Raw genomic sequence first — 57671 nt, forward strand, 5'->3', positions numbered from 1 at the left:
CCCCCGCCGCACGCACCCCGAATCGTCGCGGCCCGAGCGCCGACGACGGCAGGAAAGCCCCCGCACCGACCCGCGGGAAACCGGAGACGGCCGAAGAGGTCACCGACATCCTGCCACCGCTCGCCGAGACCACCCGCGCCAAGCGCAAGAAGACCGACGACGAATCCGGTGCCGCACAACCCAAGTCCGTCGGCGCAGCGCCGCTGTCCCGTCTGGCCGCCAGCAAGCAGCGGCGCAACAAGCGGCTACGCCTCGCGGGCCGCAGCGCACTGGCCATGTTCGCGGTGCTCTGCCTGCTCACCACCGGCGGCGGCTGGAGTTACCTACGCTCCACCGGCAACAACTTCACCCAGATCTCGGCGATCGACAACAACACCGACGACGTCGTCGACTCCAATGCCCAGCTGGGCGACGAGAACTATCTGCTCGTCGGCACCGACACCCGCGCGGGCGTGAACAGTCAGGTCGGCGCCGGCACCCTCGACGATGCCGAAGGTTCCCGCGCGGACACCGTGATGCTGGTGAACATCCCGAAGAACCGTTCGCGGGTGGTCGTCGTCTCCTTCCCCCGCGACCTCGACGTCACCCGGCCGCAGTGCAACGGCTGGGACAACGAGAAGGTCCAGTACACCGCCGAGACCTTCCCCTCGGCCATCGGCGACAAGCTCAACGCCGTCTACGCGCTCGGCGGGCCCAAGTGCCTGTTCACCACCATCCAGCGCATGACCGGTAGCGCGATCAACCACTTCATCGCGGTCGACTTCGCCGGCTTCGAGGCCATGGTCGATCAGATCGGCGGCGTCGAGGTGTGCGCGCCGAAGCCGATCACCGACGAGGTGCTCGGCACCGTGCTCGAGCACCCCGGCAAGCAGAAGGTGGACGGCTCGACCGCGCTGAACTACGTGCGGGCCCGGCACGTCTACGGCGAGGAGCGCAGCGACTACGACCGGATCAACCGGCAGCAACGCTTCATGGCCTCTCTGCTGCGCGGCGCGCTCTCCAGCAAGGTGCTCTTCGATCCCGGCAAGCTGAACGGCTTCATCGGTGAGTTCACCAAGCACACCTGGGTCGACAAGGTGCAGCCGTCGGATCTGCTGACGCTAGGGCGTTCGCTGCAGAAGCTGGACGCGGGCACCGTCACCTTCCTGACCATCCCGACCGCGGGCACCACCTCCTACGGCAACGAGATCCCGCGCGAGCAGGACATCAAGGCGATCTTCAAGGCGATCCGCGACGATCAGCCGCTGCCCGGCGAGAAGAAGGTGACCCCGGCCCCCGGCTCGATCCCGTCGGCGCCGCCTGCCCCGCCCAAGCTGAATGCGGTCGATCCGAGCACGGTGTCGCTGCTGGTCTCCAACGCCTCGGGCACCTCGGGTCTGGCGCAGCGGGCGGCGACCAAGCTCGGCAACCAGGGTTTCCAGATCTTCAACATCGGCAACTATTCGGGCGGCAGCGAGGTCACCTCCAAGGTGCGCTACGGCCCGGGGCAGGAGGCCGCCGCGGCGACGGTGGCCAGCTCCATACCCGGTGCGCTGATGGAATCGGCGAGTGATCTCGGCGGCATCGTCGAGGTCGTCATCGGCGGCGATTTCACCGGCACGGTGCGCGCGCCGACCCCGGTCGGCGATGTCATCTCGAACGTGCCCGCGACGACCGCGCCTGCGACGCCGGTCACCTTGCCGTCCGATCTGGAGCACGTCAACGCCGCAGACGAGACCTGCAAGTGAGCGGAGCCGCGACCTGCGGCAACTCCAGCGCTAACGTTCGGCACCGGTCATTCACCCTCCGTTCGTGACTTGGTCAGCGCCGGCAACTAATGTCTGGTTTCATGCGTGTCATCTACAACGAGCAAATGGCCGATCTCGCCCACCTGCTGGGTGAGATGGCCGGGCTGGCCGGATCGGCCATGGACCGGGCGACCCAGTCATTGCTCCAGGCCGACCTCGCTCTGGCAGAGCAGGTGATCACCGAGTCGGACCGGATCGCCGAGCTGATCCAGGACGCCGAGGAGCGTGCGTTCGCGCTGCTCGCGCTGCAGGCGCCGGTCGCGGGCGACCTGCGGCAGGTGGTGAGCGCGATCCAGATCGTGGCCGACGTGAACCGGATGGGCGCGCTCGCGCTGCACGTGGCCAAGGTGGCCCGGCGGCGCCACCCCAACCATGCGCTGCCCGAGGCGGTCAACGGCTACTTCGCTGAGATGGGCCGCATCGCGGTCAACATGGGCGCGGGCGCCAAAGAGGTGCTGGAGACCCGTGACCCGGAGCGCGCCGCACAGCTCAACGAGGACGACGAGGCGATGGACGACCTGCACCGTCACCTCTTCACGCTGCTGATGGATCGCGACTGGAAGTACGGCGTCGCCGCCGCCGTGGACGTCACCCTGCTCGGCCGCTACTACGAGCGCTTCGCCGACCACGCCGTCGAAATCGGCCGCCGCGTCATCTTCCTCGTCACCGGCGTGTTGCCGCCGGACACCGACGTCGAGTCGTGAGCCACGACTGCCTGCCAGCCGACGCAGGATGGCAGGCAGTTTTCCGCCGGGGGGCTTGACGTCTCATAGTCGAGAGATGAAAGATTGACCGCGCAGTAGAGCGATGCATGACTCGCTGCGCGGATGCCGTTATGGGAGTTACGGCACGAAGGGGCGGAAATGAAGGTCGATCCAACAGAGTTGCGCGCGTTGGCCACATCGATGGACACCATCAGTGGCGAAATCGCCGCGCTGAAAGCGCGTGCCAAGACGGATGCGCTGAGTGCGGCGCTGCCCGGCTCCACGATCACCGCGGCGTGCACCACCGCCGGTGACCAGATCGAAGCAGGCTGGCTGCGAATGGCGGAGCGCTGCAAGGCGATAGCCAATATCGCCAAAGGTGGTGCGTCCAATTATGAAGTGACGGACCAGGATTTCCGCGACAGCCTCAAAGCACTCGGCGGCGGACAATGAGGAGCGGCGACCAGACCGCCGCCGCGATTCCGACGCTCAGCCAGGTGCAAACACAGTGGCAGCCTTGGAAACTGAATGAGGCCGGCGAGGAAATCAAGGCACGCAACACCGATTTCGTCACGATGATCGACAAGACCGTCACCCAGATCAGGGAGGCGGGCTCGCACTGGAGCGGCGACGCTTACTACGCCGCCTACGACCGCATCGCCGGCGACCGGGACACCGCCAACAAGATGGCGCAGGAGACGACCGAGCTCGCCAACGCGCTGATCAACGGCGGCAACACGCTCACCGGTTACCGGCAAGCGTTGCTGGACAAGGTCACCGAAGCCACCGCCGCCGGATACCAAGTCTCCGAGGACTGGCAGGTCACCGCCTCGGGCGAGAGCTCGGGCGACGACCTGCACACCTATCAGACGGCGATCACCACCGCCCTCAACGAGATGGTCGGCACCCAATCCGGCATCACCACCGCCATCGAGCAGGCGAACACCGCGGTGCAGACACAGAGCACGGCGCTCGGCACCGGCGATCCGCTCGATACCCTGACCGGACAGCCGAAGTCGACGCTGACCGCACAGCAGATCAGCGCCGAACAGCCGGCCACGGTTCCCGCCTCGACCGAGGAGAAGTCCAAGGAGAACCCCCAGACGCCGGCGGCGGGGACTCCGAAAAACATTGCGGAAGAGGCCAAGCCCAACACGGAACAGCCCAAGGTCACCGAGCAATCCAAAGACAACCCGGTGGCCAAGCCCGTCAGCGAACCGACCACTCCGGTCACTCCAGCCACCGCGGCCCCTGCGACATCCGGCCCTGCCAGTAATCCGGACTCCTGGAAGCCGGAGAACGTCATCAACCTGATCAGCACGATCGGCACCATCACCGGCAACGTGCCCACCTTGATCGAGTCGGTCGCCAAATTCGACGACGATTGGGATGACCTCATCAAGGCGGGAGGCGAGGCGGGTAAGGGTCTCCTCGACTCCGCGGGCACCGCGGCCGAGAAGGTGATCGACAGCGTCGACAAGGCGGTCGACAGCGTGCCTGGCGAGGCGCCGAAGAAGGACGAGCCCGCTGCCGCGCCGCAGCCCGGCACACCGCAGCCCGGCACACCGGAGTCCGGCACCCCCGCAACGCCCCAGTCCGGCACGCCCGCAACACCACAGCCCGGCACCCCAGCAACACCACAGCCCGGCACCCCAGCAACACCACAGTCCGGCACGCCCGCAACACCACAGTCGGGCACACCAGCAACACCCCCTGCCGCTACCTACACCCAACCGCAGAGCTCACTCGCGGAGCAGACCCCCGCCGCCACCAGCGTCCCCGCGTCCACCGCGAGTCCCGCTGCCACAGCACCCGCGAGCAGCAGTCTCTTCGGACTGCCATCACCCACCCGTGGTTCCGAATCCGATAGCGAGCATCGCCCGAACAATTACGTGGCGCCGACCGTCGACGCGGTGACGCCCGAAGAATAGGACGCCGCGAAGCAAAGCCTTCCAACGCCACGCGCTTACAAGATCATCCCAAGACAATATTAAGCGTGGCACAGCACAATTATCAGCACGGGGGAAGACAGCAGATATCCCGCCGGAAAGTGCTTTGAACAAATGGAGGGGAACCATGTCACGCACCAAGAAGAGCCTGCTCACCGCAGCCACCGTGGGGACGGCGGCATTCGCGATGATGGTGGGCGGCACCGGATTTGCCAGCGCGAGCCCGGTCGTCAGCCAATCGCACGGCAGCTGCGTATGGTCGGCCGATGTCGTCCACATCGGCGGACTTCCGCGTGATGGTTACGGAACGTCCTGGTATATCAAGACAGGCCGGAACGACAACACCAATGCCAAATGCAGTTTCGAGGTACAGGCCAAATTCAAACTGCAGTCGGGCCAAATCGAAACCGTGCAGTACGGCAGCGGCCGACCGGCCCACGACCAAGCATTCGCGAAAGGTGCGGCACGGGTCTGGAGTGTCGGCCTGAAGGTGTGCGCCGAGGGCCAGGGGTGCAGCGCCTGGAACATCCAGAACAGCACCTGGAACAAGTAGACATCGCCGAAGCCCCTGTGCCGGACCGCGTGGTCCGGCACAGGGGCTTTTTCGACGAGACCGTCGCGAGTATTACCCGAAGCGGCCGGAGATGTAGTCTTCCGTCGCCTTCTTGCCGGGGTTGGAGAAGATCTTCTCGGTGTCGTCGATCTCGACCAGCCGACCCGGCTTGCCCTGGGCTTCCAGGTTGAAGAACCCGGTCTGGTCACTCACACGGGCAGCCTGCTGCATGTTGTGGGTGACGATGACGATGGTGAATTCCTTCTTCAGCTCGGTGATCAGGTCCTCGATCGCGAGCGTGGAGATCGGGTCGAGCGCCGAACAGGGCTCGTCCATCAGCAGCACGTCCGGGGAGACCGCGATCGCGCGGGCGATGCACAGGCGCTGCTGCTGACCACCGGACAGGCCGCCGCCCGGCTTGTCGAGGCGGTCCTTGACCTCGTTCCAGAGGTTCGCGCCGCGCAGCGAGCGCTCGGCGACCTCGTCGAGTTCCTTCTTGCTCCGCACGCCCTGCAGCTTCAGCCCGGCCACCACGTTGTCGCGAATCGACATGGTGGGGAACGGGTTCGGGCGCTGGAACACCATGCCGATGGTGCGGCGCACGCCCACCGGGTCGATCTGCGAGCCGTAGATGTCCTCGCCGTCCAGCAGCACCGCACCCTCGACGCGGGCGTTCGGCGTCACCTCGTGCATGCGGTTGAGCGAGCGCAGCACGGTGGACTTACCGCAACCGGACGGGCCGATGAAGGCGGTGACGCTGCGGGGCAGCACGGTCAGGTCCACGTCGGCGACCGCGTGGAACTTCCCATAGAAGATGTTCAGGTCTTTGACGTCGATCCGCTTGGCCATCTGAGTTTCCTATCGATTCCGCGTGAGCAGCTTGTTGACGACCGCGGCCGCCGCGTACAGCAGCGCGATGAGCAGGATCAGCGTCAGCGCCGCGCCCCAGACCCTGGCCCGGCCCTCGGGTTCCGGGTTCGCCAGCTCCTGGTAGATCATCAGCGGCAGCGAGGCCATGTTGCCGTCGAAGACGTTGCTGTTGATCGACTTGCTGTAGCCGACGAGCACCAGCACCGGCGCGGTCTCGCCCATGACTCGGGCGAGCGCGAGCAGGATGCCGCTGATCATGCCGGGCAGCGCGGTCGGTATCACGATCCGCGCGATGGTCTTCCATTTCGGAACGCCGAGCGCGTACGCGGCCTCGCGCAGTTCGTCCGGAACCAGCTTCAGCATTTCCTCGGTGCTGCGCACCACCACCGGCAGCATCAGCAGCACCATCGCCAGCGCGACCGCGAAGGCGCTCTGCGGTGCGCCGAAGGTAGCGATCCACAGCGCGAAGATGAACAGCGCCGCGACGATGGACGGCACGCCCGCGAGGATGTCCACCATGAACGTGGTGGTCTTAGCCAGCCAGCCGCGACCGTATTCGACCAGATAGACGGCGGCCATGATGCCGATCGGCACCGCGATCACCGCGGCGATCGCGGACTGCACGATGGTGCCGTAGATGGCGTGGTAGACACCGCCACCGGACTGGTCGGGCAGGATGCCCTTCTGCGACTTCTGCCACCAGTCGATGGAGATGACCGATTCGAAGCCCTTGCTCACCACCATGATGAGCACCCAGGCCAGCGGGATCAGCGCGATGGCGAAGCACAGCCAGACCAGGCCGGTCGCAAGGTGATTGCGAATCCGGCGACTCGTGCTGACGTCACGGAAGGTCGGCGCCTTGATCGGCTTGTCGAGCGTTGTCGTGGTCATTACCCGTTCACCCTTCCGCCCGCAGCGAGCCGGGCCAGCGCGTTGACGACGAAGGTCAGCGCGAACAACACGAAGCCGGCCGCGATGTAGGCGCCGGTCGGCAGCGGCGAACTGAATTCCGAGGCCGAGGCCGCGATCCTGGAGGCGAAGGTGTACCCACCGTCGAACAGCGACCAGCCGCCGACCTGCGCGGAGGTCTTCAACACGACCAGTACCGCGATGGTTTCGCCGAGCGCGCGCCCGAGTCCGAGCATGGAGCCTGCGATGACACCGCTACGGCCGTAGGGCAGCACGGTCATCCGCACCATCTCCCACTTCGTCGCGCCGAGGGCGTGCGCCGCCTCGACGTGCGCGGGCGGCGTCAGCGCGAAGACCTCACGCGACACGGAGGTGATGATCGGCAGAATCATGACCGCGAGCACCACACCCGCAGTGAAGATCGTGCCGCCACCGGAGATCGTCACGTTGCCGTCGGAGAAGAGAAAGAACCAGCCGAGATTGTCGTTCAGGAACTCCTGCACCGGCTTCAGGTGTGGCGCGAGGACCAGAAAGCCCCACAGGCCGAACACGATCGACGGCACCGCGGCAAGCAGATCGACGAGCATCGCGAAGGGCCGCGCCAATGGCTTCGGCGAGTAGTGCGTCAAGAACAGGGCGATGCCAACCCCGATCGGCACCGCGATCACCAGCGCGAAGATCGAGCTCAGCACCGTCACCATGAACAGATCACGGATACCGAACCGGAGATTGTCCGCGTTCGAGGTGTTGAACTCGCTGCTGGTGAAGAAGTTCGCGTCGTTCGCCATGACCGAGGGCACCGCGCGGATCAGCAGGAACAGCGCGATCAGCGCGATAACGGCGACGATGGTCGCGCCCGATGCCGTGGCCAGAGACCGGAAAATGATCTCGGCCCGGTGGTTATGGGCGGGGCGAGCCTTTTTGGCCGGCTCGGTGCTCGGTTCACTGGACATGGGGTCGATGTCTCCGGCCGCCCGCCGGCCCGTCGAATCCGACGAGCCGGCGGCGGTCACCTCAGGGTGCACGGTCATGGCTTTCGGCGTGCGATCAGGAGATGGCGTTGATCGCGGTGGTCAGGCGGGTCTTGAACTTCTCCGGGATCGGGACGTACCCGGCCTCGTCGAGACCCTTCTGGCCGTTGCTGATCGCCGAGTTCAGGAACGCCTTGACGGCTGTGGCGGTGTCGGCGTCCTTGTACTTCGAGCACACGATCTCGTAGGTGGGCAGGATGATCGGGTAGGCACCCGCTTCGGTCGGCTTGTAGAACGAGCTGGTGTCGAGCACCAGGTCGTTGCCCTCGCCCTTGATCTTCGCGCTGTCGATGGCCTTGCCCGCGGACGCGGTGTCCAGCTTCACCGGGGTCTTGGAGGCCGAGGTGATGATCTGCGCGATGGACAGGTTCTGCGCCTTGGCGAACGACCACTCGTTGTAGGTGATCGCGTTCTTGGTGCTCTTCACTGCGGCCGAGGAGCCTTCGTTGCCCTTCGCGCCCTCACCGACTCCGCCGGTGAACGCCTTGCCCGCACCCTTGCCCCAGGCGCCTTCGGAGGCGGCGTCGAGGTAGAGCTGGAAGTTGTCGGTGGTGCCCGACTCGTCGCTGCGGAAGATCACCGCGATCTTGTCGGAGGGGAGCTTGGCGTTCGGGTTGAGCGCCTTGATCTCCGGGGCGTCCCAGGTGGTGACGGTGCCGTTGAACACCTTGGCGGCGGTCGGGCCGTCGAGCACCAGGTCGGTGACGCCGTCGATGTTGTAGGTGATGGCGATGGGGCCGAACACGGTCGGCAGGTTCCAGGCGGGGGAACCGCAACGCTCTTGAGCCTTGGCCGGCTCGTCCTTCTTGGAGCTGAGCGGCGAGTCGGAGCCGGCGAAATCGGTCTGGCCGCCGAGGAACTCGTTGACGCCTGCGCCCGAGCCGCTAGAGGTGTAGTTCAGCGTGTTGCCGTCGCAGTTGGTTTCGTAGGCGGCGACGAAGCGGTCCATCGCGTTCTTCTGCGCCGACGAACCGCTGGACTTCAGCGCCTTCTTGCCACCACAGGCAATCTCCGAATTGGCGTTGTTGCCTTCGGTGCCGGCCGTGTTGTCGTCACTGCCACACCCGACGAGGGTCATGGCACCAACGGCCAGCACACCAACGAGGGCGCTGCTGCGCTTGAAATTCACTGATTCCTCCGGAAAGGCGTCCTACTCGTCCGGTCCCTCACCGGCCCGGACGGGTGATGTGGTGCTGTTCGCGGGGAACTTGCGCACCAGGCAGCCGTGGGCTGCCCACCACTCAACGTAAAGTCACGTGGTTTACAGTTGGACCGAACTGAGTGAACGGCGAGTGAACAGGCAAGCGCGATTAGGGCGTTATGTGTGACATTAGCCGCAGTTTTACTCGGCAGCCCCCGGCGCGGCCCCTGCTATTCAGTCGAGCCCGCCGAATAGGCGACATCGATGTGCGCAGGCGTGAACCCCAGCCGGGTGTAGGTATGCACCGCCGAAGTGTTGTCGGCCTCGGTGTAAAGCAACACCTCGGCGAGGCCGCGATCGCGCAGATAGTGCAGGCCGACCAGGGTCAACAGGCGGCCGAGTCCGCGCCCCTGCGCGGCCGGATCGATGCCGACGACGTAGACCTCGCCGACGGCCGGCGTCTCGTCGTAATGCACCTTGGTCCAATGGAATCCGAGCACCCGGTCGGGGTGGGCGGTGTCGGTCGCGAGGAACAGGCCCTTCGGGTCGAACCACGGCTCGGCGCGGCGGGCCTCGATGTCGCGTCGGGTCCAGCCACCCTGCTCCGGATGCCAGGCGAAGGCGGCGTTGTTCACCCGCAACAATTCGGCATCGTCGGCGGCACCCGCATAGGTCCGGATCGTCACTCCGCCGCGCGCGGCAACCTGCGGTAGCTCCGGTGTTGCCAGCGGCCGGCGCATCTGCCACAGCTCGCGTGCGGTGACCAGACCGAGCCGGGCCGAAACAGCCTTCGCGGCGGGCAGATCTCCGTGCGCCCAGACCCGGGTGCCTGGACCGCCCTCGGCCAGCGCGGCCGCGACCAGATCGGTGCCGATACCGTGGCCACGCGCCGGCGGATCGACCGCGACCTCGGCCATCGCCGGATGTTCGCCATGCGCCGGTACGAGATTCGCGTAACCGGCGACGACCTCGTCGCGTACCGCCAGCAGGTGCCGCACCGAGGGATCATCGCCCGCGCTCAGCGACAGCACCGCCTGCTCGGAAACGGGGGCGACACCGTCGGTGGCGGTCGCGCGTTCGAGCAGTTGCCGGACGGCGGCTGCGGCGGCCGAATCCAGCCGCTCGGTCCACTGTGCTGCCACGCCGTTCATCGGGCTCCATTCCTCGTTTTCCGCGGCAGCCCGACCGGGCTGCCCACTCGGACAACGTCATTGCGCGGCGCGGCATTTCGCCTCCGTCCGGACCGGTGCGCGGCGGCCTTGTGACGCGGCGAATACCGGGCTGAACACAGCGCGAACACATAATGACGCGACGGTGTTTCGGATTGGGCGGCCGTGCCCACCGAGCTCACTGCACAGAGCCGTTGACCGGAGCGAGCGGCGCGTCGTCCGTGCCCTCCGACTCGTCCTCCGCAGCGGGGGGCTGGTCGTTCTTGCTCGCCGTCCTGGACGGCCGCACCGCCTTATAGCCGACGTTGCGCACGGTACCGATCAGCGATTCGTACTCGCTGCCGAGCTTCGCGCGCAGCCGCCGGACGTGCACGTCGACCGTGCGGGTGCCGCCGAAGAAGTCGTAGCCCCACACCTCTTGCAGCAGCTGGGCCCTGGTGAACACCCGGCCCGCGTGCTGCGCAAGGTATTTGAGCAGCTCGAATTCCTTGTAGGTGAGATCGAGCGGGCGTCCGCGCAGGCGGGCGGTGTAGGTGCCCTCGTCGATCACCAACTCGCCGAGGGTGATCTTGCCGGAGTTCTCCGGGCTCGCCACGCCGCCGTTGCGGCCGACCAGCAACCGCAGCCTGGCGTCCAGCTCGGCCGGGCCGGTGCCGGGCAACAGGATGTCGTCGAGTCCCCAGTCGGCGTTGACCGCGACCAGGCCACCTTCGGTGAGCACGGCGACCACCGGCACCGACGATCCGGTGCTGCCGAGCAGGCGGCACAGGCCGCGTGCGGCGGCCAGGTCGGTCCGTGCGTCGACCAGCGCGACATCCGCACTCCCCGCCTCCAGCAGCGAGGAGACCTCGGTGGGCGCCGGACGCACGTGATGCGCCAGCAACGCCAGTGAGGGCAGCACCGCTTCGGGGTTGGGGTCGGAGGTCAGCAGGAGTAGCTCCACAAGCTCTCCTCCCATCTCGTAGCTCCGAGGACAACAGCCGCACTGCCGGGGGCCACGTCGCTGATCACAGGTAATTCGATGCAAGATTAGCGTGTCGACCCCGATGACCTCGTCATCCGGGTGGCCGAGTCATCGCGCGTGATATGTCTGATACCAGAAATGCACCGTCGCGCCGGGGATGGCTAAGGTGCACCAATGCGCAAGCTCATCATCGGGCTGCTGATTCTCGCGGGACTCGCAGTAGTCACTGATTTCAGCGTCGCGGCCTATTCGGAATACCGCGTCTCGCGCGCGCTTCGTAAGGGCGCCGATCTGCCCGCTGATCCGGCGGTGGCCATCCGCGGCGTCTCCTTCCTCGTGCAGGCGCTCGACGGCCGCTACGACAACGTCTGGATCAGAGCGGGCGGAAACCAGCCGCACACACCGGGCGAATACGAGTTCGAAGCGACGCTGACCGGCGTGCGGCTGCCGCTGCGCGAGCTGGTCGACGGCAGCCTGCGCAACGTGCCGGTGGAGCGGGTCGAGAGTTCCTTGCGCATCGGGCCGACCGAGCTCGGCAGGCTGTTCAACATCCCTGACCTGCAGGTGAAGGGCCCGCCCGCGGACAAATCCGACGGCACGGGCGGATCGGGCGGCTCCGGGATGACCGCGACCGACGGGGTGCTGTGCCTCACCGGCAGCCTGCCGGAGGGGACGGACAAGCAGTTCGCAGGCAAGAAGGTCGCCGTGCGGGCCGAGCTCGTGGTCGACGGCGGCGAGGTGAAGATCACCGCGACCGGTTCCTGCCCGGCCGAGACCGACACCATCCCGCTGGCGCTGCTCCCGCAGCCCGATCAGCCCGCGGTGCTCGCGCGGTTCACCCGTACTATCGACATCAAAGAATTGCCGTTCGGTGTCCAACCCGCCAAGGTGCGTGCAGACGGTGGGTGGATCGTGGCGGAGGGCAAGGGTGTGAATGTGACGATCGACCTCGACCGATTGCAGCAATCATGATTGAAATCACAATTCTGGCAGCGGTGTTGCTCGCCGCGTTGGCGGTGGGCATTTTCCTGCGTCGCCGCGACGGCAAGATCCGCTCGGCCGATGTAGTCGAAATCGGGTCGGCGCGTGCCGATCTGCTGGCCGCCGTCGGCGTGACCGGCACCGGCCCCGCCGTGCTGCACTTCTCCGCCGACTGGTGTGGCCCCTGTGTCGCGGTGCGCCGCGTCGTCGCCGATGTCACCGGCCAGCTGGCCGAGTCGGCGCAGCCGCCGCTGGACATCGAGATCGATATCGACGCCGACCCCGTGCTCGCCAAGGAACTGAACGTGCTCTCCTTGCCGACCACGTTCGTCTTCGATAGCGAAGGCCGCGAACGCTTTCGGATCTCCGGCGTGCCGAAGGTGACCGATCTGCGCTCCGCGCTGGAGCCGCTGACTGTTGCCGCCTAGGCCCTGTGTCGAAGTCCGGCCGGATGCATCCGGGGGCTGGATCGTCGCCTGGCAAGGCGGAGGAGTTGCCGATACCGGGTTTGTATCGGCGACGACGACAACGCGGCCAGGCGGCGATCCAGCCCCCGGAGGCGCCGGATGGGACTTCGACACAGGGCCTAGCGGCCTTGACAAGGTCCCCGGACGGCTGTGATCAACCCGGGGTCCAATTCTCCCGCCTGATTAGGTAAACTGCATTCGTGCTTTACAACCACGAGCTGATGCTCACCCGACGCCGCACAGTTGACCTGTGCCGCCTCGGTGGTTGTTGCTGCCTGTGCCGCTGAGCGGTCGGCTCTCCTCAGATTTCCTGACGCCGACCTTTGTCCGCCGTGCGAGTGATCTCGTTGATCCCCCGGCGAACTGGCAATTTTCCAGCCATCAGTCGCATCCAGCGCAGGAGTACGCACAATGTCCACCGAAATCGGTAACACTTCGCAGAATCAGCCAATTCCCCAGGGACAGGTAGACGTTCGCGGACCTCGGTTCGCCGCGTGGGTCACCACCGCCGTCCTGGCCCTGGTGCTGATCGCCGCCATCTTCTCCCCCGTCGCCGCCGCGGTGCTCATCGCCGCGCAAGCCGTCGTCTTCGCGATCGGCGCCGCCTACGGTCCGCGCAAGCATCCGTACGGCCGCGTCTACGCGAAGGTCGTCGCGCCGCGGGTAGCCCCGACCACCGAGACCGAGCCCGTGCCGCCGCTGAAGTTCGCGCAGCTGCTCGGCCTGGTCTTCGCGGTGGTCAGCCTGCTGGGCTTCGCGCTCGGCTCCACAGTTGTCGGCGCGGTCTTCGCCGGCTTTGCCCTGTTCGCCGCGTTCTTGAACGCGGCGTTCGGGATTTGCCTGGGTTGCCAGATCTATCCCCTGGTCGCCCGCTTCCGCCGGAATGCTGCCTCCACGGGCGGTGTTCACGGGCCCTCCGTGGTTACGCAAGCTACCGCCTCCGGGCCCGACGATCACACCGCCGGGTCCCCGGCACCGAACTGATCCGCTGTTTCATCTCTGAAAGGAACAACATGGCTCGCTCCGATGTCCTGGTCTCCGTGGACTGGGCCGAAGAGAACCTCAACGCCCCCGGCGTCGTCTTCGTCGAGGTCGACGAGGACACCTCCGCCTACGACAACGGCCACATCGAGGGCGCCGTCCGGCTCGACTGGAAGAAGGACCTGCAGGATCAGGTTCGTCGTGACTTCGTGAACCAGGAGCAGTTCTCCGACCTGCTCTCGGCGCGCGGCATCTCGAACGACGACGAGGTAATCCTGTACGGCGGCAACAACAACTGGTTCGCCGCGTACGCCTACTGGTACTTCAAGCTGTACGGCCACACCAACGTCAAGCTGCTCGACGGTGGCCGCAAGAAGTGGGAGCTCGACGGCCGCCCGCTGTCCACCGACGGCGTCAACCGCCCCGCCACCCAGTACAAGGCCGCCGCCCCCGACGTGACCATCCGCGCGTTCCGCGACGAGGTCATCGCCGCCATCGGCACCAAGAACCTGGTCGATGTCCGCTCGCCCGACGAGTTCTCCGGCAAGATCCTGGCCCCGGCGCACCTGCCGCAGGAACAGAGCCAGCGTCCCGGCCACATCCCCGGCGCCATCAACGTGCCGTGGAGCAAGGCCGCGAACGAGGACGGCACCTTCAAGTCCGACGCCGAGCTCGCCGAGATCTACAAGGAAGCGGGCCTGGACGGCGAGAAGGAGACCATCGCCTACTGCCGGATCGGCGAGCGTTCCTCGCACACCTGGTTCGTGCTGCAGGAGCTGCTCGGCCACAGCAATGTCAAGAACTACGACGGGAGCTGGACCGAGTACGGCTCCCTCGTCGGTGCACCGATCGAGTTGGGAGCGTAATCAACATGTGTGCAGCACCTACCCAGGGTCAGGCCATCCCGGCAGGCGTCGACGTGGAGAAGGAAACGGTCATCACCGGCCGCGTCCTGAGCACCGACGGCCAGCCGGTCGGCGGCGCGTTCGTGCGCCTGCTCGACGGCAACGGTGATTTCACCGCCGAGGTCGTCGCCTCCGGCACCGGCGACTTCCGCTTCTTCGCGGCGCCCGGCGCGTGGACCTTGCGGGCGCTCTCCTCGGCCGGTAACGGTTCCGCCGAGGTTCGTCCGGAAGGCGCGGGAATCCATCCCGTGGACGTCGCGGTCGCCAAGTAAGAGACCGTACGCAGCTAACGACCCCGGACTTCCCGCACCGTGACGGGAAGCACCGGGGTCGTCTGCATATGCGGCGGTGGTTGTCGATAGACTCCAGACGTGGTCCTCTTCTTCGAGATTCTGCTGGTGGCCGTCGCCATCCTCATCGGCTGGTTCGGCCTGTACGTCTTCTACCGGCTGTTCACCGAGTCATGAGCGAGCGGAGCGAGCGAATCATGTGCCAGTGTGCATCGCGCATGCCTGGGGTGAGCGCCAGCGAGGCGCGGGCATGAGCGATCTCGCGAGCGAAGGTTCCAATCCGGCCGAGCAAGCGAGTGAACAACTGAACGGCAACGGCTCCCCCGAATCGGCTGGTCGCCGCAGCGGCGATCAAGCCGTGTCCGAGGCCGTCGAGCGGGCCAAGACGACCGGTGCCCGCAACATTCCGGTGCTGCCCGATCTGCCGGTGCCCGAGGACACCGCGAACCTGCGGCTCGGGCCGGACCTGAGCTCCTCCATGCTCGCGCTGCTGCCGATGGTCGGCGTGTGGCGCGGCGAGGGTGAGGGCAACAACCCGGAGCGTGGCGATTACCGCTTCGGTCAGCAGATCATCGTCGCGCACGACGGCGGCGACTACCTGTCCTGGGAGTCGCGGTCCTGGGCGCTGGACACCGAGGGCAACTACTCGGGTCCCGATCTGCGCGAGAGCGGTTTCTGGCGGGTCGGCATCGACGGTAACGACGAGGTCATCGAGCTGCTGCTCACGCACAGCACCGGCATCGTCGAACTCTTCTATGGCCAGGCGCTCACCCAGTCCTCCTGGGAGCTCGCCACCGACGTGGTCATCCGCAGCCAGTCCGGCATCGTGGTCGGCGGCGCGAAGCGCCTCTACGGCATCGTCGAAGGCGGCGACCTCGCCTACGTCGAGGAACGCGTCGTAGCCGACGGCCCCCTCGAGCCCCGCCTCTCGGCCCGGCTCCAGCGCTACATCGGCTGATTGCGAACGCGACTGCTGATTTCGCGGGTACATGGGTAACTCACCGGGTACCGGCTGACTTCCACCGACACCTCACCGCCGGTCGCCAACGCTACCGAGCACGCACCTGAAGCTGGCCTGAATTCGCGGAGAGACGGAACAGAACAGCCCCCGAGCCCTACCCAAGCGGGGTTAGTCGCTCGGGTCCTGGTCGGACTCAACCAGGGGCTCGGGGGCCGGGTGACTGCGTGGTATTCGCTAGCGCTCGCGCGGCGAAAACACTGCAGCGGTGGCGCTAGCGCGCAGCCACCTCACGCGTCCTTTGAATAACCATTCTTCGAACCACCTCCTTCCTGTGTACTGACGAATTTAGCCACGGATCAGCGGGTCGGCAACGGAATTTCTCCGAGGGCGGAAGTGGGCATCGCACGATCTACGAAATCGGCTTTCACCTGGGCTGATGCTCCGACTCGGACGACGACGTCGGCGCAGTGGTGCGGCGGCAACTGATGTGTGACGACCGCCACGGTCCGATCGGGTTCCACCAAACCACTGTCCACGTCCAACAACTCGCGCAGCAGCTCGGCACCCGCGTCCGCCTCGAGGTGTTCGGTCGGTTCGTCGAGCAGCAATACCCGGGCCGGCGATACGAGTGCTCGGGCCAACAGGATGCGGCGGCGCTGACCGCCCGAGACCGCAGCCGCGCCACCGACCAGATCGGTGTGCACGCCCTCCGGCAGGGAGTCGAGCCAGTCGCCGAGACCTACTCTCGCCAAGGCCTTCTCCGCTTCGGCCTCGGTGAGATCGCCGCGGGCAACGCGCAGGTTCTCCAGTACGGACGTGCCGAAGAGATGCGCGTCTTCGGCGAAGAAGGTGACGCCGGGCCGGGGAGTGTCGAAGAGTCCCGCCCACGCCATCAGCAGCGTGGTCTTTCCGGCCCCGCTCGGCCCGACGACGGCGATCCGGCGGCCTTCGGGCAGCTCCGGAAGTTGTTGCAACAAAACGTCTTCGAGGACGCGGTCGGTAGCCGCGGGTTCGGCCGCATCGAGCTCGGTCAGCCGACGCAAGGCCGCGCGTGCCGTCGTCAACGCCTGTGCGGCAGCGGGCAGCGGCCCGACCGCCTCGAAGGCCGACAGCGGAAGCAGGACGAGCACGGTGAGCACCATCGGTGTCATCGCACCCGGCGCACCGCCCGACGGACCGTAGAGGCTGATGCCGATCAGCAAGGCCCCCAGCACACTCACGCCGATCGAGAGCGGGGTCGCCGCCGCCGACCACGCGCTGCGTGCGGCCGCCGCATCCTCCGCCGCGACCGCCCGGTGCGAGGCCGTGGTGGCGGCGGTGAGGGCCGCGTCCAGCCGACCCGCGACGCGCAGTTCGGCCGCGTGGTCCAGCACCGTCAATGCCTGCGCGGTGAACTCGGCCCGATCTGCGCGCACGGCCCGTTCCGCTTCCCGCGCGGCCTTGGCCGACAGCCACGGGGCGACGATCCCCGAAAGGGCCAGTGCCCCGGCCAGAATCGCGGCGGCGGCCACCGAAATCGTGGCGAGCAGGCCGATCGCGACCGCGGACAGCACGACGGCGACCGCGACGGGGACGAACACCCGCACCACGACAGCGCCGAGATCGTCTATGTCGCTACCGATTCGCACGAGCAGGTCGCCCCGGCGCAGCTGCCCGCCCGACCGGCCGGCACCGATGACAGCCGATCGTCGGCCACTCGACGGCCTGCGCAGCCAGAAGTCGGATCCGGCCAGCGTGCGATAGACCGTGGTGCGTGCCGTCGCCATCGCACGCAGCGCGACGTCATGGGTGGCAAGCCTTTCCAGGTATCGGCACAGCCCTCGTGAAATACCGAGCGCCCGCACGGTCACCACGGCGATGCTCAGATCCAGCACTGGTGGCATCTGCCACGCACGGGCGATCAGCCATGCGGCCAGCGCCGCCAGCCCGAGCCCGCTGCCGAGTGCGAGCACACCCCAGGCGACGGCCACCACGACCCGCCACCGGGACAGTTCGAGCAATGCCCACATGCGCCGCAGGTCGCCGAGCAACGTCACGCTTTCCGTTGCCGCGCCGACCGCCGGCGCACCGGGCGTCTTCACTGCGACGCTGTCCGCCCTCGCACTCATCAGACCCCCACCTCCGCCCGCTCATCGATCGAGGCACGTACTCGAATCACCTGATCGGCAGCTGCGAGAACCGTTGGACGATGGCCGATCACGATGACCGTCGCGCCGTCCCGAGCGCGCTGCTTCAGCGCCGCGAGGACGGCGGTCTCGCTGTCGGCGTCGAGGTGGGCCGTCGGCTCGTCCAGTAACAGGATCGGCCGGTCCGCGGCGAGCACCCTGGTCAACGCCAGTCGCTGGCGCTGGCCGAGGGACAGCCCGACGCCGCCCGGACCGACCACGGTGTCCCATCGATCGGGCAGTTCATCCAGCACCGTGTCGAATCCGGTAGCCACACAAGCGGCTTCGAGGTCGTCGACCACGCGGGCCGGTCCATGCGCAGGTGACGGCTCGGCCTGCGCGCCGAACAGTTCGAGGTTTTCGAGCAACGTGCCGGGCACCAGGACGGGACGCTGCGGCAGCCACGCGACGCGGGCCCACCATGCATCCTGATCCAGCTCGCGCACGTCGACGCCGTCGATGGTCACCGCGCCCTGGTCCGGCTCGATCAATCCCAGAATCGCCTGCACCGCTGTCGATTTCCCGCTGCCGTTGGGCCCGGCCAGGACCGTGACGACACCTGGGCGCAGCAGCGCAGATAGCCCGTCGGGCGCGAAACCACCACGCGCCCGGACGGACAGCTCGTGCAGTTCGACTACCCCACCTACCCGTACCGGCGCTACGCCGCCGGCACCCGCCGCGCCGCCCCCGTCCGGCCCGTCGGATTCCGGCGCACCGGGTACCGACTCGAGCACCGCGAAGGCCTTGTCCGCGGCCGCCATTCCGTCCTGTGCGGCATGAAACCGCTCCCCCACCATCCGCAGTGGCAGATACACCTCCGGGGCCAGCACCAGGGCAACCAGGCCCGCGTACAGGCTCATCTCACCGAACACCAGCCGCAGTCCGATGGACACCGCGATCAGCGCGACGCTCAACGTCGCGAGCAGCTCGAGCACCATCGAGGACAGGAACGCGATCCGCAGCGCGCGCATCGTCCGCTGCCGCAGCGCATCTCCGAGGGCACGCACACGGTCGGCCATCGTGCCCGGGCGGACCGCCGACGAATGGGCCGCGCCGTGGTCCTGTTCCGCGGCAACCACGCCACCGCGCTCCCGCCCGAGCGCCTGCAATGTCGGCATACCCGCGAACAGGTCGAGCAGTTGATCCGACAGCCGGGTGGTCGCGGCGAGGGTTGCCTCGGCACGGCCCTGCGTCAGCAGCCCGATCAGGATCATGAAGATCGGAATCAGCGGCAACGTGATCACCACGATGAGGCCCGAGAGCGGATCGTGGATCGCGATGACCGCCAACACGATCGGCGGCACCAGAACCGCGAGCAGCAGGGCGGGAACGTAACCGATGAGATAGCCGCGCAACCCGGACAGCCCGGTGCCGACCACGACCGCGAGGTCGGTTCTGCGGGTTTCGAGTTCCCGCGGTGGCAACCGAGCCCCGGCGGTGAGCACCGCGGTTTCCAGCTCGGCCACCACGCCCGCGCCCGCCCGGTGCGCCAGCCGCGATTGCAGCCAGGTGGCCAGCACCCGGCAGGCGATGGCAAGTACGAGCACCAGCAGCTCGGTCGTCCACGCGCCGAGGCTGCGCTGTCCGGGATCGGTGACGACCCCGGACAGCACCCGGGCCAGCATGACCGCCGCGACCACGATCGATCCGGTGATCACCACGGACAGTGCGACACTCAGCACCAGGTAGCGGCGAGCCGAGCGGGCATACCGCCACAGGCGCGGGTCGACGGGCGGGCGGGCCATGGCTCAGTCCTTCAACGGGAGCCCGACCGGGGCCGGGATCTGGTCGACGGTGATCCGCTTGCGGAACACCCAGTACGTCCAGCCTTGGTAGAGCAGCACCACCGGCGTGACGATCACCGCCGCCCAGCTCATCACCTTCAGCGTGTACGGCGTGGACGACGCGTTGTGGATGGTCAGGTCGAACGCCGCATCGATGGTGGAGGGCAACACATTCGGGAACAACGAACCGAACAGCAGCGTGGTCGCCGCCGCCACTGTGACGGTGGTGCCGGTGAAGGCCCAGCCGTCGCGATCGGCGAGCACCGCGGCGCAGGCGGCGACCAGCCCGAGTACCGCGAGCCCCAACGGAATCCACGTCCACCCGGTGCCGTAGGCCAGCTGAGTCCAGAGTCCGAACGCGCCGACGATCAGGGCGGTCGGCGCGAGCAGCAACCTGGCCGTGCGCTGGGCGTCGTCGCGCACCTCGCCACCGGTCTTCAGCCCGAGGAACACCGCGCCGTGCAGCGCGAACAACAGCGCGGTGGTCAAGCCGCCGAGTAAAGCGTAGGGGCCCAGCAGATCCCACACCGAGCCGGCGAACTGCTTGTTCTCGTTCAGCGGCACCCCGCGCACGATATTGGCGAAGACCCAGCCCCACGCGAGCGCCGGAATCCAGGAACCGATGCCGATCCCGAGATCGCAGCGCGCCCGCCAGCGCGGATCGTTGATCTTGCCGCGATATTCGATCGCGCAGATGCGCAGGATCAGCGCGACGAGCAGCAACAGCAGCGCCAGGTAGAAACCGGAGAACATACTGGCGTACCACTCCGGGAAGGCGGCGAACATGGCGCCGCCCGCGGTGATCACCCAGACCTCGTTGCCGTCCCACACCGGCCCGATCGTGTTGAGCACCACCCGCCTTCGCGTGTCGGAGCCGCGGCCGAGGATCGGCATCAGCATGCCGACCCCGAAGTCGAAGCCCTCCAGCACAAAGTAACCGGTGAACAGCACTCCGATCAGCACGAACCAGAACTCTTGCAGACTCATCGTCGGCTCCTAGTAGGCGAACGAAAGTTGTTCGACGGCAGGCTCTTCGGTCCGCGGCCCGCCCGGGCCGCCGGTATCGCCGGGCTTGTCGTCGCCGGCGACCACCGGCGCCGGATCGGGCCCGTGCACCACGTAGCGCCGCATCAGGTAGAACCAGACCACCGCCAGCGCGCCATACAGCAGCGTGAAGACGATCAGCGAGAACAGCACCACCCCGGCCGAATGGTTCGAGACACCCTGCTGCACCATCAGCCGCACGTTCGGGTCACCCGTCGGGTTCGGCACGACAACCCAAGGCTGGCGGCCCATTTCGGTGAACACCCAGCCCGCGCTGTTGGCCAGGAACGGTGTCGGAATCATCAGCAGGCTGAGCCAGGAGAACCAGCGCTGGTTCGGCACCCGGCCGCGCCGGGTGAGCCACAGCCCGGCCAGCGCCAGCAAAGCCGACCCCGCCGCGAGGCCGATCATCGCTCGGAACGACCAGTAGGTGACGAACAAGTTCGGCCGGTAGTCGCCGACGCCGTACTTCTGGTTGTATTCCTGCTGCAGGTCCACCACGCCGGGCAGGGTGACGCCGCTGAACTCGCCCTTGGCCAGGAACGGCAGCACGAACGGCACCTCGAGCACGTGCGTGACGCTGTCGCAGTTGTTGTGCGTGCCGACGGTGAGAATGGAGAAGTCCGGGTCGGTTTCGGTGTGGCACAACGACTCCGCCGAGGCCATCTTCATCGGCTGCTGCTCGAACATCAGCTTGCCCTGGGTGTCGCCGGTGAAGAACAACGCCACCAGCGACACCAGCATCACCCAGGTGCCGACCAGCGCCGCGGGCCGCCACATGGTGCGCGCCTCCGCCAACTGGGCGCTGTCCCCGCTGCGCGCCTTGCGCACCATCCACCAGCCCGCGATACCCGCCACGAAAGTGCCTGCGGTGACGAAGGATCCGGCGACCACGTGCGGAAAGGCCGCCAGCAGTGTGTTGTTCGTGAGCACCGCGACGATGCTCTCCAATTCGGCCCGGCCCGTCTCCGGATTGAACCGCGCGCCGACCGGGTGCTGCATGAACGAGTTCGCGGCGACGATGAAGTACGCCGAGGCGTTCACCCCGATGGCCACCATCCAAATCGCGGCCAGGTGCGCGAGTTTCGGCAATCGGGACCAGCCGAAGATCCACAGTCCGAGGAAGGTCGACTCCATGAAGAAGGCGACCAGCCCCTCCAGCGCGAGGGGCGCGCCGAACACGTCACCGACGAAGCGCGAGTACTCGCTCCAGTTCATCCCGAACTGGAACTCCTGCACGATGCCGGTGGCGACACCGAGGGCGAAGTTGATCAGGAACAGCTTGCCGAAGAACTTGGTCAGCCGAAGCCAGTGCTCCTTACCGGTGATCACCCACGCGGTCTGCATGGCGGCGACCAGGGGTGCGAGTCCAATGGTCAGCGGCACCAGCAGAAAGTGGTAGACCGTGGTGATCCCGAACTGCCACCGCGAGATATCCAGCGCGTTCATAACCGCGCCTCGCCCGCGCTGGGCTCCGTCATGACCGCCGGGGCGGCTCCGTCATCGGTTCGCTCGCTGCGCTCGCTCACGGTGCCACGACCTCCTCGTCGTCTACGACATGACGTAGTAATACTACGTCGGAGGAGGGTCGGAACAAGTGAGTCGTAGGACACGACACACGGGGACTTTCGGCCTTCAACAGCGCTTTTGCGAGCTCGCACCGTCCTGCGGCTGTGCGAGTAGGACACACATCACGTCGACTGTTGCCCGTCGGCGGCCGGTGCGGGCAGTCACCGGTCGCCGCCACCTCTACCAGTCGCCGATGGCTCCGGCCCGTTCGACGCCACGGTCGACCAGGTCGATGATTTCCTGCGCGTTATCGGGCGCCGACATCCGCAAGCCGTCCAGCGAGTTCACCCGCGCGGCCAGCGAGATGCTCGACATCATCCACACGCTGTCGCAGGTGAGCAGATCAGCGGTGAACAGCGACTTGTAGATACATTCCCACCCCGCCTTCTCCGCCTCGGCGAACAGCGCGCGCTGGGTGACCCCCGGCAGCACACCGTTCTTGGCGGGCGGGGTGATCAGCTGCTTGTCCCGCGCGATCACCACGGACGAGCGCGGACCCTCCAGCACCCGGTTCTCCGTGCTGGTGAAGATCACGTCGTCGGCGCCCATCCTGCCCGCGAACCGCAGCGCCGCCATATTGGACGCGTAGGACAGCGTCTTGGCGCCGAGCAGCTGCCACGGCGCGGCCTGCGCCAGGTCGATCGAGATGCCGCGGGACAGCGTCACCACCGCGACACCGTCGGTCCGCGCCTTCTGCACGCGATCCGGCACGGGTAGCACGAGCACGTACGCGGTGGGCACCGGAACGGCGGCCGCGAGATCGCCGGTCGTCACCTTCTCGGTCACGCCCGATAGCTCGGAGTCCCGCCCCCGCGTGAGCACCAGCCGCATGACTCCTTCGCGGTCTGCACCCCACTCCTTCGCGGCCCGCTCGACCGCCTCCCGCCACCGCCCCAGTTCGGGCTCGGGCAGATCCAGCGCCTGCGCCGACCGGCGCAGCCTGCCTAGATGAAACTCGATCGCACACGCGTTGCCCGCGCGCACCAGAACTGTTTCGAAAATACCGTCGCCCCGCAATACGCCGATATCGTCCGCATACAACAACGGCGCGTCCGGATCCCGGACAGCGCCGTCGAGTGAGACAAGAACCCGATCTACCATGCGTCGAGAGTAGGCGGTGTTGCTATGTCTCGCCTATGTCACGGCAGACTTCGCGGCATCTTTTACAAGCTGCCGCCCGAGGTTCACCCGGACGCCGCGCACGCGACGTCAGGAACGTCTCCGAACGGCCTCGCGCGCACTCCCCCGCAGCCCCGGTTCGGGCACCCGACTCCGGCCCCGCCTACAGTGGAAACGTGTCCGTGGTCGTTGCGCCCAGCCCCATCCTCGCTGTTTCGGGAGCCGTCGCGGGAGCGCCGGGTTCGCCCGACGCCGCCGTCGCGTGGCACTACGGTGACCCGCTCGGTGAACAACGCGCCGCGATCCAACGCGCGGCGGTCGTCGATCGCTCGCACCGTTTCGTCCTGACCATCACCGGCGCTGAGCGGCTGACCTGGCTGCATACCATCAGCAGCCAGCACATCGCCGCCCTGAGCGACGGGCAGTCGGCGGAGAATCTGGACCTCGATCTCAACGGCCGGGTGCTGAACCATTTCGTGCTCACCGAGCTGGACGACACGGTCTGGATCGATACCGAGGGCGACCGCGGCCCCGCGCTGCTGGAGTTCCTGCGGAAGATGGTCTTCTGGGCCGACGCCAAGCCGGCCGAGTCCGAGTACACGGTGCTGAGCCTGCTCGGACCGAAGGCCGCCGAGGTGATCGCGGCCTTCGGCGTCGCGAGCCTGCCCGGCACCTACGAGGCCGTGCCACTGCCCGACGGCGGTTTCCTGCGGCGCATGCCGTGGCCGACCGCCGACTCCTTCGATCTGCTGATCCCTCGCGACCGGCTCGCCGAGTGGTGGACCCGGCTGACCGAGGCCGGCGCCGAACCGGCGGGCATGTGGGCGTTCGAGGCGCTGCGAGTCGCCGCCGTGCGACCCCGCATCGGCCTGGACACCGATGAGCGGACCATCCCGCACGAGGCCCGCTGGATCGGCGGGGTCGCCGAGTACGGTGCCGTGCACCTGGAGAAGGGCTGCTACCGCGGCCAGGAGACAGTGGCGCGGGTACACAATCTCGGCAAGCCGCCGCGGCACCTGGTGCTGCTGCACCTGGACGGTTCGGCCGACGAGCGCCCCGCGACCGGCGACGACATCACCGCGGGCGGCCGCACCGTCGGTCGCCTCGGCACCGTCATCGACCACTTCGAACTCGGCCCCATCGCGCTTGCACTGGTCAAACGCACCGTCCCGGCGGACACCGCGCTGACGGCCGGAACGACCGCCGCGGCCATCGAGCCCGACTCCGTCCCCAGGGACGACGAACCGCAGGCGGGCAGGCTCGCCGTCGATCGGCTCCGCGGCCGCTGACCGCCATGGCCATCGAATACCGCAGGGGCACCGGCCCCGCGTCGCCCGCTGGGCACCAGCCGAGCGACCGCATCCGCCATTCCGGCATATCGTCGACACCCGACCACGTGACGAGAGGAAGTGACTGTGCGACCAGGTGATACCGGTCAGGTACTGGCCGTCTGCGTGGTGCACGCCGACCTCGACGTACCGGGCCGCGTCGGCAGATCCGCGATCGACAAGCGGCCGAGGCCGGGCCGGGTACCGGTGCGCGCGCTCGGGCTCGACGGAGATCACGTCTGCAACGTCGAGGATCATGGCGGTGTACATCAGGCCGTCTACGCCTATGCCGACGAAGACGCCCGACGCTGGGCCGGCGAGCTGGATCGGGACTTGCCCGCGGGTTGGTTCGGCGAGAACCTGCGCATCGAGGGACTCGCGGTCAGCGACGCGGTGGTCGGCGCCCGCTGGACCATCGGCGACACACTGCTCGAGGTGAGCGCGCCGCGGGTGCCGTGCGCCACCTTCCAGCACTGGGCCGGGGAAGCCAAGTGGGTCAAGCGATTCGCGCTGCGCAGCGACACCGGCACCTACCTGCGGGTGCTGACCGAGGGCACGATCGGCGCGGGCGACACCGTGTCGGTGGTGCACGTGCCGGACCACGGCATCACCGTCCGCGACGTCTTCACCGGCGCCGACCCGGACCGGCTCGCGTTCCTCGCGACCGCGGAGCCGACCCTCTCCGACGACATCCGCATGCAGATCGAACGCCATGCCCGCAGGCAGGCCAACGCCGACCGCGCGGCCCGGCAGCGCGCCGACCAACCAGCAGATCCGGCCACCCCACGTGGCGCCGAACTCGACACGGGAGCACAACTGTGAGTGTGGAACTGGTCGAAGTAGTCCGCTCCGGATTCCGCGAGTGCGTACACCGCGGCTCGGCGGTCGTCCTCGATCCCGACGGCGAGCCGACGCTCACCCTCGGCGAGGTGCACCTGCCGATCTTCCCGCGCTCCACCAACAAGCCCATGCAGGCGATCACCTTGCTGCGCCACGGGTTCGAGCCCGTCGACGATGCCGAGCTCGCCATCGCGACCGCCTCGCACTACGGCGAACCCGATCATGTCGCGCTGGTGCGCAGGCTGCTCGACCGCTTCGGCTTCGACGAGAAGTCGCTGGAGTGCCCGCCGGATCTGCCGGTCGACGACAAGGCGCGCGCGGCCGTGCTTTCGGGTTCGCAGGGATCTCGGCGCATCTACATGAACTGCTCGGGCAAGCACGCCGCGATGCTGGCGACCTGTGCGATCAACGGCTGGCCGACCGAGGGTTATCTCGACGAGGGCCATCCGCTGCAGCAGGCGGTGATCGCCACCGTCGCCGATCTCACCGGCGAACCCGAGACCGATCTCGGCATCGATGGCTGTGGCCTGCCGATCATTCCGGTGTCGCTGGTGAACCTGGCCCGGGTGTTCGCGACCATGGCGACCGCCGCGCCCGACGCGCCGGAGCGCCGCGTCGCCGACGCCATCCGCGCCCATCCGCGAGTGATTTCCGGCACCAACGCACCCGATTTGTTGACCATGCAGGCCACCCCCGGACTGGTCTGCAAGATCGGCGCGGACGGTGTGCACGCGGGCGCGCTGCCCGACGGCACCGCGTTCGCATACAAGATCGACGACGGTAGCGACCGTGCTCGAATACCCCTGACGCTGGCCATTTTGCACCGGATCGGGATCGACTGGACCGACGCGCACGCCGAGCTCGCGGCACCCCCGGTGCTCGGCGGCGGGGCCAGGGTCGGCGTGATCCGGGCGATCCCCGGGGTGCTCTAGCCGGACGGACCGAGGGCGACAACCGGGCAAACGGCACCACTTCGGAGGCTCTTCAGCCACTCCTGGAAGCGGGACGGCCGGACACACGCTAAAGTGTCTGTCAGGAAGAGTATTAATTCGAACGGGGCCGCCAACCAAACCCCAGGCCGCCCCGCAGTGACGCGAGGGGGTCAGCCATGGGCCGTGGCCGGGCTAAGGCAAAGCAGACCAAAGTCGCACGCGAGCTGAAGTACAGCAGCCCGCCGAGCGACTTCGCGAGCCTTCAGCGCGAGCTTTCGGGAAGCCCCAACTCCCAACGGAGTGGTGTGCTGTCCGATGAGCACGACGCGGACAAGTCCTCATCCAAGTGGGAAGAGGACGACTACGACGACTGGCGCCGCTGACTCGGAGCAACGTCTGAAGGGGGAGGACAGCGTTCCTCCCCCTTCAGGCGTTGCCGCGCGTTGACGGGATACCGCCGAAAAGGCTTACAACACACCAGCGTCCCGCATCTGAGCGATGCGGGACGCTGGTTTGTGTTTGCGTGAAGGCGTCAGAAGCGCGGGTGTTCGCCGACCAGGACGGCGCGCAGGGCGTCGGAGTCCTTGGCCTTCTTGACGGTGCCCAGGGTCCAGCACTCGATGTGCCGGGCGGTCAGCACGGCCAGGGCGCGGTCGACGTCCTCGGGGGCAACGATGGCGACCATGCCGACCCCCATGTTGAAGGTCTTCTCCATCTCGACCCGCTCGACCCGGCCGCGCTGCGCGATCATCTTGAACACCGGCGCCGGGTTCCAGGTGCCGCGGTCGAGCTCGGCCACCATGCCCGCGGGCAGCACCCGGCCCAGGTTGGCGGCCAGGCCGCCGCCGGTGACGTGGGCGAAGGTGCGCACGTCGGTCTCGGCGATCAGCGCGAGGCAGTCCTTGGCGTAGATCCGGGTCGGCTCGAGCAGTTCCTCGCCGAGCGTGCGGCCGAACTCCTCGACGTGCCCGGTGAGCGACATCCGGTCGATGTCGAGCAGCACCTTGCGGGCCAGGCTGTAGCCGTTGGAGTGCAGGCCGGAGGAGCCCATCGCGATCACCACGTCACCGGGGCGCACCCGGTCCGGGCCGAGCACCGCGTCGGCCTCGACCACGCCGACGCCGGTCGCGGACAGGTCGTAGTCGTCGGGGTCCATCAGACCCGGATGCTCGGCGGTCTCGCCGCCCAGCAGCGCGCAGCCGGCCCGTACACAGCCCTCGGCGATGCCGGAGACCAGTTCGGCGACCTTCTCCGGCACGACCTTGCCGATGGCGATGTAGTCCTGCAGGAACAGCGGCTCGGCACCGCATACGACGAGGTCGTCGACGACCATCGCGACCAGGTCGAGGCCGACGGTGTCGTGCTTGTCCATCGCCTGCGCCACCGCGATCTTGGTGCCGACCCCGTCGGTGGACGCGGCGAGCAGCGGTTCGCGGTAGCCGCCCTTCAGCGCGAACAGCCCGGCGAACCCGCCGAGGCCACCCTGCACCTCGGGTCGGCTCGCCTTCTTCGCCAATGGCCCGAACAACTCGACTGCGCGGTCACCTGCCTCGATATCCACGCCTGCCGCGGCGTAAGAGGCACCACCACTGGGGGTCTGTTCAGTCATTTTCGGGGAAAGCTCCAAACCGAATCGGCGGATAGATGCCTGCTCACGCTACCGGAACCGGATAACGACCTCGCAGCTGTCCCGCCGCTGATCCGCCTCTGGCGCGTATTTCGCCGGTCGACAGCGTCGCGGGACTTGACAACCGCACCGGCGGGAGGTTGCTCGTCGGGCCCTGGACGTACCCGACGAGCTACCCCTTTACCTACGAGACCACTTGTCGCGTCACGTAATCTCTGTCGCGAACAATGCCGCGCTCTCCGCCCGGCGTCTGCGCTGCTCCACCGGATCGGGGACCGGCACCGCGGCGACCAGGCGCTGGGTGTACTCCTCGGTCGGTGCGCGCAGGATGCGATCGCGATCGCCCTGCTCCACCACCGCGCCGTTGCGCAGCACCACGATTCGGTCGGCCAGCTGATCGACCACCGCGAGATCGTGGCTGATGAACAGGCAGGCCCACCCGCATTCGCGCTGCAGCTGACCGAACAGCTCCAGCACCGCGGCCTGCACCGAGACGTCGAGCGCACTGGTCGGCTCGTCGGCGACCAGCAGATCCGGATCCAGGACCAGCGCCCTGGCCAGGCTGGCGCGCTGGCGCTGACCGCCGGACAGCTCGTGCGGGTACCGGCGCTCGGTGCCCGCGGGCAGCTGCACATCGTCGAGCAGTTTGCGCACCCGCGCCTTGATCTCCGCGGCGCTGCCCATCTTGTGCACGAGCAGCGGCTCGGCGACGCACTCGCCGACGGTGAGCCGCGGGTTCAGCGAGCTGGCCGGATCCTGGAAGACGAAGCCGAAGCGCCGCCGGATCGGCCGCAGCTTGCGCCCGGACAGGCCCGCGATGTCCTGCCCGCGCACCTTCACCACGCCCGAGGTCGGGCGTTGCAAGGCGGCGACACAGCGGCCGATGGTCGACTTGCCCGAGCCGGATTCGCCCACCAGGCCCAGGGTTTCGCCGGGTCCGATGCACAGATTCACCTCGTCGACCGCGCGGAACGGCGGCCGCCCGAACGAGCCGGGGAACTCGACGACCAGATCGCACACCTCGAGCACCGGCTCGGCGGTCGCGGCCACCTCTTCGGCCGGACCGTGCGCCAACTGCTCGGTGCCCAGGTGCGGGACGGCCGCGAGCAGCGCCCGGGTGTAATCCTCTTTCGGACTCGCGAACAGCTCGTCCACCGGAGCCTGCTCGACCACCCGGCCGTTGCGCATCACCACGACGCGGTCGGCCAGGTCGGCCACCACACCCATGTTGTGCGTGATCAGCACGATGGCGCTGCCGATCCGGTCGCGCAGGTCGCGCAGCAGCTCGAGGATCTCCGCCTGCACCGTCACGTCGAGTGCCGTGGTCGGCTCGTCGGCGATGATCACCTTCGGCTCGCAGGCGATCGCGATGGCGATCACCACGCGCTGCTTCTGCCCGCCGGAGAGCTGGTGCGGGTAGAAGTTGACCCGATGCTCCGGGTCGGGCAGCCCAACCATGCGGAGCAGCTCGATGGCGCGGGCCTTCGCGTCCTTCTTGCTCATCTGCGAGTGCGCGCGCAGCGCCTCGCCGATCTGGAAGCCGACGGTGAACAGCGGGTCGAGCGCGAGGCCCGGCTCCTGGAACACCATCGAGATCGCACCACCGCGCAGCGCGGTGAGCTGCCGCTCGTTCATCGAGGTGATGGTCTGGGTGCCGAGGGTGACCAGACCGCGCACCCGTGCGGTCTGCGGTAGCAGACCCATCGCGGTACGCGAACTGACCGACTTGCCCGAACCGGACTCCCCGACGATGGCGAGCACCTCGCCGGGGAACACCTCGTAGGAGACGTCGGAGACCGCGTAGACGGGCCCGGCGTCGGTGGCGAAGGTGACCGAGAGCGATTCGATGGACAGCGCAGGCTGCCCGCGATCGACGGCCACCGCTGGGGTGGTCATGATGTCTCCTTCCCGGCCGTACCGTCCTTGACCAAATCGACGTTCTTACCGTCGATTTCGGTGTCGGCGGCACGGTCGAGTTCGGCCGGGTCGGCGACTTCGATGCCCGCGACGGTGATGGCGTCGCCCGGCGCCGAGGCGACCGAGCGCCGGGTACGCAGGATCGGGTTGAGCACCTCGTTGAGGCTCTCGCCGACCAGGGTCATGCCCAGCACCACGAGCACGATGGCGAAACCGGGGAAGATACCGGTCCACCAGATGCCGTTGGAGACGTCGGACAGCGCCTTGTTCAGGTCGTAACCCCACTCGGCGGCCTGGGTCGGCTCGATACCGAACCCGAGGAAGCCCAGCCCGGCCAGCGTGAGGATGGCCTCGGACCCGTTGAGGGTGACGATCACCGGCAGCGACTGCGTGACGTTGGCGAAGATGTGCCGGAACAGGATTCGCGTGGTGGACGCGCCGGTCACCCGGGCGGCGTCCACGTACGGTTCGTTCTTCACCGCGATGGTCGCGTTGCGCACCACCCGAAAGTATTGCGGCACAAAGACGGCCGTGATGGCCACCGCCGCGGACAGCACGCCGCCCAGACTGGTGGACCGGCCACCCGCGACCACGATGGACACCACGATCGCCAGCAGCAGCGTCGGGAACGCGTACATCGCGTCCATGAACAGCACCAGCACACGGTCCAGCCAGCGCCCGACATAGCCGGACAGCAAGCCGAGCGGCACCCCGACGAACAGCGAGAGCACCAGCGAGATCGCGATGACGAACAGTGCGGTGCGGGCACCGAAGATCACCCGGGAGAACACGTCCTCGCCGCGGACCGAGGTACCGAACCAGTGCTCGGCCGACGGCGCCTGCTGCCGCGCGAAATCGACACCGTCGGCGGCGCTTTGGGCGAAGCCGTAGGGCGCGATGAGCGGAGCGAAGATGGCCGCGAGCACGAAGAACCCGACCAGGCTCAGCCCGAAGATCAGCGTCACCCGCTGCAAACCCGCGGTCATCGAGAACAAGCGCAGACCGGGTATCCCCCGGCGCGCCTTCACGGGCACCGGCGGCGCGATCACCGGTTCGTTCAGCAATTCCGGTGCGGTCATCAGAACCTCACCCTCGGATCAATCAGTGCCACAAGGGCATCCACCAGGAAGCTCATCACCGCGACGACCAGCGCGATGAACGCGACGATGCCCTGCACGGCGATGAAGTCACGCGCAGACAGATACGTCGCGAGCTGATAACCCAGGCCCTTCCATTCGAAGGTGGTCTCGGTCAGCACGGCGCCGCCGAGCATCATGGCGATCTGCATGCCCATCACCGTGACGATCGGAATCATCGCGTTGCGGAAGGCATGTCGTCCGGTGACCACCCGCTGCGACAGACCACGCGCCCGCGCGGCGTCCACGTAGTCGGCCCGCAGCGTCTGGATCAGGTTGATCCGCACCAGCCGCAGGAAGATGCCCGCGGTGAGCAGCCCGAGCGCGATCGCAGGCAGCACAGCGTGTTTCAGCACGTCGAGCAGGTAACCCGTGTCGCCGTACAGGATTCCGTCGATCAACATGATGTTGGTCTTGGGCGAGACGTGCTGCAGCTGCAGCTCGACATTGGTGCTGGCCCGGCCCGCCACCGGCAACCAGCCCAGCTGCACCGCGAAGACCAGCTTCAGCAGCAGACCGACGAAGAACACCGGTGCCGCGTAGGCCAGGATCGCGAACAGCCGCAGACCGGTGTCGGTCGGCGAATCACGCCGCGTCGCCGCGTATCTACCGAGCGGAATACCGACCGCGAAGGCCACGATCAGCGCCCAGAACATCAACTCCAGCGAGGCGGCGCCATAGGTCATCACCACTTCGCTGATCTGCCGATTGTCCTGCGACTTACCGAAATCCCCGCTCAGCAGGCCGGTGATGTACTCCCAGTACTGCGACAGGATGGGCCGGTTCAACCCGGCTGCCTCCTTGCGAACCTCGATCTGCTCCTGGGTCATCCGCCCACCCATGGCCGCACTGATCGGGTCACCGGCCACGCGCATCAGGAAGAACACGACGGTGACCAGGATCCACGCGGTCACCGGGATCAGCATCAATCGCACACCCAAGTAGCGCAGCAGGGCGAGCTGGCGCGAATCGCCGCCGCCCTTCCGTGCTCGTGGCACGCCGAAGCGCCGGGCCCGGGCCGGCGCTGGCTTCGTTTCTGGAGCAGCTGTCGTCCCGGGCCCGGCTTCGCCGGATGTCACTTGCTCAGCACCGTGTAACGGAACTTGAACGACGCGTCGAGAGTCTGCTCCACTCCCTGCACGTTCTTACCCGAGACGGCGATCTGCTTGCCGGACAACAGCGGAACGATCGGCAGGTGGTTCTGTGCCAGATCCTGCTGCACGTTCTTGAGGATCTCCATCCGCTTGGTCTTGTCGCGTTCGGTGATCTGGGCGATCAGCTGCGCGGTCACGCCGGGATTCTCGAAGTGCGACTGCAGGAAGTTGTTCGGACCGAAGAACGGGGTCAGGTAGTTGTCCGGGTCCGGAAAGTCCGGGAACCAGCCGAAGTGGTAGAGCGGGTACGAATCGCGCGCCCGTTCCCGCTGGTAGCTCACCCATTCGGTGGACTGCAGGTTCACCCGGAACAGCCCGCTGGCCTCCAGCTGCGACTTGATCGAGGCGTACTCCTCGGAGCTGCTCGAACCGTAGTGGTCCGGGTTGTACTGCAGGTTCAGCTCGACCGGCGTCGCGACACCCGCGTCGGCGAGGAACTTGGCGGCCTTCTCCTTGCTCGGATCGGCGCCGTAGATGTCCTTGAACGGCTCCGTCGCGCCCGGAACACCCTGCGGCACCGACGAATACGCCGGGGTGTAGGTGTTCTTGTAGATGTTCTTGGCCAGCGCGGCCCGGTCCACCGTGGAGGCGAGCGCCTTACGCACCGCCAACTTCTGCTCCGGAGTGCCGCCCGGCATGGTGTTCATGTTGAACACGATGTAGCGCAGCTCGCCACCGGGGCCCTCGTGCACAGTGACCTTGCTGTCGCCGCGCAGGGACTCGATGTCGGTCGGCGTCAGCGACCGGTAGGCAACGTCGAGCGACCCGTTCTGCAGGTCGAGCTTCATGTTGTCGGTGGTGGCGTAGTACTTCGTCGAGACGGTCTTGGTCTTCGGGGTGCCGAGGATCCCGTTGTAATCCGGGTTCGCCTTGTACTCGACCAGCTTGTTCTTGTCGTAGCTCGCGATGGTGTACGGGCCGGAGTAGCCCTTGTTCTTCACCACGTCCTCGTCGGCCATCACCTTGTCCGGCGAGTACACCTTCTCGTCGACGATCGGACCGGCCTGGGTCGGCAGGATCGCCGGGAAGGTCTGGTCGTTGGCGACCTTCAGCGTGAAGTTCACGGTGCGGTCATCCGGGGCCTCGGTCTTCTCGAGGTTGCCGAGCAGCGAGGCGGGCCCGTTCGGGTCATTGATCTTGACCATGCGGTCGAAGGAGAACTTGACGCTCTTGGCGGTCAACGGGTTTCCGTTGGCGAACTTCAGGCCCGGCTTCATGGTGCAGCTGTACACCGTCGGGGTGGTGAACTCGCACTTCTCCGCGGCGTCCGGCTTCGGCGTCGCGTCGCCGGGCGCGAAGTTCAGCACGTACTGGTAGAACTGCGTCTCCGCGACCAGCGAGCCGTTGTCGTAGGCGGCTACCGGGTCGAGCGAGAAGATTTTGTCCGTGGTGCCGGCCAGCAAGCCGCCACCGTCACCACCATCACCGGTCCGGCCGGAACCGCAGCCTGCCAATGACGACGCAACCAGCGTCGCCAGGCCGACGGCCGCGATAGTTCGCGTCCGGGTCCGGCCCCCAGGTGTTCTAGAAACCAACATCAGGGCCCCACTTCTCGAGCGCCGCACCGCGCTGTCCTGGATCGCAGGACAGGTGCGGACGCAATGAACTTCCGATCTGACGGGCACCGTACCCACGAACCATTTCCGGCACGTTGCGTTTTCACAGAAAAAATCACCGGGTCGTTAGCAGGCGTTGCAAATAGTGCACCGAGGGGGCCAGATCACCGGACGAATGTCCAGGAACGCACTGGATCTCCGATGCGTGCGTCTCGAAGACGCCACGGCACGCATCCGGACAAATACGGCCGTTTACCGCGACGCGCGAAATCGACTCGCCGTGCGCGCGGGGCGAAATCGGCGCGTTTCGATGCACTGGATGGTGGTTCGTACCAAGGGGGAAGAGACCGGGCCGAGATAGGCGGCTGGGTGTCGCAGATACCGACAACGCGACGGCCCGAGGGCTTCAGGAGGAGTCATCCGGGGCCGCACGGACCGACGACGGATGCCTGATGACAGGCGACATGTACGGGACGAGCCCACGCTTCGATGTTCGCCGGCAATGGTGGGCCATAGGAAGGAAGGGGAGGACAGCCGTCCCGCCAGGCGATGGACACGGTTCCGGACGACCGGAGGGCCGACCACGGCGGCATAGCCTGAATCACCGGCATGAAGTGGACCTTCATCCCGAAGGGCGCAGGCCCGGACTTCCCCGGACCGCCCAAGACCTACGGACGACTCAGCGCACTCGCATTCGCGTTCTCGCCCAGCAGCAGCGCCTCCGGCTGCCCGGTGAGCATGCCTTCGAGCACGTTCTTACCGATGGCCGCCTCGGTGGGCAGTGCGATCGGGTAGTTGCCGTCGAAGCAGGCGCAGCACAGCCGGGAGCGGGGCTGCTCGGTGGCGGCGATCATGCCCTCGGTGGAGATGTAGCCGAGGGTGTCGGCGCCGATGGAACGGCGCACGCCCTCCACCATCTCGTCGAAGCTGCCTTCGGCACCCGACCCGTTGGCGATCAGTTCGGCGGGCGAGGCGAAGTCGATGCCGTAGAAGCACGGCCACTTGACCGGCGGCGAGGCGATCCGGACGTGGATCTCCAGCGCGCCCGCTTCGCGCAGCATGCGGATGAGCGCGCGCTGGGTGTTGCCGCGGACGATCGAGTCGTCCACCACGATGAGCCGCTTACCGCGGATGACCTCGCGCAGCGGGTTGAGCTTCAGTCGGATGCCGAGCTGACGGATGGTCTGGCTCGGCTGGATGAAGGTGCGCCCGACGTAAGCGTTCTTCATCAGGCCTTGGCCGTAGGGCACGCCGGAACCTTGGGCATAGCCGACCGCGGCCGGGGTGCCGGATTCGGGCACCGGGATCACCAGATCCGCGTCGACCGGATGCTCTTTGGCGAGCAGACGCCCGATCTCGACGCGGGTGGCGTGCACCGAGCGGCCCGAGATGGTGCTGTCCGGCCTGGCCAGGTAGACGAACTCGAAGACGCAGCCCTTGGGTTCGGGATTGGCGAAGCGCATCGAGCGCACGCCGTCGGCGTCGATCGCCAGCAGTTCGCCGGGCTCGATCTCCCGGACGAACGCCGCCCCGACGATGTCGAGTGCTGCGGTTTCGCTGGCAACAACCCAGCCACGGTCCAGCCTGCCGAGGCACAGCGGGCGGACGCCGTGCGGGTCACGCGCGGCGTAGAGCGTGTGCTCGTCCATGAAGGTCAGGCAGAACGCGCCCTTCAGGGTCGGCAGCAGCTCCATCGCCGCCTGCTCGATGCTGGAGTCGGCGGAGGCGTGCGCCAGCAGCGCGGTGATCACATCGGAGTCCGACGTCGCGGCGATCGGCTGCGGGCGGCCGTTGGCCACCGTCGCACCGATGAGCCCGAGTTCCCTTGCGCGGCCTGCCAATTCGGCGGTGTTGACGAGATTGCCGTTGTGGCCCAAGGCAAGTCCGGAACCCACCGAGGTGGTCCGGAAGATCGGCTGGGCATTTTCCCAGGTCACGCCGCCGGTGGTGGAGTAGCGGCAGTGCCCGACGGCGATGTGGCCCGGCATGGCGGCCAGCGTCTGCTCGTCGAACACCTGGCTGACCAAGCCGAGATCCTTGAAGACCAAGATCTGCGAACCGTCGGATACCGCGATGCCCGCCGCCTCCTGCCCGCGGTGTTGCAGCGCGTACAAGCCGTAGTACGTGAGCTTCGCCACGTCCTCGCTCGGCGCCCAGACTCCGAACACGCCACACTCTTCGCGTGGCTCGTTCTCGTCCTGATCGGGGGTGGCGGAAGTAGCGTCAACCGGCAGTTCGGCGTTGGTCACCGTTTGCTCCCTGTTCGGGCGGGCTGGGGGCACGTTTCATTCTACGGGTGAAACTTCGATCGCGATCACCGCCACCGCATACCAGTAGCAATCCGGCGTGGCGCAGCGGCCGGGGAATCCGGCGACGGTAGCTGTTACGGTGCGATCCGTGACGACTACCGACAGCGCGGATTCAGGCAGCGGGGCGGGATCGAACACCGGGGGCACCGCGCCGCAGCGCAGGCCATGGGCGCGGCTGGTGCTGTTTCCCATCGGCGTGCTGACGCTGCTGACGGCGTTGCTCGGCATCATGTATCTGGATTACGTCGTCGATCCGGAGAAGAATCTGCACGATTTTCCCATCGCCCTGGTGAATCAAGATGTGGGCGATGTCATCAAAAAGGCCGACAGCCAGCAGCAGGTGAATTTCGGTAACCAGATCACCGAGGCGCTGGAAAAGGGCGTGCCCGCCGACAAGGTCGACCTGCGGGTGATCAGCATCAGCGAGGCCGAGCGGCAGATGCAGTCCGGCGAGGTCTACGGCGCGCTGGTCATCCCGAGCGATTTCAGCAAGCGCCTCGGCATCCTCGGCGTCGGCAGCGTAATTCCCGGTGACATGGAACGCCCGATCATCACCCTGCAGACCAACCCGCGCACCGGCGCGTTCGGCACCCAGATCGTGCTGCGGGTGGGCAACCAGGCGCTGACCGAGGTGAACAAGCAGGTCGGCAAGCAGCTCACCGATCAGGTGACCGAGCAGCTGAAGCCGCAGGCCGGTGCGCCGCCCGGGCCCGAGCTGTCCGGCGCGGCGCGGGTCGCGCTCGCCGATCCGGTGAAAGTGGTTGTCCAGCAGTACCATCCGCTGCCCGACGGCACCGGCCAAGGATTGAGCGCGTTCTTCTACGCATTGCTGTTGCTGCTCGCCGGGGTGGTCGGCGCGATGGTCATCCACACCATGATCGACGCCCAGCTCGGCTTCATCCCGACCGAGTACGGGCCGTGGTACGTGCACTATCCGCCGACGCCCATCTCCCGTTTCCGCACCCTGCTGATCAAGTGGGGCGTGATGGTGGTGACCGCGAACATCGTCTCGGCGGTCTTCCTGATCGTCGGCAAGATTCTGGACATGCCGATCGATCATCCGCTGGCGCTGTTCCTCTACAGCGCGCTCGCCATGATCGCCGTCGGCGTCACCGGTCTGTCCACGCTGGCCGCGATCGGCTCGGCGGGTCTGCTGGTGAACCTGATCCTGTTCATCATTCTGGGCCTGCCCTCCTCCGGCGGCACCGTGCCGATCGAGGCGACGCCGCAGTACTTCGGCTGGCTGGCCTCCTTCGAACCGATGCACCAGGTGTTCCTGGGCATCCGCGCCATCCTCTACTTCGACGCCAACTTCGAATCGGGCCTGGCCCGCGGGGTCTGGATGGCAGTGGCCGGACTGGCCATCGGCTTGGCCTTCGGCGCCATCATCACTCGTTTCTACGACCACAAGGGACTGCACCGCAGCAATCGCGTCGCCGCCTGATCAGGTCGGATCCGTACTCGCTGCGGTCCCATGGAGCGAGTACGGATCCCGCGAAGGAGTGCGGCGATCAGTCGTCGGCCAGGCGGGCGATGGGGAGCCAGCGTGCGACTTCGGTCGCGCGGCTGCCCGAGGCAGTGAGGGCGCCGGAGTCGAGGGCAGTGGCGAAGTCCAGCAGGCCGGTGGCCAGCAGGAGCCAGGTGCGCGGGTCGGTTTCGACGACGTTCGGCGGGGTGCCTCTGGTGTGCCGCGGACCTTCGATGCACTGCACCGCGACGAACGGCGGGACCCGCACCTCCACTGAATGCCCGGGAGCCGCAGCCGCCAAAGTGCGCGCGGTCGTGCGGGCCGCCGCCGCGAGTTCGGTGCGCGCGGGCGCGTCCACCGAGTCGTCCCGCAGCCACGCACGCACCGCATCCACCGCCGACCGCAGCTCGGCCGGACTCACCGATTGTCGAGCCACGTAGCCGAGATTACCGGTCGAGTCCGCGGCGGATGGCGCGCTCCACCGGCGAGTACGCGCCGTCCGGCCGATCCAGTACGCAGGGACCGCGCGACAGCAGCGGCGGCTGCGCCAGGAAACGCGCCGACGTGCCCCGATGTCGTTGCGCGGCATGCACCAGGAAGGGGTGGCAGAGGTAGACGTCGCCGGCCCGGCCGGTGGCCACCGCCTCGGGCAGGTCGGCGGTCGCCTGCACGTACGGGATCTGCCCCAGTTCCGCGCCCGCCTCACCGAACGGTGCCAGCAGTGCGGGCACCCGCAGGTGCGACCCGACCCGGATGCGGGTCGGTGCGTCGTCGACGCCGATATCGGAGAACAGGAACAGCATCAGCAGTGCGCGGCCTTGCGACCACAGATTCACCCGCCAGGTGAAGTAGTCGGTGGGGTCGTCACCGGGGAAACTGACGTCGATATGCCAGCCGTCGTCACCGGGCGGCCCGCCCACCGGAAAGCGAACCGGGAAGGTGCCCAGGCTGTTTCGCGGCAGCCAGCGGCCGCGGCCGACGAGCTGATCGAACGCCGCCGTCGAGGCGGGCGCGGTGGCGGCGCGCGCGAAAGGTTCGTCGGCGAAGTCGCCGAGCCGGATCACCGGCTGCGTCCAGGTCGAACGGTCGTCAGGATCGCAGCCGGTCGCCCGCCACAGAATCGCCCGGCCCGCCGCCGCCACCTCGCTCGGAAACGCCTGCTCCAGTTTGACGAAGCCATCGGTGATAAAGGATTCGATCTGCGTGTCGTCGAGCATGGGGTCCTTTCGTCGCACCAACGATGGCCGACCGAGGGCGGGTACCGCCACCGAATTTCGCCCGCCGCAGTTTCATCCGGCCTAGTGAGCCAAACCCCGGAGACCAGGCGAAACGTGGAAATACTTGCGCGGCCGCGCTGCCCCTACCGTCGACGTCTCGGCAATGCCGCATGTGGCGAATACGCTGCGACGGTGATTGTGCAGGAAGTCCAGTTCGCCGCAGCCTTGGCTCGGGCTATCGCCGAAGACCTGAGAGTGCATCCGCCCGCGGGTGCGCTCGTGCGCGTCGTGATCCGCTGGTTCGAGGAAGACAACCCGCTGAACTTCGGCGTCCATGCGCTCGGATCCGCGCAACGAGCCGACGTTGCACCGGAAGACGCGTGGTATCCCCTGGAGTGGGCGAACCTCGAAGACGAAGGTGCGCGATTCGAGCGTCTATCCGAACATCCCGACGTGCAGCGGACCGGAGCAGAACTCGCCGCCGCGTACCAGGCGGGCACCTCGGAACCGGTCGGCGACGACGCATGGCTGCCGGCACCGGCCATCCTCGACGCCGTCCGCCGTCTCCCTGCGGAACTACGCGCGGCGGGACTACCGCTCGACGACGACTTCGCGGCGGCGGCAGCACATTTCGAGGGGATGGGACCACTCGCCGTACTCCAGCAGCTCGCCGCCCCGTACGTGCTTGCCGCTTTGGCGGCACGCGGCGAGCTGCCGACCGAATAGCACTCGGAGTGCCGGAGCCGCTACCCACCGGTTTCGAGACGACCCGCCGCAGTGCGCGAATCGCGCAAAAGGCTTGCGCGGCTGCGCTGCTCGCCCCTACTGTAAGTAAGTAATTACTTACAGGGGTGCGGATGGCTGATTCGACGCGGGAACGGGTCATGGCGGCGGCGCTGCGGCTGTTCGGCGAGCAGGGTTTCGCCCGGACCACCGTGACGCAGATCGAGCGGGCCGCGGGACTCTCGGGTGGGTCCGGCGCGATGTACCGGCATTTCCGGTCCAAGGACGAGCTGCTGGTCGAGGCAGTGCGGTGGAGGCTGACCGAGCGGGGCGAATGGGCGTCGTTGCTCGACCCGGATTTCTCCGTGCTGGCCTGGCTCGATTCGTTGGAGCCGCAGGGATCCACGGTCGACAAGCTGACCATGCTGTGCCGGATGGGCCTGGCCAGGCTCGAGCACGACCGCGACGTGAACCGAATCCTGGTGCGCGACAACTCGATCGGGACCGACGTGCTGGAGGTGTTCCGCCGTGAGGAGTACCTGGTGTTCGTCTCGGCGGTACTGCGCGGACTGATGGAGCTCACCGATCCGCAACGGCAGGAACAGGATTGGGAGGCCGCCGCAGCGGTGGTCGTCGGCGCGGTCGCGCACTACTGGCTGATCAGCGACACCTTCGGCGGCGAACACCCCACCGCGGTCGGCCCGGACCGCTATCTGCGCTCCATCGCCGAGATGGTCGTCGCCCGACTGGGGTGGACCGGCACACAGGGAGAGGGAACAGCATGAAAACACACGTCACGGTGATCGGCGGCGGCCTGGCCGGCCTGACCGCGGCCATCGCACTGGCCGAGGCAGGTGCGGCTGTGCGCCTGTACGAGGCACACCACACCCTCGGCGGCCGCGGCCGGGCCACCGCGCCGCCGTATGTCGCACACGATGGTGCGCATGTCTTCTACGCCGACGGCCCGCACTACACGTGGCTGAAGAAGCATGGTTTCGTCAGCGATCTGGGCTGGCCCCGCCTCGGGGACTGGACGCGGGCGGGTTTCCGGGTCGACGGCCGGGTGCGCGCGCTGCCGCCGATCGGGATGCTGCGCGCCCAGGCACGTGGCAGGCTGCGGGCCCCGGTCGACCAGGACTTCCGCAGCTGGGCCTCGGCCCGCTGGGGCGAGGTCACCGCCGAGCAACTGGCCAACGCGATCAGCGTGGCGACCTACGACGCCGATACCGGCCGCCTGTCGGCGGCCTTCGTGTGGGAGTTGTGCCAACGCGTCTTCGGGCCGAATATTCCTGCGGTGCGCTGGGTACGCGGCGGCTGGCAACGCGTCATCGGCCGAATGGCCGAGCGCGCAACGGAACTCGGTGTCACCATCGAGACCGGCGTGCGGGTCGACCAGCTGCCGACCGACGGGCCGGTGCTGGTCGCCACCGAATTGAGCTCCGCCAGAATGCTGCTCGGCGACGACAGTCTCCGATGGACCAGCGGTCAGTGCGCCCTGCTCGACATCGCCGTCACCGCGTCGCGCGCCGACCGGACCCTGGTGTTCGATCTGGACGAGGGCGGGTTCCACGAGAGCTACACCATGCAGGACGACACCATCGCGCCGCCGGGCGAATCGCTGTTCCAACTCCAAATGCCCACCCGCGCCGGTGAATCCCCCGGCGATACGCGACTGCGGCTCGGCAAGTTCGCCGACACCGTCCTGCCCGGTTGGCGTGACCGCACCACCTTCCACCGCACCGGGGCCGCGAAGGGCCGCACCGGCGCACTCGACCTCCCCGGTCAGACCTGGCGCGATCGGCCCGCCATCGACCGCGGCAACGACGTCTACCTGATCGGCGACCAAGTCGCCGCCCCGGGGATGCGTGGCGAAATCGCGATCAACAGCGCGCTGCAAGCGGCCCACCGAGCGGCGATATCGGCCACGAAGGCCGGGGCTTGACCACTCGGGGCATGCCGAAAAGGCCGGGTTATGGCCCGGCCCTTCGGTTTCGGATTGATCAGACAGATTGCTTCGGGGTGGCGCGCATACCGACGTAGCAGACCTCGGTGCCGTCGGCGAGGGTGGCGAACACGACGGGCATGTAGTCCTCACTGAACGACGGGCCCGCACCGGAGGCGGCGAACACCGTCTCGGCGACCGGGGTGAGCTCCATACTCAGCGGCGGGGACATGTCCTTCATCTCGTCCACGAACTCGTAGAGCATGTGCGCGGAGCCGTCGTCGCGCTTGCTGACCGTGACGACGACGCCCGCGCGGCGGTAGGTGCCGACGAACGGTGCGATGTCCACCTGGACCGGCGGATCTGCAGGAGCGAAGGGCTCCGGCATCTGCACTCCGGCCAGTTCGGCGAGCAGTTCCCGGAACAGCGCGGCGTAGAGCTGGCGTGCGCCACCACCATTGGTGAGCAGAGCGACGGCGACACCCGCCTCGGGGACGGCTCGCAGGTAGGCGTACTGGCCGATCGCGGCGCCGTCGTGACCGAAGCCCTTGATGCCGTCCCAGTCGTACAGGGTCCAGCCCAGGCCCCAGCCGTCCGCGCTGACGGTCCACTTGTCCGGCACGTCGACCTCCCGCTGCTGCATCGCCGCAACGATTTCCGGCGACATCACCACGGTGCCGTCGGCGGCGCGACCACCCTCCAGGTGCATCCGGGCGAACCGCACCATGTCACCCGCGGAGCTGATGACCCGGGCCGCGGGCGCGACCGAGCGCGGCATGATGTCCCACTGCGGCGCGGGATCCGGGTATTGCCCCGGCTCGCCCAGGTGGCTCATCGCGACACGGAACCGCAGGGCCTGCTCCGGCAGCGTCATCAGATGGTCGAGACCCAGCGGGGTGGCGAGCAGGTCCTGCACGGCCTCGTCGAAGGTCTTGCCGGTCAGTACCTCGATGACCCGGCCGAGCACCACGAAACCGAGTCCGCCGTAGGACGTCCCGGAACCCGGCTTGCAGTCGAGCGCGACTTCCCTTGCAGCCCGGACGTATTCGGCGAGGCAGTTGTCACCGCGGCCGCCGTCGTAGTTGAAGTCGTTGGTCACGCCGCCGGTGTGGCTGAGCAACTGCCGGACGGTGATGGTCTCGGTGGCTTCCTCGTCCGGCGTGGCGAACTCGGGCAGCACGTCGACGACAGGTGCGTCGAGGTCGAGCTTGCCTTGGTCGACCAGTCGCATGATCATTGTGGCGGTGTAGACCTTGGCGACCGAGCCGCAGAGGAACACCGAGTCGGGGGTGACCTCCACGCCGGTACCGCGATGCAGGACGCCACTGGCGAGCTCGTAAACCTTGCCGTCGACCAGGATCGCCAGCGCCGCACCCGGCACGTGGTGGGTGGCCCGCAGTTCGTCGAGCCGCCGCTGCCAGCGCGCAACCGAGAAATCCCGCCCGGTCGAATCGGTGCTGCCCCAGTCCCCCTGCGCCTTCCAGTCACCCTCGGCGCCCCAGCTCACGGTGTTCGACATTGTGCTCTCCTGCTCTGAATCCAGTCGGCGTGTACGCCGTTCTCCTGTTGCGAACACTGTACGCACGACGGAACGTTGTACGCAAGTGCGCATGATGTTCGCGCTATTGCGCCCACTCCAGCAGCAAGGGGGCCATGCAGAAGTCGCAGCATGGTGCGAAAGGAGCCAGCCTGCCGACCGAATTCCCGCCGCCGCCCGAATGGCGTTGAGCCGGTTTACTTTTCGGCAGTTCCGATCAGCCGGGCCAGGCGAGGCGCGACAGCGCCACCCGCATTGGTGGCCAGGTGCAGCATGGCCGGTGCCGTGATGCTTCCGGTGCGGCGGCGCAACCAGCCGAGCGCGAAACCACCCGCCGCCGTAGCGGCCACGGTGACCGGAACACTGTCACCCGCGGCACGGGCCGGATGCACATGCCAGAGCCCGAAGGTCAACGCACCGAGCGCCGATCCGGCACGAGCGCCGAAGACGTTGTCCAGCAACGGTTCCAAGGTGGCCCGAAAAATCATCTCTTCGCCATACACGGTGCCGATCGGGATATGCACCATGATCCACTCGGTGGCATCGACCTCCGGCCCGCGATCGATGAACTCACGCAGCCCTTTCCGCACCGATGGAATCGCCAGTGCCACCCCGTAACCGGCGGCGACCAGCGCTGTGGACACAGCTCCGTACCGAAAGCCCTTCGCAGACCACCACTTCGGCTCACCACGAAGGGCGACGGCATACGCGGTAGCGAATCCGGCATTGGCGGCGGTCCTGCCGCGCACACCGAGCCCGAGCCCGGGCAGCACCCAGTTGCTCCAGGCCAGCGGAATTGCCACGGCAACAACGGTTTCCGGAACTCTACTCACTTGATCTTCCGCTCGAAGTCCTCGGTGGCCTCGATCTCGGCCCTGATCCGGTCGGACATGCCCGCGTTCCAATCCGGCGGCGCGGCGATGGCCGCCCAGCCGTCGAGCACCAGGCTGCCGTAGCGATGCCCATGCCCGTCGGTGACACCCTGGGCGTTGGTGAGGTCGGCGGCGACCTGCCAGAAGGTGACGAACGGCCACCAGCGCATCTGCGAGGAGACGTCGGCGCCGCGCGGCTCGGACAGCCAATCCGGTTGGGAGAAGATCAGATCCGTGGACCACCAGACGATCGGATCCGAGGCGTGCTGCAAGTAGGCGATCCGCGGCGGCCGCCACTCGGTGGACGGTCGCGCGAGATCGGCACTGTCGGAGGCGAATCGCACCACCAGCCCGTCGGCGTACACCGGCTGGACCTCCCGCGAGCCGGGATCGCGCCGCGAAACGAACTGCTGCCATAGTCGATTCGAGTTCGGCGGGCCCACCCACAGCGCGCCGTCCACCTTCGTCCGCAGATCGGCCAGCCCGTCGAACGCCGCCTCGGAGCCCTGCGAGCCCAGGCTCTCCCCGTACACCAGCAGCTTGGGGCGCTGCTCTCGTGGCCGCGCGCTCCAGTGCCGGTAGATCGCGTCGAACATGGCCCGGCCCGCGGTCATCGCCTTGCCCCGGTCCGCCAGGAACGACAGCACGCTGGGCAGGTACGAATACTGCGAGGCGACGATCGCGCTGTCCCCGCCGTACATGTACTCGATCGCGCCCGCCGCCATGGCGTTCACCCAGCCGGTGCCGGTGGTCGTCATCACCACGAGCACCTTCCGATCGAACGCGCCGGTGCGCTCGAGCTCCGCGGCGGCCAGTTCCGCCGGATCCTCGTCTCGCTTGGCCGATTCCAGCCCCACGTAGGCGCGGATCGGCTCGCGGGCCGGCTTGCCGGTCACCTCGCCGATCTTGCTCGCGGTCGGCCCGTGCGAGACGAACCACCGCCCCTCGTACCCGAGGGTCTCCCATTTCGCCAGCGAGGCAGGGCTGCCCGAGCGTTCGGGCTGCACCGGCTGGATCGCGTTCGCCGAGGTGTGATCGTTGCGCACACTGAACGCGGAGTTGGCCACGGCGAAGAACGCGCGCGAGGCCACACCGTTGAAAATGGTCACGGCTAACAGGACGAGCACGAGAAACCCGGCGGCGGGTGCGAGCTCACGCGGCACCCGCACCCACTGGTTGAGCAGGCGGGCGAAGAACCGGATGATCTCGCGCACCGTCCGATACACCGAGACCACCGCCACGCCGACCGCCAGACTCAGCAGACCCGTGCGCAGGTAGGCGGGCGTCGTGGTGCCTTCCATGCCCATCAACGCGGTGATCTCGCGCTGCCAGCGCGCCGACTGCACCAGCATCAGCGCCGCGCTCAGCGCGGCGGTGAACAGGATCGCGGACTTCACCGCGTAGCGCACCCAGGTCGGCGGCGGCGGAATCCTGGTCAGCCGCGGCCGCACCCACAGCCGGAACAGCCACTCCAGCACACAGCCGACGCCATACCCGAGCGCTGCGTTGATCCCGCTGATCAGCCCCTGGAACAGCCAGTCACGCGGCAGCAGCGACGGTGTCACCGACAGGGCGAAGAACACCGTCGCGACGACCAGCCCGGCATAGTTCAGATCGATGATGTCTTCCGCGCGCCGCACGATGACGACGCCGCGCGCACGCAGCTTCGTCATGGTGGAGGCGGGCACGAGCACGAGACTCAGCGCGCGCCGAGCTCGGGCGCGGACGGGTCCGTTGCGATCATCACCGCAACAGTATGGCGGGCGACCCACGGATATTTCTGACACGGTAGGCCGACGCGGTGTCGACGGCGGGCGGCCCGGCCGACCGTCGACGAAGATCGCGGACGCAACGCGACGCCGGCACGGTGTCACCTACCGCGATCGGCAACTACCCAGACCGCTCGAGTAGTTGTACGCGGTTGCGCGCGTGCGCGTGTCGGCAGACTTCGTATCCATGAGCACTCCCAACGCACAGTCGAAGACCACGTCGGCCTTCATCGCGCAGGCCGCGATCGCGTTCGGTGTCAGCTTTCTCGGGGCGGGCATCGGAATCTGTTATCTCCCACTGGACATGTGGCAGCGCGGCTTCCTCGCGATGTCGCTGCTGTTCCTGGTGACCAGCACCTTCACCTTGGCGAAGGTGGTGCGTGACCAGCACGAGGCCGCGACCGTTCACGGTCGCATCGATCAGGCACGGTTGGAAAAGCTGCTCGCAGAGCACGATCCGTTCAACACCGTGACCTGACGACGCGCCTGGGCGGGCCTTGTGCACGAGGGGTCCCGGCCCGCCCAGGACCGCGTCCTATTTCAGCGAGCGTTCGCGAACCGCCGACGCTTCCAAGTAGTTTCGGATCCGATCCGAGAGCTCCGCCGACCAGTCCGGCGGCTCGGCGAGCGCGGCCCAGGCATCGAGCACCAGCGTGCCGTAGCGATGCCCGTGCCCGTCGTTGACACCTTGCGCGTTCGGCAGATCCGCGGCCACCTGCCAGAAGGTGACGATCGGATACCACGCCATGGTCGGCGACACGTCCGCGCCGCGCGGTTCGCGCAGCCAATCCGGTTCGGTGAACAGCAGATCCGGCGACCACCAGACCACCGGGTCCGAGGCGTGTTGCAGATAGGCGATGCGCGGGGTGAGCCAGGTGCTCGACGGCCGCCACAGGTCGCCGCGGCCGTCGGCGAACCGCACCACCAGACCGTCGGCGTAGGTCGGCAACACCTCGGGTGAGCCAGGATCGCGGCGGGCCACGAATTCGCCCCACAGCCGGTTCGAGTTGGGCGGCCCGACCCACAGCACCCCGTCGGATTTGGTCCGCAGGTCGGACAGGCCGGTGAACGCGCCCTCCGAGCCCTGCGAGCCGAGACTCTCTCCGTAGACGAGCAGTTTCGGACGCGCCTGCGCCGGCCGTGCCGACCAGTGCTCATACACCTTGTCGAACACCAGCTTTCCCATCCGCGTCGCCTTCTCCTTGTCCGAGAGGAACGACAACACGCTGGGCAGGTACGAGTACTGGGTGGCGACGATCGCGGTGTCGCCGCCGTACATCAGCTCGACGGATTCGGCGCTGGTCGAGTCGACCCAGCCGGTGCCCGTCGTGGTCACCACGACCAGCGCTTTGCGGTCGAAGGCGCCGGTGCGCTCCAGTTCGGCGGCCGCCAGCTCGGCCTGTGCCTCCGGCCCGTCCGCCGATTCCAGGCCGGTGTACACCCGGATGGGTTCGCGCGCGGGTTTGCCGGTGACCCTGGCGATATCGTCGGCGCTCGGCACGTAGGAGACGAACCAGCGGCCCTCCGAGCCGAGGGTCTCCCACTTGGCCAGCGAGCTCGGACTGCCGGAGCGTTCCGGCAGCTGCGGCTGGGTGGCATTGGGCGAGGTGTGGCCGTTGCGCACGCTGAACGCCGAATTCGCCGCCGCGAAAAAGGCTTTGGCCAGCACTCCGTTGAACAGCGTGACGGCGAGGATGGTGACGATCAGCGCGCCGATCGGCAATGCGAACTGGCGTGGGATGTGCACTCGTGCGGTCAATTCGCCCGCTACCCACCGGATCAGCCACCGGACGGCGCGGAACACCCCGATCACCAGCGCGATCACGGCGGCACTCAGCGCGCCGGTGCGCAGGAAGCCCGTGGTGGTGATGTCGTCCATGCCCATCAGCGCGGTGATCTCGCGCTGCCACCGGGCCGACTGCACCAGCATCACGATCGCGACGACCACGCAGCCGAGCAGCACCGCCACCTTGATCACACCGGGCAACCAGGTGGGCAGATCGGCCAATACCTTTGTCACCGACGCGGGTAGCTGCACCCGCGGCCGAATCCACCTGCGGTAGGCCCACTCCAGCAGACACCCGACGCCATACCCGATGGCCGCGTTGACGCCGCCGATCAGCCCTTCGAACAGCCAATCCCGCGGCAGCAGCGACGGTGTCAGCGAAAGAGCGAAGAACAGCGTGGCGACGACGACCCCGAACAGCGAAAAGGACAACTGATTTCGCACGAACATGGGTAACTCGCCGGGTACCAGCTGACCCGGCCGGATCCCAACCGCCGGACGCCGACGCTCCTCGCCCCGCAACTAGGCCTGGCCTGAATACGCGGAGAGGCGGGGGAGCTCGACGGCGCCGGCAACTCGGCCGGCGCCGTTGCGCTGACTTACTGAGACCGCTCCAGTCTCAGTCGTCATCAGATGGCGCTTGCTCCGAACAACTTCGGCAGCGTGCCCTCGTGCGCGGCCCGCAGCTCGTCCATGGGGACGGTGAACTGTCCTTGCACCTCAACCGAGTCCGTACCCTGATCGACCACACCGATGCGCACCCACGGCAGTTCGCGGGCGGTGCACATCTTGGTGAACCGGGTCTCCTCCGAGCGCGGCACCGCGACGAGCACGCGGCCCGCCGACTCGGAGAACAGCGTCACGAACGGATCGGCACCTTCGGGAAGCAGGATGCGGCAACCGGTTTCGCCGGCCAGCGCGGCCTCGACGACTGTCTGGATGAGCCCGCCCTCCGAAAGGTCGTGCGCGGCACTGATCATGCCGTCGCGCGAACCCGCGGTGAGCACCTCGGCCAGCAACTGCTCGCGGGCGAAGTCGACCGTGGGCGGCACGCCGCCGAGGTGGTCGTGCACGACCTGGGACCAGATGGAGCCGCCGAATTCGTCGCGGGTGTCGCCGAGCAGGATCAACGTCTCCCCCGGCTCCAGGCCGAGCCCGGTCGGGATGCGCCGGTGCACGTCGTCGATGACGCCGAGCACGCCGACCACCGGGGTCGGCAGGATGGCGGTCTGCCCGGTCTGGTTGTAGAAGCTCACGTTGCCGCCGGTGACCGGAATGCCCAGCGCCACACAGCCGTCCGCGAGACCGCGGACCGCCTGCTGGAACTGCCACATCACGCCGGGATCCTCGGGCGAACCGAAGTTGAGGCAGTTGGTGACGGCCTTCGGGGTGGCGCCGGTGGTGGCGACATTGCGGTAGGCCTCGGCCAGCGCGAGCTGCGCGCCGGTGTACGGGTCCAGCTTGGTGTAGCGGCCGGACGCGTCGGTGGCCAGCGCGATACCGCGACCGGTCTGCTCGTCGATCCGGATGACACCGGCGTCGGCGTGCTCGGCGAGCACGGTGTTGCCGCGCACGTACCGGTCGTACTGCTCGGTGATCCACTTGCGGCTGCACAGCTGCGGGCTGGCCAGCATCTGCAGCAGCGTCGCGCGCAGTTCGTCGCCGGTCTTCGGGCGGGTCAGCTTGTCGGTGCTGTCGGCGATCAGCGCGTCCTGCTCGTCCGGGCGCCGCACCGGGCGCTCGTAGACCGGGCCCTCGTGCGCGACGGTGCGCGGCGGCACGTCGACCACGGTCTCGCCGTGCCAGGTGACGATCAGCCGGTCACCGTCGGTGACCTCGCCGATCACCGTGGCCAGGGTGTCCCACTTGCGGCACACCGCCATGAACGCGTCCACGTTCTCGGGGGTGACCACCGCGCACATGCGCTCCTGCGATTCGCTGGAGAGCACCTCGGCCGGGGTCATTCCGGTGGCCCGCATCGGCACCTGGTCCAGCTCGATGCGCATGCCGCCGTCGCCTGCGGCGGCCAGTTCGGAAGTGGCACAGGACAGTCCGGCGCCGCCGAGGTCCTGGATGCCGACCACCAGCTTGGCCGCGTAGAGCTCGAGACAGCACTCGATGAGCACCTTCTCGGTGAACGGATCGCCGACCTGCACGCTGGGCAGCTTCTTGCGGCCGGTGCCCGACTCGTCACCGGAGAAGGTGTCCGAGGCGAGCACGGAGACACCGCCGATGCCGTCGAGGCCGGTGCGCGCGCCGAACAGAATGATCTTGTTGCCGGTACCGGAAGCGAAGGCCAGGTGCAGGTCCTCGACCCGCATCACGCCCGCACACAGCGCGTTCACCAGCGGATTGCCTTGGTAGGACGGGTCGAACACGGTCTCGCCGCCGACATTGGGCAGGCCGAGCGAGTTGCCGTAACCACCGACACCGCGCACCACACCGTCGACCACGCGCCGGGTGTCGGCCGCGTCCGCCGCGCCGAAACGCAGCTGATCCATCACCGCGATCGGGCGCGCGCCCATCGCCATGATGTCGCGCACGATGCCGCCGACACCGGTCGCCGCGCCCTGATACGGCTCGACATAGGACGGGTGGTTGTGGCTCTCGACCTTGAAGGTGACCGCCCAGCCGTCGCCGACATCGACGACGCCGGCGTTCTCACCGATGCCGGCGAGCATCGAGGCGCGCATCTGCTCGGTGGTGGTCTCGCCGAAGTAGCGCAGATGCACCTTCGACGACTTGTAGGAGCAGTGCTCGCTCCACATCACCGAGTACATCGCCAGTTCGGCGTCGGTCGGCCGACGGCCGAGGATTTCCTTGATGCGCGCGTACTCGTCGTCCTTCAAACCCAGCTCTTTATAGGGTTGCGGCACGTCAGGAGTTGCTGCGGCTGCGCTGACGGTGTCGACCTGCGAAGTCACGGGGTACCAGGGTCCTTTCGGGCCAGGAGCGCGAAGCTGGGGATTCGCCTGGAAGTTTAGCCGTGACCGTTGACAGGCAACGGGCCGCATCGGCCCCGCGCCCGGTTCGCCGGAATCCTGTGCGCCAGGTCACAGGCCGAACCAGCCACCGTGCGCGCCGACGAGGGTCACACACCGGCCACGGATACGCTGGGCCCCGTGAACGAACGATCGGGGGTTGCGGATTCCGCTGAGCCGGTTGCCTCGAAAAACCCGAACGCCACCTCGACGGCGCGCGTCCCGTTGTCGCGTGAGCAGCTGCGCTGGCTGCTGATCGCGGTCGGCCTGTTCGCCGCGTCCGCGGCGCTGTCGCTACTGGTGCACTGGTGGTCCGGTTACATCGATCTACAGGTGTACCGCAACGGCGCCCGGGTCTGGCTCGACGACGGCGAACTGTACGGGCCGATGCCGCCGGTCGCCGGAATCGGCTTGCCGTTCACCTATCCCCCGCTGGCCGCGCTGTTCTTCGCCCCGCTCGCACTGATGCCGCTGCCGGTGGCCGAGGTGCTGGTCCTGGTGACCTCGCTGGCCAGCCTGGCCGTCACGCTGCGGGTGGTGCTCGCGCGGATCCGCCCCGAACTGTCCCGGGTCACCGCCTGGACGATCGTCATCGGCGCGGTCGCCCTGCTGCAGACCTTCGAACCGCTGCGCCAGACCTTCGGCTTCGGCCAGATCAACCTGGTGCTGATGGCCGCGATCACGCTGGACTGCCTGGTACGCAAGCCGTTCTGGCCGCGCGGCATGCTGATCGGCATCGCGGTGTCGGTGAAGCTGATCCCCGGCGGGTACCTGCTGTACTTCCTGCTGCGCAAGGACTGGAAGGCGGCGGGCACGCTGGTCGTCTCCGCGATCGGTGCGGTCGGGCTGGGTTTCCTGCTGTTCCCGAGTGATTCGGCCGAGTACTGGTTCCACACGCTCGCCGACACCGGCCGGATCGGGCCGCCGTATTTCGCTGGTAACCAGTCGATCAAGGGCATGGTGTTCCGGCTCGGCATCGCCGACTCGGTGGCCACGATGCTGTGGATCACGCTGTCACTGGTGGCGGTCGTACTGGCTGCCATCTGGATGCGCAGGCTGATCGACACAGGTGCGACCGTGGCCGCGCTGATGGTGAATGCCGCGGTGGTGCTGCTGGTTTCGCCGGTCTCCTGGTCGCACCACTGGGTGTGGATCGCGCCCGCGCTGGTAGTCACGGCGGACGCGATCGCGCGCGGCAAGAGTGACGGATCCGAGCGCGGCACCTGGAACACGCGCAGCCCGCTGTTCCTCGGCTCCGTCGGCGCGATGAGCGTCATGTTCCTCATCGGACCGCAGTGGCTGCTGCCGCACTCCGAGGACAAGGAACTCGGCTGGGCCTGGTGGCAGCAGCTCATCGGCAGCAGTTATGTGCTCGCCACCCTCGCGGTGTTCGTCGTCGCGGTGGCGACCTATCACCCGGTGACGGCGGGTGTCAGGAAGGCGGCCAGCGCCGCGGCGTAGGCCGGAACATCGGCGGCGCCCATTATTTCGCGCGCCGAATGCATGGCCAGTTGGGCCGCGCCGACGTCGACCGTTGTCATGCCGGTGCCCGCGGCTGTCATCGGGCCGATGGTCGATCCGCACGGCAGATCAGCGCGATGCACGTAGCGCTGCAACGGAACTCCCGCCTGTTCGCAGGCCAGCGCGAACGCACCCGCGCCCGCCGCGTCGGTGGCGTAGCGCAGGTTCTGGTTGACCTTGAGCACCGGTCCGCCGTTCACCTGGATGCGGTGCGCGGGCTCGTGCCGCTCCGGGTAATTGGGGTGCGTCGCGTGCGCCATGTCCCCGGAGGCGCAGATCGAACCCGCCAGGGCGGCAAAGAATTCGCCGCGATCGCCGCCGCGCGACAGCACGATCCGCTCCAGCACCGTCGGCAGCAGATCGGACTGCGCGCCGCGATCGGACTGGCTGCCGACCTCCTCGTGGTCGAAGGTGGCGAACACCGGAATGGCCGCGCCGGGCTCGGCAACTGCAGCGAGGAAGGCCTGCAGGCCCGCGTAGCAGGTGCCCTGGTTGTCCAGCCGGGGCGCGCTGACCAGATCCCGGTCGCGGCCGACGAGCCGGCTCGGCGCCAGGTCGTGGGTCATCAGCTCCCAGCCGAGCAGCGCGTCCGGGTCGAGGTCGGCCTGCTCCGCGACGAACCCCAGGAAGGAGCGCGGTTCGTGGCCGACGCCCCACACCGCGTTCACGTGCCGCTGCGGGTCCAGCGTGACGCCCTTGCGGTCGTCGGAGAGATGGATGGCCAGCTGCGGCACCCGCAGGATCGGCTCGTCGATGCGAACCAGCTGCTCGCGCACGGTGTTTCCGTCGCGCACGCTGAGCCGCCCGGACAGGCCGAGCTCGCGATCCAGCCAGGAATTGAGCCAGGCGCCGCCGTAGGGTTCCAGGCCGACCAGCTGCCAGCCCGCCGACGTCAGATCGGGGTGCTGCTTGACCCGCAGGTTCGGACTGTCGGTGTGCGCGCCGACCACCCGGAACGGTGTCACCCCCGCGGCGTCCGCCGTCGCCCACGCGACCAGCGAGCCGCCGCGCACCACGTAATGCTTGCTCGGGCCGTCCGCGGGCCACGGCGCCGATTCGTCCAGCCGGGTGAAGCCGTTGGCGTCCAGCTCGGCGGCCACCGTCGCGCAGACGTGGAAGGGCGAGGGCGACGCGTCGATGAACGCGCACAATCCGGTGGCCGTAGCGGCGGTCGTGGAAACGGGCATGCTCGCGATCTTAGGGGGCACCGCCGGATCAGCTGGTGCGGACTTTCAAGCCGGGATGGTCGCGCAGCACCGTGCTCAACGGCTGACCGAGCAGCACCGGGAGGTGCCCACAGGTGCCGTCGAACAGTGTGGCCGTGGTGACGATGGAGCTGGTGATGCCGACCGCCTTGGTACCCGCCATGATCGGGCCGCCACTGTCACCCTGATGACCGCACAGGGTGGTGATGAACATGTCCTCGAACTGAACCGGGTCACTGTGGCCCGGCACGCCTTTCAGCCGGGCGACCTGGCCGGAGGCGAGCACCACGCCGCAGGAGTAGCCGGACCGGAATCCGGCCTTGCACACCACGGCGCCGTCGATCGGATCCGCCGTGCCGTCGATGGGCACCACCCCGCTCTCGCGGATCGACGCGTCCGGCACCTGGCTGGTGTTGCTGCCGGTATCCAGCGTGGGCGGCACCACCGACTGGGTCGGCGGCGACAGCTCGCCCGCCGAGACCAGGTTGTTGCGGAACCGGGGCGCGGCCGCCTCGTTGATCCGCAGGATCCCGTAGTCGTACGGGCTGAAGCTGGACACGTCGAAGTAGCCGAGTTCGGTGCCCAGCTTCGGCTTCTCGCCGGGCACGTACTCCTTGTCCGACGTCCCGCGCACCGTGAAGACCCGCTGGGGCCCCTGCTTGCGTTTCGCCTGCGCGACAAGGTTGTTGGGGTCGCAGTGGCCCGCGGTGATATTGACAGCGCGGCCTTTCGCGTCGGTGGCGTGGAAGCCGAACGAGCACCGATGGACCTCGCCGTCGACCTCGAAGGCGTAGGACTGGCCGCCGACGATGCTGCCGTCGGGCCCCTCGGCCGCGATGGGCCGCACCTCGTCGGCGGTGTTGTCGGGCCAGGCCTCCGGCATCGTCGCCGCGATCGCGCGCACCGGCCCCGCCTCGGCGGGCAGCTGCGTGTCTTTGGCGACGCGCACCGCGAAACTGTTGTCCGCCATGTCGATTCCGTACCCGAAGATCGACTCGGCGACCGCGCCGGTCTGCGCGGCGAGCCAGCGTTCGAACGCGGCGCGCCGCTCCCGCAGGGTCGCCTCGCTGGCGGACACCGTTTCCACGGTGAATCCCGCCGCCTCGGCGGCCGCCCGTGCGTGCCGGGAACTCACCCCGTCGGTGAGCGAGACGATCGGGCGACCGCCGTCCATCCGGACGCCGGCGAAGGCGGCCGGATGGGCGATCCGGGCCGACCTGGCGTACTCGGACAATCGATTCGTCAGCGCGACCCGGCGCGCGTATTCCGCGGCGTCGATGCCGAGGTCGCGCCCCAACGCGTCGATCAGGCTCGGCGGCAACGAGATTGCCCCGGACGGCGGGGCGGCCGAGACAGGGACGGCCGCCGATCCCGCGGCCAGGGCGACACAGCACATCAGCGCCGCCTGTCGGCAACGACGTAGTGCTGTGCCGCGACCTAGCGCCTTGTCGCGTAGACGGGGACCGAACGACATCGATGAGCCTCCTACCAGAACTGACAGTGGGTGTCGCCCGATGCTATTAGTCACACCAGTCACAAAACGGACTATCCGGTCCAGTCGCGTGTCATTGCTGTTTCACTATGCGTGCGCGCGGAGCGCGGTGCGCAGCGACACCCGGCTGCCGGTGAGCAGGACGGCGTTGCCGTAGATCCGGCCTGCCAATCGAGCCACCAGCGCGATGGTCAGCACCATGGCCACCAGCGCGCCGGTCATCTGCCAGCCGGGCACGTCGTAGGCCGCCCGCATGGGCATCACCACCGGCGACAGCAGCGGGATCATCGACAGCACGGTCGCGGAGGTCCCGTGCGGATCCGCGGGCACGATGGACTGCCCGATCAGATACGCCGCGATCAACACCACCGACACCGGAACCGCCACCGAGGCGAGATCCTCCTGCCGCGACACCAGCGACGCGGCCGCCGCGACGACGAGGGCATAGAGGAAGTAGCCGAGCAGGTACCACACCACCGCCCAGCCGACCACGCTGCCGACCATCGCCGTCGAAAGCTCCAGTACCCCGGTGGCGAAGGCAGTGGCCATCCCGACCGCGGCGATCAGCGCCACCTGGATGATCGTCACGATGCCGATGCCGATCACCTTGCCCGCCAACAGCTCCCACGGGCGGATCGTCGCAAGGAGCAGCTCGACAATGCGATTGGCCTTCTCCTCGACGACCCCCTGCCCGGTCAGCTGAATACTGATCAGCAGCATCACGTAGGTGAGCACACCGATCACCGCCGCCATGCCGATACGCGCACCACGATGATCGTCGGCCGGTTGCAGCGGCTGCACGGCGATCTTCGCCGCGGCGATCGCGCTCTCGACGGTGGCCGGATCCCCGCCGAGCCAACTGATTTCCTGATGCAGCGCGGCCTGCCTGGCCACCAGACCGAACGCCGTGCGCAGCCCGTCCGGCAGCGTCGATTTCACCACTACCTGCAGTTGCCCGTCCGCGGCGCCGACCAGCAAGGCCGCGAGATCGTCCGCACGGATCTGCTCCTCACCGGCGGTCCGGTCGACCACGGTGGTCTCGATCGACTGCCCGGCCGCCGCGCCCGCGGCGACCAGCAACGGCTGGAACTGAGCCGTATCCGCCGTCAGGCCAACCTTTTCCACGGCGGCGGTGGTGCCCCGATCGATGAAGTGGAACAGCAGCACCGTGCCCGCGACGGCGAGCACAAGGATGGCGGTGATCGCGACGAAGGCTTTCGAGCGCACCCGCACGTTGATCTCGCGGCCCGCGACGATGCGAATCGCCTGTGTCGGAGAAAGCTTCGGGTCGTTCATCCGCTCGGTCATGCCGCCACCTCGGCCGAGTCGACCGTCGCGTCCCGGAACAAATCGGTCAAAGTGGGCTGCACCCGGCCGAATTCGCGCACCGGCCCGGCGGCCAGCGCGGTGGTCAGCACCAGATGGTCGTCCACGTGGTCCTCCAGGCGCAGGATCCATCGGGACGCTTCGCGCCCGCTCACCGATACCCCCGGCATTCGGGTGATCCAGTCGTCATCCAGGCCCGGCGCGTCGATCGCGACCAACGCCGGTGCGCGACCGCGCAATTCATCAACCGTCCCACAGGCCACCATGGTCCCGTTCCGGACGATTCCGACACGGTCACACAGTCGCTCGACCAGGTCGAGCTGGTGCGAGGAGAACAGCACCGGGCTGCCCTTCTCCGCGCTACGTTCGCGCAGCACGGAGCTCATCACCTCGACCGCAACGGGATCCAGCCCGGAGAACGGCTCGTCCAACACCAGGACATCGGGGTTGTGCACCAGCGCGGTCGCCAACTGCACCCGCTGCTGATTGCCGAGGCTGAGCTTCAACACGTCGTCCTCGGCGCGCTGCTCGATCCCGAGGCGCAACATCCACAGCTGCGCGGCGGTGGACGCCTCGAAATCCGAAAGCCCGTGCAGCCGAGCGAAGTACTGCAGCTGCGCGCCCACCTTCATCCGCGGATACAGCCCGCGCTCCTCCGGCATGTAGCCGATGCGCCGCCGCGTCGCCAGATCCACCCGCCTGCCGTTCCATCGGACTTCCCCGGCGTCGGCGGCCATCACGCCCATGATGATCCGCATCGTTGTCGTCTTCCCCGCGCCATTGGATCCGACGAACCCGAACAACTCACCGGGCCGCACGTCGAACGTCATGTCGGACAACGCGACAACGTCCCCGTAGCGCTTGACCAAGCTCGAAATTTCCAACACGTAGAATTCGCACCTTCCACTCGTCGCACGATCGTCTTCGCGTCCACGAGGCGGCTCGATTCGCCGCACCGTTCCGCAGGCGGACGCCGCTAGCGGCACGGCGTCACCATGCCAGGAAACAACCTGCCCCGCCGCATAACACACCGAATAGGCCGGTTTTCTCGTGGCGGCACAGCACATCCGCTTATACCGCACGCTCTTCCGATTAATTACGACTGCGCCCGGTCGGTCCATGGATACGACAGTCGGCCGTTTCCCCGATCTACCATTCTTTCGTCACGGTGACGCCTTCGGTTCGCGCATGGCGCAAGAACTTTCGGGCACGATGCGCGCGTTGCCCGCTCGTACCACCGACTTTGTTGAGTACCATCACCGCCGGGTCACCGACCCGACAGTCAGATGAACTCTACGAAGGGTGACTACATGACGATGCGCAAAGCCCGATACACGATCGCCGCACTTGCCTTCAGCGGATTCTCCGCCGCCACTGCATTGTTCGGATCAGGAGCGGCGTCCGCCGATCTGGCCACCGACTTGGCGCCCCTGATGACGACGAAATGCTCGTTCAGCCAGTTCGATGCGGCTATGCGCGACATGGAACCCGCTGTCGCGGCCAAGTTCGATGCGGACCCGATCCAGAAGGCCGTTCTGCAAACAGCACTTTCGCAGCCGGTGTCCCAGCGCCAAGCAGCGTTCGAGATGTTCAACAAGAGCTTCGGCCAGATGTCGGCAATGCATGCGAACAACACCACCACCACCGATGCGAGTGCCGACGCCAATGCCGACGCACGTGCGGCAATCCG

General features: G+C 67.7%; 51 protein-coding genes (1 of these 51 running past the window's edge). 22 read left to right on the forward strand and 29 right to left on the reverse strand.

What is annotated here, in order from left to right; all coding sequences use genetic code 11:
• The 5 genes from NN4_RS15140 to NN4_RS15160 form a co-directional block, all read left to right on the forward strand.
• Positions 1-1727 (forward strand): LCP family protein (locus NN4_RS15140; protein WP_147130985.1); only part of this gene is annotated, 1727 nt, incomplete at its 5' end.
• A gap of 101 nt (positions 1728-1828) precedes the next feature.
• Positions 1829-2491 carry a phosphate signaling complex protein PhoU gene (phoU, locus tag NN4_RS15145; protein ID WP_135234648.1) on the forward strand — a complete coding sequence of 221 codons (663 nt, stop codon included), beginning with the start codon at positions 1829-1831 and terminating at the stop codon, positions 2489-2491.
• 159 nt (positions 2492-2650) lie between these two features.
• On the forward strand, positions 2651-2944 hold the full coding sequence (locus tag NN4_RS15150) for a type VII secretion target (RefSeq protein WP_167768920.1): 294 nt from the start codon (positions 2651-2653) through the stop codon (positions 2942-2944).
• Entirely contained in the window at positions 2941-4422 is a 1482-nt protein-coding gene (locus NN4_RS15155; protein WP_147130987.1) for a hypothetical protein, read from the forward strand. Before NN4_RS15150 ends, NN4_RS15155 begins: the two co-directional genes overlap by 4 nt.
• Before the next feature lie 145 nt (positions 4423-4567).
• Positions 4568-4993: a hypothetical protein gene (locus tag NN4_RS15160; protein WP_147130990.1), complete on the forward strand. Its 426-nt coding sequence runs from the start codon at positions 4568-4570 to the stop codon at positions 4991-4993.
• A gap of 72 nt (positions 4994-5065) precedes the next feature.
• On the opposite strand, the gene pstB is transcribed toward NN4_RS15160, so the two are convergent.
• The 6 genes from pstB to NN4_RS15190 all read right to left on the reverse strand — a co-directional run bounded on the left by pstB (position 5066) and on the right by NN4_RS15190 (position 11056).
• Positions 5066-5842, reverse strand: a complete 777-nt coding sequence (gene pstB, locus NN4_RS15165; RefSeq protein ID WP_107653999.1) for a phosphate ABC transporter ATP-binding protein PstB — start codon at positions 5840-5842, stop codon at positions 5066-5068.
• 9 nt (positions 5843-5851) lie between these two features.
• Positions 5852-6754: a phosphate ABC transporter permease PstA gene (gene pstA, locus NN4_RS15170; protein WP_147130992.1), complete on the reverse strand. Its 903-nt coding sequence runs from the start codon at positions 6752-6754 to the stop codon at positions 5852-5854.
• Entirely contained in the window at positions 6754-7725 is a 972-nt protein-coding gene (pstC, locus tag NN4_RS15175) for a phosphate ABC transporter permease subunit PstC (protein WP_186818446.1), read from the reverse strand. The genes pstA and pstC overlap by 1 nt, the downstream gene beginning before the upstream one ends.
• A gap of 94 nt (positions 7726-7819) precedes the next feature.
• Positions 7820-8932: a phosphate ABC transporter substrate-binding protein PstS gene (gene pstS / locus NN4_RS15180; RefSeq protein ID WP_147130994.1), complete on the reverse strand. Its 1113-nt coding sequence runs from the start codon at positions 8930-8932 to the stop codon at positions 7820-7822.
• 242 nt (positions 8933-9174) lie between these two features.
• The gene (mshD, locus tag NN4_RS15185; RefSeq protein ID WP_147130996.1) at positions 9175-10095 is read right to left on the reverse strand and encodes a mycothiol synthase; all 921 of its coding nucleotides are present in this window, start codon (positions 10093-10095) and stop codon (positions 9175-9177) included.
• Positions 10096-10291: 196 nt separating this feature from the next.
• Positions 10292-11056 (reverse strand): winged helix-turn-helix transcriptional regulator, encoded by a 765-nt coding sequence (locus tag NN4_RS15190; RefSeq protein ID WP_147130998.1) that lies wholly within the window; start codon positions 11054-11056, stop codon positions 10292-10294.
• 195 nt (positions 11057-11251) lie between these two features.
• Between NN4_RS15190 and NN4_RS15195 the strand changes: the two genes are divergently transcribed.
• The 6 genes from NN4_RS15195 (at position 11252) to NN4_RS15220 (ending at position 15659) form a co-directional block, all read left to right on the forward strand.
• Complete coding sequence (locus NN4_RS15195) at positions 11252-12049, forward strand: LmeA family phospholipid-binding protein (protein ID WP_147131000.1); 798 nt, start codon at positions 11252-11254, stop codon at positions 12047-12049.
• Positions 12046-12486 (forward strand): thioredoxin family protein, encoded by a 441-nt coding sequence (locus tag NN4_RS15200; RefSeq protein ID WP_147131002.1) that lies wholly within the window; start codon positions 12046-12048, stop codon positions 12484-12486. The genes NN4_RS15195 and NN4_RS15200 overlap by 4 nt, the downstream gene beginning before the upstream one ends.
• Before the next feature lie 450 nt (positions 12487-12936).
• On the forward strand, positions 12937-13509 hold the full coding sequence (locus NN4_RS15205; RefSeq protein WP_246180890.1) for a DUF4395 domain-containing protein: 573 nt from the start codon (positions 12937-12939) through the stop codon (positions 13507-13509).
• Between the two features lie 29 nt (positions 13510-13538).
• The gene (locus NN4_RS15210; protein ID WP_107653991.1) at positions 13539-14372 is read left to right on the forward strand and encodes a sulfurtransferase; all 834 of its coding nucleotides are present in this window, start codon (positions 13539-13541) and stop codon (positions 14370-14372) included.
• Between the two features lie 5 nt (positions 14373-14377).
• Complete coding sequence (locus tag NN4_RS15215) at positions 14378-14683, forward strand: DUF1416 domain-containing protein (RefSeq protein WP_040730884.1); 306 nt, start codon at positions 14378-14380, stop codon at positions 14681-14683.
• 268 nt (positions 14684-14951) lie between these two features.
• Positions 14952-15659 (forward strand): heme-binding beta-barrel domain-containing protein, encoded by a 708-nt coding sequence (locus tag NN4_RS15220; protein WP_147131004.1) that lies wholly within the window; start codon positions 14952-14954, stop codon positions 15657-15659.
• A 359-nt stretch (positions 15660-16018) separates the two neighbouring features.
• Here the strand turns inward: NN4_RS15220 and NN4_RS15225 are convergent, their stop codons facing one another.
• The 5 genes from NN4_RS15225 to NN4_RS15245 form a co-directional block, all read right to left on the reverse strand.
• Entirely contained in the window at positions 16019-17671 is a 1653-nt protein-coding gene (locus tag NN4_RS15225) for an ATP-binding cassette domain-containing protein (RefSeq protein WP_147131212.1), read from the reverse strand.
• Between the two features lie 98 nt (positions 17672-17769).
• Positions 17770-19572: an ABC transporter ATP-binding protein/permease gene (locus tag NN4_RS15230; protein WP_147131006.1), complete on the reverse strand. Its 1803-nt coding sequence runs from the start codon at positions 19570-19572 to the stop codon at positions 17770-17772.
• A 3-nt stretch (positions 19573-19575) separates the two neighbouring features.
• Positions 19576-20598, reverse strand: coding sequence for a cytochrome d ubiquinol oxidase subunit II (gene cydB / locus NN4_RS15235; protein ID WP_147131008.1), 1023 nt, complete (start codon positions 20596-20598; stop codon positions 19576-19578).
• A gap of 9 nt (positions 20599-20607) precedes the next feature.
• Positions 20608-22104, reverse strand: coding sequence for a cytochrome ubiquinol oxidase subunit I (locus tag NN4_RS15240; RefSeq protein ID WP_147131010.1), 1497 nt, complete (start codon positions 22102-22104; stop codon positions 20608-20610).
• Positions 22105-22404: 300 nt separating this feature from the next.
• Positions 22405-23325: an aminodeoxychorismate lyase gene (locus NN4_RS15245; RefSeq protein WP_147131012.1), complete on the reverse strand. Its 921-nt coding sequence runs from the start codon at positions 23323-23325 to the stop codon at positions 22405-22407.
• 194 nt (positions 23326-23519) lie between these two features.
• Between NN4_RS15245 and ygfZ the strand changes: the two genes are divergently transcribed.
• The 4 genes from ygfZ to NN4_RS15265 all read left to right on the forward strand — a co-directional run bounded on the left by ygfZ (position 23520) and on the right by NN4_RS15265 (position 26826).
• Positions 23520-24632 (forward strand): CAF17-like 4Fe-4S cluster assembly/insertion protein YgfZ, encoded by a 1113-nt coding sequence (gene ygfZ, locus NN4_RS15250; RefSeq protein WP_246180891.1) that lies wholly within the window; start codon positions 23520-23522, stop codon positions 24630-24632.
• A 126-nt stretch (positions 24633-24758) separates the two neighbouring features.
• Complete coding sequence (locus tag NN4_RS15255) at positions 24759-25493, forward strand: MOSC domain-containing protein (RefSeq protein ID WP_147131017.1); 735 nt, start codon at positions 24759-24761, stop codon at positions 25491-25493.
• A complete protein-coding gene (locus NN4_RS15260) occupies positions 25490-26443 on the forward strand; it encodes an asparaginase (protein WP_147131019.1) in 954 nt (317 codons plus the stop codon). Before NN4_RS15255 ends, NN4_RS15260 begins: the two co-directional genes overlap by 4 nt.
• A gap of 176 nt (positions 26444-26619) precedes the next feature.
• Positions 26620-26826, forward strand: a complete 207-nt coding sequence (locus NN4_RS15265) for a DUF3073 domain-containing protein (RefSeq protein WP_107653982.1) — start codon at positions 26620-26622, stop codon at positions 26824-26826.
• 149 nt (positions 26827-26975) lie between these two features.
• Here the strand turns inward: NN4_RS15265 and purM are convergent, their stop codons facing one another.
• From purM to purF, 6 genes are all read right to left on the reverse strand, one after another.
• The gene (gene purM, locus NN4_RS15270) at positions 26976-28052 is read right to left on the reverse strand and encodes a phosphoribosylformylglycinamidine cyclo-ligase (protein WP_107653981.1); all 1077 of its coding nucleotides are present in this window, start codon (positions 28050-28052) and stop codon (positions 26976-26978) included.
• Between the two features lie 222 nt (positions 28053-28274).
• Positions 28275-29951 (reverse strand): ABC transporter ATP-binding protein, encoded by a 1677-nt coding sequence (locus tag NN4_RS15275; protein WP_371865658.1) that lies wholly within the window; start codon positions 29949-29951, stop codon positions 28275-28277.
• Positions 29952-29962: 11 nt separating this feature from the next.
• The gene (locus tag NN4_RS15280; RefSeq protein WP_147131216.1) at positions 29963-30973 is read right to left on the reverse strand and encodes an ABC transporter permease; all 1011 of its coding nucleotides are present in this window, start codon (positions 30971-30973) and stop codon (positions 29963-29965) included.
• A 92-nt stretch (positions 30974-31065) separates the two neighbouring features.
• Positions 31066-32076: an ABC transporter permease gene (locus NN4_RS15285; RefSeq protein ID WP_255508400.1), complete on the reverse strand. Its 1011-nt coding sequence runs from the start codon at positions 32074-32076 to the stop codon at positions 31066-31068.
• Between the two features lie 122 nt (positions 32077-32198).
• Entirely contained in the window at positions 32199-33815 is a 1617-nt protein-coding gene (locus NN4_RS15290; RefSeq protein ID WP_107653979.1) for an ABC transporter substrate-binding protein, read from the reverse strand.
• Between the two features lie 686 nt (positions 33816-34501).
• Positions 34502-36082: an amidophosphoribosyltransferase gene (gene purF, locus NN4_RS15295; protein ID WP_135234629.1), complete on the reverse strand. Its 1581-nt coding sequence runs from the start codon at positions 36080-36082 to the stop codon at positions 34502-34504.
• 235 nt (positions 36083-36317) lie between these two features.
• Between purF and NN4_RS15300 the strand changes: the two genes are divergently transcribed.
• Positions 36318-37586: a YhgE/Pip domain-containing protein gene (locus NN4_RS15300; protein WP_147131218.1), complete on the forward strand. Its 1269-nt coding sequence runs from the start codon at positions 36318-36320 to the stop codon at positions 37584-37586.
• A 67-nt stretch (positions 37587-37653) separates the two neighbouring features.
• On the opposite strand, the gene NN4_RS15305 is transcribed toward NN4_RS15300, so the two are convergent.
• On the reverse strand, positions 37654-38046 hold the full coding sequence (locus tag NN4_RS15305) for a sterol carrier family protein (protein ID WP_147131024.1): 393 nt from the start codon (positions 38044-38046) through the stop codon (positions 37654-37656).
• Between the two features lie 10 nt (positions 38047-38056).
• The gene (locus NN4_RS45720; RefSeq protein WP_147131026.1) at positions 38057-38827 is read right to left on the reverse strand and encodes a phytanoyl-CoA dioxygenase family protein; all 771 of its coding nucleotides are present in this window, start codon (positions 38825-38827) and stop codon (positions 38057-38059) included.
• A 192-nt stretch (positions 38828-39019) separates the two neighbouring features.
• Between NN4_RS45720 and NN4_RS15315 the strand changes: the two genes are divergently transcribed.
• The 3 genes from NN4_RS15315 to NN4_RS15325 all read left to right on the forward strand — a co-directional run bounded on the left by NN4_RS15315 (position 39020) and on the right by NN4_RS15325 (position 41492).
• Complete coding sequence (locus NN4_RS15315; RefSeq protein WP_147131028.1) at positions 39020-39553, forward strand: hypothetical protein; 534 nt, start codon at positions 39020-39022, stop codon at positions 39551-39553.
• Between the two features lie 131 nt (positions 39554-39684).
• On the forward strand, positions 39685-40335 hold the full coding sequence (locus NN4_RS15320) for a TetR/AcrR family transcriptional regulator (RefSeq protein ID WP_147131030.1): 651 nt from the start codon (positions 39685-39687) through the stop codon (positions 40333-40335).
• Positions 40332-41492, forward strand: coding sequence for an NAD(P)-binding protein (locus tag NN4_RS15325; RefSeq protein WP_147131032.1), 1161 nt, complete (start codon positions 40332-40334; stop codon positions 41490-41492). The genes NN4_RS15320 and NN4_RS15325 overlap by 4 nt, the downstream gene beginning before the upstream one ends.
• 58 nt (positions 41493-41550) lie before the next feature.
• On the opposite strand, the gene NN4_RS15330 is transcribed toward NN4_RS15325, so the two are convergent.
• The 3 genes from NN4_RS15330 to NN4_RS15340 form a co-directional block, all read right to left on the reverse strand.
• On the reverse strand, positions 41551-43011 hold the full coding sequence (locus NN4_RS15330) for a serine hydrolase domain-containing protein (RefSeq protein ID WP_147131034.1): 1461 nt from the start codon (positions 43009-43011) through the stop codon (positions 41551-41553).
• 215 nt (positions 43012-43226) lie between these two features.
• On the reverse strand, positions 43227-43862 hold the full coding sequence (locus NN4_RS15335; RefSeq protein ID WP_147131036.1) for a CPBP family intramembrane glutamic endopeptidase: 636 nt from the start codon (positions 43860-43862) through the stop codon (positions 43227-43229).
• Positions 43859-45574 carry an alpha/beta hydrolase gene (locus NN4_RS15340; RefSeq protein ID WP_147131221.1) on the reverse strand — a complete coding sequence of 572 codons (1716 nt, stop codon included), beginning with the start codon at positions 45572-45574 and terminating at the stop codon, positions 43859-43861. The genes NN4_RS15335 and NN4_RS15340 overlap by 4 nt, the downstream gene beginning before the upstream one ends.
• 283 nt (positions 45575-45857) lie before the next feature.
• Between NN4_RS15340 and NN4_RS15345 the strand changes: the two genes are divergently transcribed.
• Positions 45858-46148 carry a YiaA/YiaB family inner membrane protein gene (locus NN4_RS15345; RefSeq protein ID WP_107653970.1) on the forward strand — a complete coding sequence of 97 codons (291 nt, stop codon included), beginning with the start codon at positions 45858-45860 and terminating at the stop codon, positions 46146-46148.
• A 57-nt stretch (positions 46149-46205) separates the two neighbouring features.
• On the opposite strand, the gene NN4_RS15350 is transcribed toward NN4_RS15345, so the two are convergent.
• Positions 46206-47906 carry an alpha/beta hydrolase gene (locus NN4_RS15350; protein WP_147131038.1) on the reverse strand — a complete coding sequence of 567 codons (1701 nt, stop codon included), beginning with the start codon at positions 47904-47906 and terminating at the stop codon, positions 46206-46208.
• A 179-nt stretch (positions 47907-48085) separates the two neighbouring features.
• The gene (purL, locus tag NN4_RS15355) at positions 48086-50380 is read right to left on the reverse strand and encodes a phosphoribosylformylglycinamidine synthase subunit PurL (protein WP_147131040.1); all 2295 of its coding nucleotides are present in this window, start codon (positions 50378-50380) and stop codon (positions 48086-48088) included.
• Between the two features lie 198 nt (positions 50381-50578).
• On the opposite strand from purL, the gene NN4_RS15360 reads away from it, so the two are divergent.
• Positions 50579-51898, forward strand: coding sequence for a glycosyltransferase 87 family protein (locus NN4_RS15360; RefSeq protein WP_147131042.1), 1320 nt, complete (start codon positions 50579-50581; stop codon positions 51896-51898).
• On the opposite strand, the gene NN4_RS15365 is transcribed toward NN4_RS15360, so the two are convergent.
• The 5 genes from NN4_RS15365 to NN4_RS44975 all read right to left on the reverse strand — a co-directional run bounded on the left by NN4_RS15365 (position 51850) and on the right by NN4_RS44975 (position 57464).
• Positions 51850-53145: a M18 family aminopeptidase gene (locus NN4_RS15365; protein WP_147131044.1), complete on the reverse strand. Its 1296-nt coding sequence runs from the start codon at positions 53143-53145 to the stop codon at positions 51850-51852. The genes NN4_RS15360 and NN4_RS15365 overlap by 49 nt on opposite strands.
• A gap of 28 nt (positions 53146-53173) precedes the next feature.
• A complete protein-coding gene (locus tag NN4_RS15370; protein WP_147131046.1) occupies positions 53174-54637 on the reverse strand; it encodes a S1 family peptidase in 1464 nt (487 codons plus the stop codon).
• A 105-nt stretch (positions 54638-54742) separates the two neighbouring features.
• Positions 54743-55963, reverse strand: coding sequence for an ABC transporter permease (locus tag NN4_RS15375; RefSeq protein ID WP_147131048.1), 1221 nt, complete (start codon positions 55961-55963; stop codon positions 54743-54745).
• On the reverse strand, positions 55960-56811 hold the full coding sequence (locus tag NN4_RS15380; protein ID WP_186818448.1) for an ABC transporter ATP-binding protein: 852 nt from the start codon (positions 56809-56811) through the stop codon (positions 55960-55962). Before NN4_RS15380 ends, NN4_RS15375 begins: the two co-directional genes overlap by 4 nt.
• 476 nt (positions 56812-57287) lie before the next feature.
• On the reverse strand, positions 57288-57464 hold the full coding sequence (locus NN4_RS44975) for a hypothetical protein (RefSeq protein WP_167768916.1): 177 nt from the start codon (positions 57462-57464) through the stop codon (positions 57288-57290).
• Between NN4_RS44975 and NN4_RS44980 the strand changes: the two genes are divergently transcribed.
• Positions 57454-57671, forward strand: partial view of a hypothetical protein gene (locus NN4_RS44980; RefSeq protein ID WP_186818442.1) — the 5' portion only. The gene runs 31 nt beyond the window's last position; 218 of the gene's 249 nt are visible here — the first part of the coding sequence; the start codon lies at positions 57454-57456; its stop codon lies beyond the right edge, outside the window. The genes NN4_RS44975 and NN4_RS44980 overlap by 11 nt on opposite strands.

The sequence above is a fragment of the Nocardia ninae NBRC 108245 genome, assembly GCF_007990755.1.
Classification (GTDB): domain Bacteria; phylum Actinomycetota; class Actinomycetes; order Mycobacteriales; family Mycobacteriaceae; genus Nocardia; species Nocardia ninae.

Bases quoted from the DNA above. Each gene is read 5' to 3' on its own strand.
- NN4_RS15160 (WP_147130990.1), top strand. From the start codon at position 4,568: ATGTCACGCACCAAGAAGAGCCTGCTCACCGCAGCCACCGTGGGGACG.
- NN4_RS15230 (WP_147131006.1), bottom strand. From the start codon at position 19,572: ATGGCCCGCCCGCCCGTCGACCCGCGCCTGTGGCGGTATGCCCGCTCG.
- NN4_RS15265 (WP_107653982.1), top strand. From the start codon at position 26,620: ATGGGCCGTGGCCGGGCTAAGGCAAAGCAGACCAAAGTCGCACGCGAG.
- NN4_RS15215 (WP_040730884.1), top strand. From the start codon at position 14,378: ATGTGTGCAGCACCTACCCAGGGTCAGGCCATCCCGGCAGGCGTCGAC.
- NN4_RS15220 (WP_147131004.1), top strand. From the start codon at position 14,952: ATGAGCGATCTCGCGAGCGAAGGTTCCAATCCGGCCGAGCAAGCGAGT.
- NN4_RS45720 (WP_147131026.1), bottom strand. From the start codon at position 38,827: ATGCTCGACGACACGCAGATCGAATCCTTTATCACCGATGGCTTCGTC.
- purM (WP_107653981.1), bottom strand. From the start codon at position 28,052: ATGACTGAACAGACCCCCAGTGGTGGTGCCTCTTACGCCGCGGCAGGC.
- NN4_RS15320 (WP_147131030.1), top strand. From the start codon at position 39,685: ATGGCTGATTCGACGCGGGAACGGGTCATGGCGGCGGCGCTGCGGCTG.
- NN4_RS15375 (WP_147131048.1), bottom strand. From the start codon at position 55,963: ATGACCGAGCGGATGAACGACCCGAAGCTTTCTCCGACACAGGCGATT.
- NN4_RS15365 (WP_147131044.1), bottom strand. From the start codon at position 53,145: ATGCCCGTTTCCACGACCGCCGCTACGGCCACCGGATTGTGCGCGTTC.
- NN4_RS15350 (WP_147131038.1), bottom strand. From the start codon at position 47,906: ATGTTCGTGCGAAATCAGTTGTCCTTTTCGCTGTTCGGGGTCGTCGTC.
- NN4_RS15340 (WP_147131221.1), bottom strand. From the start codon at position 45,574: ATGACGAAGCTGCGTGCGCGCGGCGTCGTCATCGTGCGGCGCGCGGAA.
- NN4_RS15205 (WP_246180890.1), top strand. From the start codon at position 12,937: ATGTCCACCGAAATCGGTAACACTTCGCAGAATCAGCCAATTCCCCAG.
- pstA (WP_147130992.1), bottom strand. From the start codon at position 6,754: ATGACCACGACAACGCTCGACAAGCCGATCAAGGCGCCGACCTTCCGT.
- phoU (WP_135234648.1), top strand. From the start codon at position 1,829: ATGCGTGTCATCTACAACGAGCAAATGGCCGATCTCGCCCACCTGCTG.
- NN4_RS15245 (WP_147131012.1), bottom strand. From the start codon at position 23,325: ATGGTAGATCGGGTTCTTGTCTCACTCGACGGCGCTGTCCGGGATCCG.
- pstB (WP_107653999.1), bottom strand. From the start codon at position 5,842: ATGGCCAAGCGGATCGACGTCAAAGACCTGAACATCTTCTATGGGAAG.
- NN4_RS15210 (WP_107653991.1), top strand. From the start codon at position 13,539: ATGGCTCGCTCCGATGTCCTGGTCTCCGTGGACTGGGCCGAAGAGAAC.
- NN4_RS15325 (WP_147131032.1), top strand. From the start codon at position 40,332: ATGAAAACACACGTCACGGTGATCGGCGGCGGCCTGGCCGGCCTGACC.
- pstC (WP_186818446.1), bottom strand. From the start codon at position 7,725: ATGTCCAGTGAACCGAGCACCGAGCCGGCCAAAAAGGCTCGCCCCGCC.
- mshD (WP_147130996.1), bottom strand. From the start codon at position 10,095: ATGAACGGCGTGGCAGCACAGTGGACCGAGCGGCTGGATTCGGCCGCC.
- NN4_RS44975 (WP_167768916.1), bottom strand. From the start codon at position 57,464: ATGTCGCGCATAGCCGCATCGAACTGGCTGAACGAGCATTTCGTCGTC.
- NN4_RS15225 (WP_147131212.1), bottom strand. From the start codon at position 17,671: ATGTGGGCATTGCTCGAACTGTCCCGGTGGCGGGTCGTGGTGGCCGTC.
- NN4_RS15240 (WP_147131010.1), bottom strand. From the start codon at position 22,104: ATGAACGCGCTGGATATCTCGCGGTGGCAGTTCGGGATCACCACGGTC.
- NN4_RS15345 (WP_107653970.1), top strand. From the start codon at position 45,858: ATGAGCACTCCCAACGCACAGTCGAAGACCACGTCGGCCTTCATCGCG.
- NN4_RS15380 (WP_186818448.1), bottom strand. From the start codon at position 56,811: ATGACGTTCGACGTGCGGCCCGGTGAGTTGTTCGGGTTCGTCGGATCC.
- NN4_RS15150 (WP_167768920.1), top strand. From the start codon at position 2,651: ATGAAGGTCGATCCAACAGAGTTGCGCGCGTTGGCCACATCGATGGAC.
- NN4_RS15155 (WP_147130987.1), top strand. From the start codon at position 2,941: ATGAGGAGCGGCGACCAGACCGCCGCCGCGATTCCGACGCTCAGCCAG.
- NN4_RS15330 (WP_147131034.1), bottom strand. From the start codon at position 43,011: ATGTCGAACACCGTGAGCTGGGGCGCCGAGGGTGACTGGAAGGCGCAG.
- NN4_RS15280 (WP_147131216.1), bottom strand. From the start codon at position 30,973: ATGACCGCGGGTTTGCAGCGGGTGACGCTGATCTTCGGGCTGAGCCTG.
- NN4_RS15195 (WP_147131000.1), top strand. From the start codon at position 11,252: ATGCGCAAGCTCATCATCGGGCTGCTGATTCTCGCGGGACTCGCAGTA.
- NN4_RS15200 (WP_147131002.1), top strand. From the start codon at position 12,046: ATGATTGAAATCACAATTCTGGCAGCGGTGTTGCTCGCCGCGTTGGCG.
- NN4_RS15370 (WP_147131046.1), bottom strand. From the start codon at position 54,637: ATGTCGTTCGGTCCCCGTCTACGCGACAAGGCGCTAGGTCGCGGCACA.
- NN4_RS15290 (WP_107653979.1), bottom strand. From the start codon at position 33,815: ATGTTGGTTTCTAGAACACCTGGGGGCCGGACCCGGACGCGAACTATC.
- cydB (WP_147131008.1), bottom strand. From the start codon at position 20,598: ATGAGTCTGCAAGAGTTCTGGTTCGTGCTGATCGGAGTGCTGTTCACC.